The following is a 55,613-nucleotide window of genomic DNA, read 5'->3' on the forward strand; positions in this document are numbered from 1 at the left end:
AGCCGCGCTGGTTTTCTTTCCCTAAAGTGATGGAGCGTTCGCGCGGCACGATTGATAAACAGGTAGAAATGCGTACTACCTTTTATGCTCGTAACCGAATCGACTTGTTTCATGGTATTGCGCGCTTTAAAGATGCGCATACCGTGGTTGTGCGCGACCAGCATGAAGGAATGGAAGAGCTGGTCGCCAAAAAAATTGTGATTGCTACCGGCTCACGGCCCTATCGGCCCGCGGACATCAACTTCCGCCACCCACGTATCTACTGCTCTGACACCATTCTAAGCCTTTCTCATACACCGCGTACGTTAGTGATTTTTGGCGCTGGCGTTATCGGCTGTGAATATGCGTCAATTTTCTCAGGATTAGGCCTCAAGGTAGATCTCATCAACAACCGTGACAGCTTGCTTTCATTTCTTGATGATGAAATCAGTGATGCGCTCTCTTACCACCTGCGTAAACATGGCGTATTGATCCGTCATAACGAGGAATACGCGAGTGTAGAAGGTGATGAGTCTGGCGTTGTCGTGCATCTTAAGTCGGGCAAGAAGATCCGCGCTGATGCGTTCTTATGGGCCAATGGTCGCACGGGCAATACCGATAGCCTGGGGCTTGAGAATATTGGATTAGAAGCCAATGGGCGCGGCCAGCTCAGCGTTGATGAACACTACCGTACGACAATTCCGCATATTTATGCCGCCGGTGACGTGATCGGTTGGCCAAGCCTTGCCAGTGCCGCGTATGACCAGGGGCTAAACCTTTGCAACGAGCTGCTCGATAAAGAGTATCGCTTCGTCAACGATGTACCCACCGGCATTTACACTATTCCCGAAATTAGTTCGTTTGGACCTAACGAGCGCGAGTTGACTGAAGCCAAAGTGCCCTATGAAGTCGGAAAAGCGTTCTTTAAAGATACCGCGCGTGCGCAAATAACCGGCGATGTCGTGGGTATGCTGAAGATTCTCTTCCATCAGGATACGTTGGAAATCCTGGGGATCCACTGTTTTGGTGACCAGGCCTCCGAGATTCTACATATCGGCCAGGCCATTATGCAGCAGCCGGGTGAAGCCAATACGCTTAAGTACTTTGTGAACACAACCTTTAACTATCCAACGATGGCAGAAGCGTACCGAGTGGCAGCACAAAATGGCTTGAACAGAGTGTTTTAACGCGTTTTGGGTAGTGTAAAGCGCAGGTGTAGTGTCATACATCGCTGTGTGAAAGGGGCCACCAGAAATTGCGTGGCCCCTTTTGCATACTTAATATTCATCCAGTAACTGCTGCGCGCGTGCCTGCCAACTGCCGTCTATTGATGCTGCCTGCATCAAGGCGTTGCGTGCTTCGTCGGGCTTATCCTGTTGCAGCAGCAAAATACCCAGGTTGAGCCAAGCGGCCCCCATGTGTGCATCGTGCTGGGTCGCTGCATCAAAGGCTGTCATCGCTTCCTTGGGCTGGCTGTCGGCGTACAGCGCGTTGCCCAGCGCAAACTGCGCCAGTGGGTCAGTTGGGTAGCGGTTAACCAGGGCTTGCCAACTGCTTAGAGCTTCTTTGGGGCCGTGCGCTTCTTCGTAAGCGCTAATAGCCTCCAGTGCATTACGGGCACTAATGCCTTCCGGCAGAGTGCCGGGGTTGGCCACAATAAATCCCCAGCGACCACTGCGCGCCCAGGTCGCATCAAAGCGGCTAAACGACAACATATGTCGCTCACGTTCACCACTGCGCAGGATGAGCGTTTCATCAGGCAAATCAAATCCGATAGCCACCGAGTAGTGCCACATGGGATAAATAGGCAGTGACAGGTTCTGCATCACCACGACTGGGTCGCCGTTAGCCAAATGATTTAACAGTGCATCCATGGTACCGCGAATGGGGTAGGCAAGCTGTTGGTGGCGGCGAACGGTGGACAGCATTTCAGGTTGAACGCTACCGTCACGCCCTGGCAAGAATACTTGCGGAATCAGCTGGTCAACGCCCACCTCAACGCCTTGGTAGTTCAACACCATGGCAAGCGTTGCCGGGCCACACTGGTACTCGCTTTGGGCAAAAAACGGCACGGCACGATTTTCTACCTGAGGGGTCAAGGCTTCGTAGGTGCTGTCGAGTAAAATGGGGCTGCGGGCACAGGCAGAAAGCAGTAGGGCGAGCATAAAAACGCCCGCAAAGCGGGCGTAGGGTAGCAATGTTTTCATAGTGACTGGCTTAGCGGGTAAACGGATAAACGTCGGTTAAACCGAGAATATCAGTAATCAGCAAAATGATGAAAACGGCAAACAGGGCACCGATAACACCGCCGCCTGCACCGGCAGGCAACTGATCAAGCTGCTGAGCCATTTGCTGTGCTTCGGCATCGCTCAGAGCGGCAACGCGGGCGTCTACCTCATCAAGATCCACACCCTGCTTTAGCAGTTGGTCCTGTACATCGGCACGGGCCAGAATTTCGTTTATCCGCTCACGGTCAGCGCCGACACGATCACCTGCTAAAACAGACTGAGTTGAAACTAAATCCATGGATTGGGGGGCGGCAGGCGCAGCAGCGACGGGCAGGCTGGTGATCACTAGCGCCGCGATCAAGAGGGTAGAGAGGTAAGCGCGCAATGTTTTCATCGTCTTCTTCCTTAGAGACTGGTCAGGGGTATCGAGCATTGTGCTGCTCTAATCACTAGTATAGGAATAAAGAGGACAGGCTTTAAGTCTATTGTCCAATATGCTAATTATTTGCACTAATGCGATAGGTCCAGGCTGTTTCAGCAAGAATACCTTTTCCGCCTGCCATGGTCATCGCCAAGTCATGAAGGCCTGGCCATAAGGGCACGTTAGCGGCCCCTTTAACGGCTAAGTCCAGCCGTTGGGCCATCAAAAGCAGCTTGTGCAAACGCTTCATGGGAAGACGCTTTATGGCCTTTTGATAAGCGGGGCGGCGCTTGTCAAAAATCATTGGCTTTTGGGTTTTGCAGGCGTGCTCAAAACTTTGCCCTTGATCCAGGTGCTGATGCAAAGAGAGTAGCGTGCGCAACTCGCGGCTTAATGCCCATAGCACAATGGGCGCTTCGACCCCTTCGCTGCGCAGCCCCTGCACTATGCGTGAGGCGCGGCTAACCTCACCTTTCAAGCAGGCATCTGCCAGGTTGAACACATCAAAGCGCGAGCTATCCTCTACGCCCTGGGCGATGCTCTCAACGTTTAAGCGGGTACCTTGCGGATGAATCAGTGAGAGTTTTTGAAGCTCCTGATCGGCGGCCAGCAGGTTACCCTCAGTACGCTCACCCAGTAGGCGCGCAGCCTCAAGGTCAATCTGCAGGCCATGCATTGATGCTCGATCACGTAGCCAGTAGCCCAAGCGAGAATTATCTACGGGCCATACGGGGACAAACAAACCATGCTTATCAAGGGCTTTAAACCAGACGCTTTTCTGCTGTTTGCCATCCAGCTTACCCATGCTGAGCAGCAGCATGTCGTCGCTGTTTGTGATGGTTTCAGCGTACTGCGCTAGTGCTTTGCTGCCTTCCTGGCCCAGTTTGTGGGTGCCCAAGCGAACTTCCATCAACTTGCTGGTTGCAAATAATGAAAGGTTGCTGGCGGCCTCCAGTAAGCGGCCCCAGGCAAAGTTGGCATCTATGTCCAGTACTTCGCGCTCTTCAATACCGGCTTGGCGCGCGGCGGCACGTACTGCATCACAGGCATCGCGGTGCTGGAGCGGCTCATCGCCCGCTACGATGACGACCTTAGGCAGCGCTTTACTTAAGGCCCCCGGCAATTGGTCGGCAAAAACCTTCACTCAACACCCTTAATGTTAACCAAGCGTTCCACAATACGTTGTGCTAGCTCCCGCGCAAGCGATTGCTCTGCTTCATTGAACAAGGTTTCACGATTGAGCAAATCATCATCGTTAACACGGATGGTTCTGCTGACAGATACGTTACTGCCGTTAAGCGCATATGCATTGGTCTGACGCTGTTGGACCGAGAGCGTTGTACTCAGCACCAGCTCGTGTTCACGGCTGGCGCGACTATCGCTACCAATGCGTCGCTCCAGTAAGGAAGGGGGGCCTAACGTGACGCGCCAAGGCGCGTCAGGTCTAATCTCCGTTCCTAACTGTGTCAGGCGTGCACGTAGCTGCTGGGCAGTGGTGCTATTAATGTCCCCTTCCAGCGTCAGCGCGGGCAGGCTGGGCATAGCGCCATGGCCGCGCAGATGAAAGCCGCAACCGCTGAGTAGCACCGCCGCTGAAGCGGCGATGCTGGTTGTCAAAAATGTGCGTCGATTCATCCGCTTACCACAATGTTTACCAGCTTGCCTGGCACGACAATCACTTTACGGACCGTTTTGTCTTCCAAGTGGCGCTGGACGTTTTCGTTTTCCATCGCCAGTTTCTCGATGGCTGCTTTATCTGCACTAGCCGGTGCTTCCAGGCGTGCACGTAACTTACCGTTTACTTGCACGACAAGTTCAATGCTATCGCGAGTAAGCGCTGCTTCGTCAAGCACTGGCCACTGCACTTCAATAGCGGGTTCTGCATGCCCCAGGTTCTGCCACAACTGATGGCACACGTGTGGAGTGATTGGGGAAAGCAGCAAGACACATGCTTCCAGCGTTTCACGGCTAACCGCTAAACCAAGCTCAGAGGTGTCATTAAACTTTCCAAGCGCGTTGGAAAGCTCCATGACTGCTGCGATAGCGGTATTAAAGGTGGTGCGGCGGCCAATATCGTCGCTGGCTTTCTTGATGGTTTCATGCGTTTTTCGACGCAGTGTTTTTTGGTCATCATTAAGCGCATCAACCTTCAGCTCACCCGGTGTGCCGGCTTCAAGATGCTCGCTCACTTGGCGCCAAATGCGCTTGATAAAGCGGTGCGCACCTTCAACACCTGAGTCAGACCATTCCAGCGACTGCTCGGGCGGCGCCGCAAACATCATGAACAAGCGAACGGTATCAGCACCGAACTTATCGATCATCGATTGCGGATCAACACCGTTATTTTTCGACTTGGACATTTTTTCGATGCCGCCCATCTCAACCGGCTGACCATCACTTATCAGGACAGCGCTTAGCGGACGGCCTTTCTCATCACGCTGAACGTCGACATCGTCCGGGTTGAACCACTGTTTGCCGCCGTTATCGGTATGGCGATAGTAGGTTTCTGCGATGACCATGCCTTGCGTAAGCAACTGCTGGAAGGGCTCATCAGAATCAACCAGGCCAAAGTCGCGCATCAGCTTATGGAAGAAACGTGCGTATAGCAGGTGCAAAATGGCGTGCTCGATACCGCCGATATAAAGATCGACCGGTAACCAGTAGTTGGCGCGATCGTCCAGCATGGCGTCATGATTATCGGCGCAGCAGAAGCGCGCAAAGTACCAGGAGGACTCCATAAAGGTGTCAAACGTATCGGTTTCGCGCACCCAACCATCGCCTAGGTCGGAAAACTCAGGCATTTTCTTGAGCGGTGAGCCGGAGGCGTCAACCGTCACTTCCATGGGAAGTGATACCGGGAGCTCTTCATCGGTCAGCGGAACGGTCTGGCCTTCCGGGCCGTATTTAACCGGAATCGGCGCGCCCCAATACCGCTGGCGGGCAACACCCCAATCGCGCAGGCGATAGTTGGTTTTAACCTCGCCACGGCCCATTTCGGCAAGTTTTGCGGCAATCGCGTCAAAGGCCTGCTCAAACTCCAAGCCATCGAACTCACCGGAATTGATCAGCGCACCATGCTCAATATACGCGGCTTCGGAAAGGTCGGGCGTATTGCCGTTTTCATCGGCAATAACAGGTTTAATATCGACACCGTACTTGGTGGCGAACTCCCAGTCGCGCTGGTCGTGGGCAGGTACTGCCATGACAGCGCCGGTGCCGAACTCCATAAGTACAAAGTTGGCCACAAACACCGGAACTTTAGCGCCGCTCAGCGGGTGAATGGCTACATGGCCGGTGGCCATGCCAAGTTTCTCTTTAGTGGCCATTTCAGCTTCTGAGGTGCCGCCTTTGACGCACTCTTCACAGAAGGCTGCCAGCGCTGTGTTTTGTTCTGCCGCCTGTTTGGCAAGCGGGTGGCCAGCGGCTACCGCGACGTAGGTAACCCCTGACAGTGTATCCGGGCGAGTGGTGTAAACGGCTAGTGGTTCAGCCGCGCTACCGTCTGCCGCTTCGATATCAAACGTCAGCTCAACGCCACGAGATTTACCAATCCAGTTGCGCTGCATGGTTTTGACCTGTTCAGGCCATTCTACTTTGTCCAGGTCGGTCAAAAGCTCATCGGCGTAGTCGGTGATCTTCAAGAACCACAGCGGAATTTCCTTACGCTCAACCAGCGCACCTGAGCGCCAGCCGCGGCCGTCAATGACCTGCTCATTGGCAAGTACGGTCTGATCAACCGGGTCCCAGTTCACTGTGGACATCTTCTTGTAAACCAGGCCTTTCTCGACCAATTTGGTAAAGAACCACTGTTCCCAGCGATAGTAGCTGGTATCGCAGGTGGCGAATTCGCGGCTCCAGTCGTAGGCAAAGCCTAGCGCTTTCAACTGGTTGCGCATGTAATCAATGTTTTGATACGTCCATTCCGCAGGCGGTACCTGGTTTTGGATCGCTGCATTTTCCGCAGGCATGCCAAAAGCGTCCCAGCCCATGGGCTGCATCACATTTTTACCCTGCATGCGCTGGAAACGTGAAATGACGTCGCCGATAGTATAGTTACGCACATGGCCCATATGCAGCTTGCCGCTGGGGTAGGGGAACATGGATAGGCAGTAAAACTTCTCGCGATTCGCGTCTTCTACTGCTTTGAAGCACTGATGATTGTCCCAGTACTGCTGGGCGTCACGTTCAATTTCACGAGGGCTATAGTGTGCGTCCATCGGTTTTTTTAATGCCTTGGCGTATTCGCCCAATAGGGCGCAAAGTGAATGGTAGATGACGACTGTCAGATAAGTAGTGTCGATTGTATCCTATGAAGGGGTATCCTTGAACGGCAAGCTGATGATAGGAAACACCTGCGTCGACAAAAGGAGAGGCATCATGAGTGAACAACACAATGACCACCGCTTGCGCGAAGGCTATGAGCGCTTGCTGGAGCGCATGCAGCATGGCGCAAATGACTTAACCTGGGACAATCTGCAAAAGGATTTAGACGACGCAGTCGCTTTTGAAGAGGAGCTTGAAGAGTACACGAAAGATGAGCTGGCCCTGCTGCGTGCTTGGGTTGAGCGCGACTTAAAAGATATGCGCCACTACCTGGCAGATACCGGGATGCAGGTCGCTACCTGGTTGGGCGTGGATATCAGTGGGCTTTCTCGTCGCGTTGCGGAGTCACTACTTTCCATCGCAGATCGAAGCATTGTAGAGCGTGAACGCTTTGATGAGGATCTTGAGGCAGCTCGGGCAGATTATTGCGAAGGTGAAATGGCGGCACCAGGCCTGATGGCCTGTGTCCACTGTGATACTCAGGTAATGCTGCCCCATGTGGCGCGCCTTGAGCCTTGCCATCAATGTGGTCACCGCTACTTTTATCGGTTTCCGAGTAAGGTTATCGAAACCTGAGCATTTCTCTAACCACTGTAAAATGGTGTGGGCAGGGAGGACGCGTCAGTAGCTCAATCTAGTCAGTTGGGTGGTCAGAGCAGGGGCTCACCGAAGGGGGTTGCCCCTGTTCCGTTGGTAATTCTGTGTGATGCAATAGGCGGGGAGCTACGTCACCAGATAGCTCATCGCAGTGATTGAGGCTAGCGAAAGTAGACTCATCACCGTTGCATAAAAAAGATTGTTTTTCATCATGTGGTAACCGTTGATCCCGTAGCGGCCCTGAAGGCTCAGGTTAATCCCTGATAAAGGCCCGACGCTGGTGCCCACGGCCCATGAACATAAACAGACAAACGCAAACAGAGTGTGCTCTCCACCGTGCAAACTTACGATGGAGGCCAGCACCGATACCCCAATAATCGGGTGGAGCCCCACCAGCGCACTCAGCACAATGCTGAGAAAACTCATCATGCCTTGCTGTGCGCCAAAGGTTTCGAATAGCGTCCAATCGTTGCCCGCTACGGCAGCCACAAGCGCTGAAAGCCCCAGCGTAAAAAGCCCAGCCGCTAAAAACAGTGAGACTTCTCCTCGCATGGCCGGGAGGCGTGTGGTGGTGTGTTGGCGAACACGCCACAACGTATAGCCGGTGCCTTCGCGCAGGTTATAGATCAAGGCAACGGCCGGGATCAAAAAGGTAATAATGCCAACAATTGAGAGTCTGGGCGTTAGCCAGAAATGAAACACCATGACCAACAAGGCCATGATCACGGGCATTAGTAGGCTGCGCGGTGCCAGAGAAAAGCCATACACCTCACGTAAATCAAATCGGCGGCCAAGTTCAAGCGTCGTTAGCAACCCGGAAATCATTGCTAATGGGAATCCAAAGAGTGCCACGTAGGAGTACTGCATCTGTGGTGCGAGTGCGATCACTATTCCCATGGAAGCAAAAAACGGTGACCACAGCGCGGCACTTGACAGCCCTCGATTCAATGCCAGGTACTGTGGAATCGTTAAAGGAGCCGTTCGTGCCAGTCGGTCACCGACCATAATAACGGTCGATATATTCAAAATCGTGCCCAGAAAATGCACGCCAAGCCAGGTACGTAATACGCCGCCACTGCCCGTTAAGCGTTTGCCAGGCGCTTTTTTTCGCCCTTGCTGTTTACCTACTAGGGAAATAAAGCTGACGCCTACCAGCATGGCCACTACAAAGGCATTGCCCTGCAGCATTGCGGGCCAATCCACGTGGTCATGGTAATAAAAACGCGCCACCAGCAGCATTAATATGCCCAAAACCATCAACACGCCGGCCTGAAAACGTGAGCGCTTGGGAATGTCCTTCCACAGCAATATCACGGCGAGCCACAACAAATAGCTCACTGCGTGCGCCGTGTTTATCAGACCGGTAAACCCAAGAACCTGTGCGATCAACCCAAGCAGAATCAGCACACCCGCCAAGCGCTGCCGAAAAGTCGTTTCTTGCATGCTAAACCCTTAAAGTGAATTAGCAGGCTAATAGGGTTGGTGCTGAAAGGCTAGTCGCAGCCGATATGCTATCAATAAATTGATGAGGTTTTTAATGAAAATAAGGTCAATGAACATCGCTGATTTAGACGAAGCTGCAAGCGTCCATTCACTGGCATTTCCTCGCCAAACGCATTCGTATGAATGGTTGGAATGCAGTCTCAGTGCCTCTCCTCGATTTCTTTGCTTTGTCGTAGAGGAGGAGTGTAGCGTTATTGGATATATTGTTTGGATGCAAAAAAGCGGCTTCCGCCCGGAGGCGGTTCTGGAGTTAGAGCAATTGGCAGTATTGCCAAATCGTCAAGGTAAAGGGGTTGGGAAAAATTTAATCGAAAATTCACTCCCTTTGGTTAAAGAGCAGCTGGCAAAACAGGGTTCCACGTTAAAGCACGTATTGGTCACCACTAGAGCGGATAACGTTGCTCAACGATTATATAGATCCACATTAGGCGCTGAGATTGAAGCCACTATTAGTAATTTATATTCATCAGACGAAGTGTTGATGATTGCGCGTAATGTTAATGGTGTTTCACAATGCGGGTATACAGGTATTGGTTGTAAACCGCCCAGCAATGAAAAAGCAGAAAGGTAACGACAAATCCAGAGGCGACGACTTTGATCATAAGGGAGCCATAAAGTTGTTCCAGAATGGCCTCTTCAATAACAAAGAAGGTGTATAACCTTGCCAGCACGAGTAGCCATAAAATAAGTGTGGCAGCCGTAATAAGGAGGTCGCGGATACGGTAGCCCCAGCCTCGTTGGGAAGGGTTATCAATAATGATAGGCACGAGTTTATTGTTCATGGAAGGGCTCTCCTCGGTCTGGGCTGGTCCAGGTCGCAAGCCTTCCTTGTTGGCGCATGATGGCTTTTGGGAAGGCAATAACAACGGTCGCCATATTGATCATCCAGTAGGCAAATGGGTACCAAATGCTCCAATAAACGCAGCGAAATATCTGTTTGTCGTAGCGACTGTCGATATAAAAACTGACGGTAAATTGGATAAAGCTAATCGCGATAAGAAGGCTGCCAAAATATGAGAATGTCTGTGTTGTGATCGGCCAAGCCGTGGGCTGAGCCGCCAGGGAAATAAGCCAGGCGATAAGTAAAGCGATCACCGAGTAGCACCAGACCACACTGACGATATATTCCAGCATCAATGGCCAGAAGCGCCGATTCCTCCAGCGAATGGTTTGAGAGAAATAACGCAAAACGACTTCTCCACCACCTTGGGACCAGCGCAGCCGCTGCTTAAAAAGCCCGCGCAGCGTTTCAGGCATCAGCACCCAGCACATGGCGCGTGGCTCGTAGCGGACATGGCCGCCTACCAGCTGCAAACGCCAGCTAATGTCGATATCTTCGGTAATCATATCGGTGTTCCAGCCGCCGACTTTCTCCAGAGCCGTGCGTCTAAATGCACAGATAACACCGGATATGGTAAACACCATGCCGTAGATACGCTGGGCTCGTTTGATAAGACCGATAATCGCGGAAAATTCGCCGGTTTGTATTTTGCCAATAGCCGTTGAACGGGTTCTCACGCGAGGGTTGCCGGTGACGCCGCTTACTTTAGGGCTGCTTATAAAATGCCCCATCATGTAGCTAATAGCGTCGTAATCGAGAATGGCATCTCCATCAATGCCCACAATGATCTCGCCCGTTGCCTCACCCAACCCATGATTCATAGCGCTAGCTTTACCCTGGTTGGGTTGGTGCAGCACTTTTAACCCAGGATACTCAACCGCGAGCGCTTCAAGCCGACTACCGGTGTTGTCATTGCTACCATCATTAATGGCAACCACTTCTATGTGCGGATAGTTTTGCTTGAAAAGATGATGAACAGTTTCATCGACATTAGCGCTTTCGTTATAACAGGGCAGCAACACCGTGACTGAAGGCGCGTTTTCATCCCATTCAAACGTATCGGGCCAAGGCTGCTTACGTTCCCAATGCACATAAAAGTAGATGCCGCCACAAATCCAGATGGTTGCCATTAGGCTCGGGTAACCAAGCGTGAACATGGCTAAGTAGTCGAGTATGTTCATGGGAGAGCCCTAAAGCGACGTCCAATGGAGAAGGCGGGCTTAATAACACTGATTTCAGGATGGCTTTGAATAAAATCGTCCGGATAGTAACCGATATGTTTGATGCCTTCTTCGCGCAGCAAACGTATCCATTCAGCGATTTCCGCGCTGGGGATCGGGGTTTGGGTGCGCCAATCCTGGGTCTGTAATTCAAAGACCAACTGATTGGCATTAACCTGAGAAAGTGAGCGTTGCGCCAGCGCCCGCAGCCATTCGTTAGGGTTGTCTGCTTCTTCCATATAGGGCATGGCCATGACGGCAACAAAGTCGTAGCTCTCTGCGAAATTTTGGATATCCTGGGAGAACCACAGCTGGCTTTCTGGGTTCATTATCGTGCCTGCATAAAGGTTGCGCGCCGTTGTGAATACTTTGTTGTCGGCTTGGCGGTAGTAGTCAGCGGCTTGTGTCAGTTCGTCAGTAAAATTTGTCAAGAACTGGGTCTTATGCCGAGTCCATAGATCCATCAGGTTGTCATCGTTCTTGATCGAGGCCACATCAGCAGGCAGAGAAACCTGTGCATAGGCGGACAGTGCTTCGGGATTGTTATCTTCAAAGTCGGTGAGAAAAGCATCATCGTGAAAGATCAGGCCATCGAATTTCGTCAGCCGCCCGAGGTCTTGATAAATTTCACGGATAATACGACGATTATCTTCTACATAGGGTGAGAGTCGGCGGTATTGGCCGGGGTTCTCGGCACCCGTTCTGACATCGGTGACATAGCGGTGTCCGTCACCAAGATCAAATGAGAGAACGGGCATCCAGGCATAGACTTTTACCTCAGCACGTTTTTTAAGCTGCCAGGCGACTCGGTTGAAAAGGTCGGCTCTTACCGGTAAATGACGATTAGGGAAGTAGAGTTCATCGGCGACGCCGTTGCCATCTGGGTCTGCAAATGCTTGTAAATAAACGGTGCTAATTCCGTAGTTAAAAATTCGTTCAATCAGCCTGTCGAGGTTTCGTTCTTGCTGCACGGGGTCTTCATCAAAAACGTAATCCAAATCAACGTGGACGATACGGAGTTCTTCGGGCTGCCATACGCGATCAGACAGTATTTCATCAATGGTTTGAAGGCCAGTTTCCTGGTCAATGAGGTAGCGGTTAATAGTTCGCATGGCATCGTTGAGTTGATTGGGCGCACTTAGCAAGCTAAAGGTGTACGTCATCCCGTATTCGCCAGCGATATCCAGCGTTGCTTTGCTATAGGCACCGTAAGGCCACACCATTATGCGAGGAGAGCGACCCAAATGCGTTTGAAACTGCTGCCGGGTTCGCGCCATGTCGTCGTGAATTCTTTGAAGATAGGTGGCTTCACTTTCATAGCCGGTTTGGGGGTCCCAGATGCTGGTGACAGAGGCGGCTTGCTCGTTACCCATCGGGTTTCCCTTAACGCCATAGTGTAGGCGGTAGGTATGCGAGGCAATTTCGACCAAGGGCGATTCATCAAGCGTTCGGACCTGCTCCCAGGTTAAGAAACGTTCGCGAGGCAAGGTTGTATTGCCATAGGGAACTTGCCCGCCGGCGGGAACATCCATCCAGCTTCCCACCACCGCTTGAATAGCCGGAAAGTTATAGAGTTTGAGTAGCGGAAAAACGATGTCATAAAAGCTGCGGTACCCATCATCAAAGGTAAGCAGTACGGCCTTTTCGGGGAGCGGCGGCCCACCAGCCTTGGCGTCGATAATTTGTTGAAGGCTAACAGGATGGTAGCCGCCTGTTGCCAGCAGGTTAAAGTGCTCAATTAAACGGCTTCGGGTAATGGTTTGTGAGTAGATGGGTAAATCGGGGGTAACCGCCGTATCAACAATGTCATGATAGCTGATAACCACGTAATCACCGGACACCCGGGCTGCGTGGGCACTTTGAAGGCTTAGCATGGCCAGCAAGGCAGCGCTAATTACAAAAACATGCCAATGTTTCATAAGAACCTCCATATAAAGCTGGCCTCAATGCGGTTGTCATATTCAGGGGTGCCGTCGTAAACGGATCTTTCTCTGAAAATGCCATATTCAATATTGAACGTGGGTGCTAATTGCCACTGATGCTCGTAACCCAGCGACCAGGTGTTTTCGCTGCCATTGTCTTCTTGCCAGTAGCGTCCGGAGCCTAGCGATAGGGTCTGAATAAACGACTGTCTATAATCGAGGGGGAGTTCATAATTTAGTGATAAAACACCACCGAGGTTGGCGTCTCGACGTGGGTTGAAGTAGCTGGCCTCAACCTCATCGTTGCGTGACGTGGTGGTATACACTTCACCGTTAATTTGCCAGCGATCAAGATGATAGAGTGTTTGGTTCCAGTAGCCATAGACAGATTGGCGCAGATTGTTGTCTTCAAAGTCGGTCACCATCAGGCCGATCGCTCCTGCGCCGCGCTCATCATGACGATAGGCGATCTCTCCGCGATATCGGTCGGCATTAATGCCGTCACGCAACGCCCGTAAAGGAGTGTCTGGTGTGTTAAGTTCGATGCCCAGCGTGGTGGTTAGGTGGTCTGAAGCGGCGTAGCGCAACTCAACCGAGGCCATAAAGTTATTGTTAAGTTGGGCACCGTGCCCGGTGGCAAATTTTATGGTCGCTGGGTGTAAGTTCCACTCATAACCCGCTATGTCGTAGGCTGCGTAAAGGTTTGTGTCATCAAATTTCCCATACTGACCGATGCGTTGTGCAAATGCGCGGGAGCCGCTTGTATTACGTGGTCCTTCCAAAAGCACGTCATAGCGCCATTCCCGCGAGGCTTGGGTGCCGCTACCTTGCCCCTCGCTACGCGTTACCGAGCTAGTCAGCTGTGGTGCACGTAGCTCACGCAACGTTCGTACTAGCTCATCCCGGGTTGCGCTGGGTTTGGCTTCGGCGATCTCTTGCGCGGCGGCCGTTGTAGTGCCTTTCCATTGCCCGCGCTCCAGGTTGGCCAGCAGCATCCCATGGCGGGCTGCGTCTTGCTGGTCTGGGGAAAGTAGCTCTGTCGCGCGTAGGTAAGATACTTCCGCTTTTCGTTGCCAGCCTCGGTCTCGTTCAAGGTCACCTTTAACCTGCCAAAGATAAGGGTCGCCAGGTGCCTGGTCTTGATAATTGGCCAAGCGTTCGCTGGCCAAGCCAGCTTGACCACGCCAGGCAGTAAGCAACACGTCAAGTAGCAGGACTTTTTGATAGTTTGGGTTATTGATACGCGTGGTCTGAGTGAAATCCCAGCGCTGTTCGGGTTCGCTCGCACGCCAGGAAGCCAACAGTCGATCAGCATCACGAAAACGCTGAGCGTCGGTATAGCTATAAAAGAGCCCTTCGTTAAGCGGATCATCAGGGTCAGAGCCACGCTGAGGGGTTTGTTGTATCAGGCCTTCGTAAAGCGCAATGGCTTCGTCAGGGCGGCCCAGGCCATTCAAGGCATACGCGCTGGCCCGGCTCACGTAACTTGGCAACGGGCCATGCTGATGTTGGAGCCTAACGGCGAGGACCTCCGCTTCGGAGAAGTGCCTTAGCTGGGCAAGTGCGACGACTTTGTCATATTCGGCAAGCTTGACTAATTCCTGGGGGACCGCTGGTGAATCCAGTACCTGGTTTAACTGGGCCAAGCCACTGCGAGTTCTGGGAGGCTGATCCGTATGAATGCCCAAGCGTATATCAGTAACTGCTTCGTAGTAGATAAGCCAAAGGCGGTCACTTTCAGAGAAAACCGTTGGGTTGTCCTGCATGATGTTACGGGCGGCGGAGCTGGCGCCTAAACCCACTGCCAAGCGGTAGAGTGCCTGTAACTCGCTGGTATTGGCGGGGTCTTGCTCTACCAGTGCTTGCCGAACCTGTAGCTCTTGAACGGCATTCATTGTTTTTGCGGCCAAATAGCCTTTGGCTTCCAAGCCGGCGGTCGTCGTGCCTGCCACTTGGCTATATTGCTGTAAGGCGATATCGGCCAAGGTATAATTAGCCATGTCGGTGTGAACTAACGCTTGCCCAAGCCAACCTTCTGCATAGGCAGGGCTGCGATAGGTAAGCGATTGAAATAGCGAGAGCGCTTTAGGGTAATCACCTGCACTACGCGCTGCACCGCCTAGGTTGGCAAGTTCAGAGTCGCTGTAATCCTGGGGTTGACACGCTGAGCAAACTGCCAGCGCGTCTTCATACCTTGTCGCACGTACCAGCAGAGCTATCAAATCCTCCCGTACACGACTGTTTTGTGTTCGATAATAAAGGGATTGTAAGCCATCAATTGAAGGCCCAGGTGCTCCATGGCGTGCTTCTAAAACCAAGGCTTCCCGCTGTGCATTTATAGTGGTTTGCCCATACACCGTATCTACGCTTAAACAAGCGAGTAAGTAAATGGGTAATAAGGCGCGAGGATGACCGTGCATAGTGTTATTCCTACACTGAGGCGTAGTAGCAAACGCTATTGCTAAGAAAAACGTGTATATTCAGTGTATAGGAGTATCTAATAGGTTGAACCAGGATAAATGTTGATATTGAAGCCGGTAATAATAGGTCATAATGTCGAACGTCTAAGTAGTATTGATGAGTGTTGAGGTATTATTTTTTTTAATTATTTTCCTTTATGTATGATTAAGATATTGAGTATTTTTCAAATTTTTTTATAGAAAATTGAATTTAAAAGATAAGATTTAAGAGAGTGGTTAAAGGTAGGGATTGAAGGTTCTAATGGTTATGTATTAGTGGTTAAGTTTAATTGTAAGTTATATGCCTTGATGTGAAGTATGTGCTTTTAAGAAGCAATAGGTAGGTAAGTTGGTCATAAAGTTGGTCGAACTCAGGATGAGTTGTAGTCGCAAGTGGTTAGATACATCATTGCGATAAATTTTCTGCTGAACCTAAAAGGATAAAATATACCTGGTTATCCATGATGCATCGTTTTCGTCGCTTCCAGCGCCTCAATCATTTTTATCGCGGCGTTGGAAAGTGTCCGATTGGTATGCACCAAGTAGCCGAGCGGCCTGTAGATGGGCGGTGTATCTATTTTCAGCTCGACCAGCTCACTAGTAATCATCCCCTCAGGCAGTAGGCTCCACCCAAGCCCAACACTGCACATCATCTTTAATGTTTCCAAATAGTTGGTAGCCATACTGACCTGTAGAGACAGGCCCGCCTTGGCAAAACGTTGCTCAATCAATGTACGGGTAAATGTTTTGGCGCTAGGTAGAACACATTTATAGTGACAAAGTGCTTCAAGGCTAAGGATAGAGGCGTGAGCTAGCGGGTGGTCGGGCGCGCAAACAAAACATAGCCGGTCATGCCAAAGGTTCACCACGTTTAATTGCTCAACAGGGTGAGGAGCGAGCGTCACCACGGCCATTTCCAGGGTGCCATCCTGCACGCCCTGGTAGGCAAACTCTGAATCCAGAAAATGCAGGTCTAGTTCTACTTCTGGATGGCGCTGGGTGTAGTTTTTTAAAACAGGTGGCAGGCGGTGTAAGCCAATGTGGTGGCTGGTAGCCAGCGTTAATCGGCCACCCACCTGGCCAGAAAGATTCGCGAGCGCTCGGCGGCTATCTTCTACCGCTAACAGAATTCGCTTGGCTTGTGGCAGTAATAAATGGCCTGCCTCAGTAAGCGAAATACGCCTGCCAATACGGTCAAACAGCCGCGTGCCCACCAGGGTCTCCAGCGTGGCAATACGTTTGCTAACCGCTGGCTGCGTGAGATAAAGCTGCTCGGCAGCGCGCGAGAAGCTTTGTGTTTCAGCAACGGCTAAAAACGCCTGTAGGCTCTGGGTATCCACGTGGTGCTCACTATTGTGTGGTCAGTATTTATGTATTCCAGTATGGAATCATACCTATAAATAACATGAATTGCTTTTATGATCGCTACGCGTAACACTGGCTGCATCGTCACGTTAAGCAGCACGTAGAGGCTGCGATACCGAACTAGCAGGGCGCTTGCCCAGGAGAGCCACATGTCAGGTCAAACCCTTTACGACAAACTCTGGAACCAGCACTTGGTGAAGCAGCGCGATGACGGCACGGCGCTGATCTACATTGACCGCCAACTACTTCACGAAGTGACCTCTCCGCAAGCGTTTGAAGGGTTGCGCTTGGCCAAACGTATGCCGTGGCGCTTGGATGCTAACCTGGCAACACCGGATCACAACGTCCCAACGACTACGAAAGAGCGCGCCGAAGGCAATAGCGGCATTAAAGACCCGGTGTCGTTGATTCAGGTTCAGACGCTTGACGACAACTGCGTTGAGTACGGAATTGAAGAGTTTAAAATTAACGACCCCCGCCAGGGAATCGTGCACGTGGTTGGGCCAGAGCAAGGCGCCACGTTACCCGGCATGACCGTCGTTTGCGGTGACTCCCATACGGCCACTCACGGTGCTTTTGGCGCGCTGGCTCACGGTATCGGTACGTCTGAAGTTGAGCACGTATTGGCGACTCAATGCCTGTTGGCACAAAAAATGAAGAACATGCAGGTGCGCGTTGAGGGGGAACTTGGCCTCGGCGTGACCGCAAAAGATGTGGTACTGGCCATTATCGGCAAGATCGGTACAGCAGGCGGTACGGGCTACGCTATCGAATTTGCGGGCAGCGCTATCGCGTCACTCTCCATGGAAGGCCGTATGACCGTGTGCAACATGGCGATTGAAGCGGGTGCCCGGGTCGGGTTGATTGCTGTGGACGACACGACGATTGATTACCTAGCCAAGCGCCCCTTTGCGCCGACCGCCGAGCAGTGGGAAGCTGCGGTGGCTGACTGGCGTCAACTGGTATCAGATAACGATGCCACGTTCGACAAAGTAGTGACTCTGAAGGCCGAAGATATCGAACCGCAGGTCAGTTGGGGAACCAGCCCCGAGATGGTGACAGGTATTTCCGGGCATGTGCCAGACCCGCACGCCTCGCAGGATGAAACTGTGCAGCGCAGCCATGCTCGCGCGCTTGAATATATGGGCTTGCACGCTAACCAAAAAATTACTGATATCAAGCTCGATAAAGTGTTTATTGGTTCGTGTACTAACTCGCGTATCGAGGATTTGCGTGAGGCTGCCAAGGTGGCTCAAGGCAATAAAGTGGCAGGTTCCATTAAGCTTGCCATGGTGGTGCCGGGTTCTGGCCTTGTGAAACGCCAGGCAGAAGCGGAAGGGCTGGATAAAATCTTCATCGACGCTGGTTTCGAGTGGCGCGAGCCGGGCTGCTCCATGTGTCTGGCCATGAATGCTGATAAATTGGGTGCAGGCGAGCACTGCGCATCGACCTCCAACCGCAACTTCGAAGGACGCCAAGGGTACGGTGGTCGTACGCACCTGGTGAGCCCTGCCATGGCGGCAGCAGCTGCGATTGCTGGCCACTTTGTTGATGTGCGCAGTTTATCCGCCAACGATGCTACCCACGCCCAGGAGGCTTAAACCATGAAAAAGTTTACTCGTTTTGAAGGCGTGGTTGCCCCGCTTGATCGCGCTAACGTCGATACCGATCTAATTATTCCCAAGCAGTTCTTGAAATCAATCAAACGAACCGGCTTTGGCGTTAACCTGTTTGATGAGCTGCGTTATTTAGATGAAGGTCAGCCGGGGCAGGATTGCTCCAATCGCCCGCTTAATCCCGATTTCGTGCTGAACCAGCCGCGTTTTAAGGGGGCTGAGGTGTTGCTAGCTCGGCGCAACTTTGGCTGTGGAAGCTCGCGTGAACATGCGCCGTGGGCACTGGAAGATTTTGGTTTTAAAGTAGTCATTGCGCCAAGCTTTGCAGATATTTTTTACAATAACGCGTTTAAAAACGGCATCTTGCTGATCACGTTAAGCGAAGAAGAAGTGGATCGCCTGTTTACAGGCGTTGATGCTAATGAAGGTTATCAGCTGGATATCGACTTGGAGAACCAGCGGGTCATCACGCCGAGCGGCGAAATTCTTGAGTTTGAAGTGGACGCGTTCCGCAAGCACTGCCTGCTCAATGGACTGGACGATATCGGCATCACGCTGCAGGACGAAGAGGCGATCCGTGCCTTTGAGCAAAAACACAAAGATGCTCGGCCCTGGTTGTTCCGTCAGCCTGCCTGATACAGCCGCATAAGCGTCATTCAGAATAGTTAAAAAGACATACATAGCGCGGTGCAACTCCATTGCACCGCGCTAAGCGGCGGTAAGCCGTGCTGACTCTCTATTAAGGATTTAACATGACCCATAAGGTGCTTCTATTACCCGGCGACGGTATTGGCCCAGAGATTGCTGCCCAAGCTGCGCGTTTGCTAAAAGCGTGCCAGGAAGCGGGTTTGGATATTGACGTTGAAGAAGCATTGGTCGGCGGCTCGGCTTACGATGTGCATGGCGACCCACTGCCTGCTGAAACGCTTGAAAAAGCCAAGGCGGCCAGTGCGATTCTGCTCGCTGCGGTGGGTGGCCCCAAATGGGACAAGATCGAAGACCTTTCCAAGCGCCCTGAAAAAGGTTTGTTGGGCCTGCGCAAGAATCTGGGCTTGTTTGGCAACCTGCGCCCGGCCATGCTTTACCCGCAGCTGGCCAGCGCCTCCAGCCTGAAACCTGAATTGGTGGCAGGCTTGGATATCATGATTGTGCGTGAATTGACCGGCGGCATTTACTTCGGCCAGCCGCGGGGTATTGAGGAGCGTAACGGGGAGCGTGTGGGCTATAACACCTACATTTATTCCGAAAGTGAGATTGAGCGCATCGGCCGCGTCGCGTTTGAAATGGCCCAAAAGCGTGGCAAAAAACTCTGCTCGGTAGATAAGGCTAACGTGCTGGAAGTTACCATTTTGTGGCGTGAAGTGATGGAGCGTTTGGCGCCAGAGTACCCGGACGTCGAGCTTTCGCATATGTACGTAGATAATGCCGCGATGCAGCTGGTACGTGCCCCGAAACAGTTTGATGTCGTTGTGACCGGCAATATGTTTGGCGATATTTTGTCTGACGCCGCTGCCATGCTTACCGGCTCCATCGGTATGCTGCCTTCGGCCTCGCTGAATGAAAGCGGCCAAGGTATGTATGAGCCTTGCCACGGAAGTGCGCCGGATATCGCTGGGCAAAACATTGCCAATCCGCTCGCCATGATGCTGTCGGTTGCCATGATGCTGCGCTACTCGTTGAATGAAACGGCCATGGCCGAACGCATTGAAGCCGCGGTGGGGAGCGTTCTGGATAACGGCCTGCGCACGGCGGATATCGCCGCAGAAGGAACGCGCCGTGTTTCGACGGTTGAAATGGGCGATGCGGTACTGGCGGCCTTTGCAAAAAGTTAAATGCGCTATAAAGCGTGCTAACTATTTGATATTAAAAGTGTGATGCCTCGGCCACTCAAAGAGTGGCCGACGTTATTTATAAGTTTTGTGTATAATATATGTCTCATTCTTTGCTGGAGGACTTCGCATGTTGAAAGTCGGTTTCGTAGGATGGCGTGGCATGGTGGGTTCTGTGCTGATGCAGCGCATGCAGGAAGATGGTGATTTTAATGGCATTGAGCCGGTCTTTTTCACCACCTCCCAAGTAGGCCAGCCTGGTCCCGACATCGGCGTAGACGTACCTGCGTTAAAAGATGCGTTTGCTCTTGAAGAATTGAAAGCGTTGGATGTTGTTATTACTTGCCAAGGCGGTGACTACACCAAGCAAGTTTATGGTGACTTGCGTAAAAATGGCTGGCAGGGTTACTGGATTGATGCCGCCAGCACGCTACGCATGGAGGATGAAGCTACCATCGTGCTTGACCCGGTTAACCGTAAGGTCATTGATGCGCAGCTTGCCAAAGGTGCCAAGACCTTTGTCGGCGGTAACTGCACCGTCAGCCTCATGCTGATGGGCTTGGGCGGCCTGTTTGAAGCCGATATGGTTGAGTGGATGACCTCCATGACCTATCAGGCGGCTTCCGGTTCTGGCGCCAAGCACATGCGCGAACTGCTTAATCAAATGGGTCAACTGCGCGACAGCGTTAGTAGCGAACTGGCTGACCCCTCCAGCGCGATTTTGGAAATTGACCGCAAGGTAACGGCGGCCATGCGTGGTGGCGACTTCCTGACCGATAACTTCGGCGCCCCCCTTGCCGGTAGCTTACTGCCGTGGATCGATACCAAGCTTGAAAACGGCCAGAGCCGTGAAGAGTGGAAAGGCTTTGTTGAGACCAATAAAATTCTGGGTCTTGGCGATAATCCTGTGCCGATTGATGGTCTTTGCGTGCGCATTGGTGCCATGCGCTCTCACAGCCAAGCGTTCACTATCAAGCTGAAACATGATGTGCCTCTGGATGAGATTGAAGAGCGGATCGCTCAGCATAATGAGTGGGTCAAGCTGATCCCCAACGATAAAGACGCCACCATTGCAGGTTTAACGCCTGCCGCCGCTACCGGCACATTGGATATTCCGGTGGGGCGTTTGCGTAAGCTCAACATGGGTGGTGAATACCTTTCGGCATTTAGCGTTGGTGACCAACTGCTGTGGGGCGCTGCCGAGCCGCTTAAGCGCATGCTCAAAATTTTGCGCGAACAGTAAAACAACGCAGCACGTCAGCCAAAACCGGGGCGCTTTTTGCGCGCCGGTTTTTTTGTAAGTGTTTTAAATTAAATTAAGTAACCCGCCTCCATGCGTTACCTGTGTATTTGTGTTAATTATAATTTGCGTTCTGTGTTGGTATGTACCGCACTTGCTAGCGCGGTTTCCATAAAAAAACGGATTGGGTAACGTGGCGAAAAAATATTCAAATTATCGCGTTTTCTTGAAAACGATCGCACTGCTGTCGATTGCTGGGGTGCCGTCTTTTGCGCAGGCAATTGAAGCCGGACCTGCCGAGGTGGAATCCTGGCTGGAAGCCCCGCTAAATGCCTCGTTACCGTTGCTTGACTCAAACGCCTACGCGCTAGGCGAGCTAAGCGTACAGGTTGCTGATGAGCCAGCGTTTGTCGCCTCTGGGCTTGAGTGGATGCCTTTGGCTCGCCAGGTGCATGCCGAGATTCAAGAGCAAGCGGGCAGTCGGCGCATTATCCTGCGCTCATCACAGGCGGTAACAACGCCTTGGTTGGATTTGCTACTGGTCATTGATTCGCCGGAAGGGCAGCAACAGCACGCGGTCACGTTACTTTTTGACCCGGCTGACTACGCTAATTACCCGTTGAACCAAGCGGAAGCTGACGGCGTCGCGTCAAGCTCTGGCTCGGAAATGACAGAGCCTCTTCCACGTGCCGAGGTAAGGGTGCAAGAGGGTGATACGTTGTGGCGTATTGCCTCGCGTAGTAAGCCTGAGCGCGCGAGCGTTCAGCAGATGATGCTGGCACTGGTAGCGGTGAATCCTGAGTTCTTTCCTGAAGGCAATATTAATAGCTTGCGAACGGGCCAGGCACTGCGCTTGCCCGCAGCAGGGCAAGTACAGCTACGTTCAGCCGATGAGGCGGCTCACGCTGTCCAGGTCATGGTGGCAGGCGAGCAGCGCGCCAATACAACGGTGCCTCAGAGTATTCCGGTGGACGTTGAGGTTGAGACGCCACCTGCGCCTGAGCTGGCTACTGCCCAGATAGAAGCCGAGCTGACTCGCGCCATGGCCGGGTTTGCAGAGCAGCTGGAGCAAAGCCAGGCAAGCTTACTTACGGCTAATGAAGAGCGCGAGCAGCTTCGTCTTGAACTCAGCGAACTGCGTCATAATCTCAGTCAATTCATCGAGAATAGCGTGTTGGTAGAAGCATCTCCTCCTGTGCCATTAATGGCTGAGGCGAATGCTGCGGCACAGCCAATCGCTGACGTACACGGTGCGCCATCAAGTGGTGTTTTAAGTAGTATTGAGCGTTATCGATGGCCACTCATTGCCCTTGGGCTGGTACTGCTGTTGACGGGATTAATATGGCGTAGAAAGTGGCGCGAGGCTGAAGAGCCGGTTGCTCAAGCGCATTTGACGGGCGCGTCGCTTGCCGAGCCTCAGGTGTTCAAACCATCGCCACCCGTTAGTAGTGACCTGCAAGCCTCTACACGTAAACCCGAGAGAGGCGATGCTTTTGGCGCTAGCTATGCTAAAAGTCAGGCAGCAGGTTTGGCAGGCCATGGCAGCCGACGGTATCCGCAAGAAGATGCGCTGTTATTAAAGGGCATGGACTTTAAGCGGGTTGAAGCGCCCGAGCTGACACCGTCTGAAACGCTGAAAAAAGTAAGCACGGCTCGCCCGATAGGCACAGAGTGGGAAATTGAAGAGGTAGCATTCAAGCCGCCGGGTCGGGATAATGGCTAACCTTTCAAACTTTATGACGTGGCTTGATGACCCAGTTTTACCACTTTGATGAAACCCGGCCGCTGAAAGGCCGTTTGGCAATAGGCATTGAATATGATGGCACGCGTTTTTGCGGCTTTCAGCGTTTAAAGCATGCTGCTTCTGTTCAAGGCGCCGTAGAGGATGCCTTGGCAAAAGTGGCCGGTGCCCCCGTTCAGATACATGCCAGCGGACGTACGGACTCAGGCGTTCACGCCACGCGTCAAATAGCGCACTTTGACCCACCGACTGAGCGGACTGAGAAAGCCTGGATTTTTGGTGCCAACACCAACTTGCCACGCGATGTCGCCGTACGCTGGGTGAAGCCAGTCTCGGATGATTTTCATTCCCGATTGGGAGCGCTTGGCAGGCGTTACCGTTATTTACTGCTCAATCAAATCAGTCGCCCTGTGCTTGAACGCACGAACGTAACGTGGTGCCGCGATCCTCTGGATGCAGATGCCATGCATCGCGCTGCGCAGGCTCTGGTTGGCGAGCATGACTTTTCAAGTTTTCGTGCGGCAGGCTGCCAATCCAAAACGCCATGGCGGCAAATGCATTTTGTCGAGGTGAAGCGGTTTGGTCCGCTGGTGGTCATTGATATTCAGGGCAATGCGTTTTTACATCACATGATTCGCAATATCGCTGGCGCCCTTGTCAGCGTAGGTCGTGGGGCGCAGGACGAAGGTTATATTGAACGATTGCTGGCGCTAAGGAATCGTAAGAAAGGTGATGTAACCGCTCCCGCGTGTGGGCTGCATTTTGTTGATTCAATTTACGACGAGCGGTTTGATTTGCCCATGGAGCCGGTAGGGCCTAACCTGCTCGCCTTTACCGGGGAGTGGACAGGCGAACGAGAACTGCCAGACACACCCAGAATAGCGGCGCGGCGTAAACTGACATTTGCTAAAACAACGTCTGATCCCGCTCAGGAGGCGCTAGATGAAGACGCTTAGCCCCATGCGTACGCGGGTCAAGTTCTGTGGGCTTACCCGCAGTGATGATATTAAAAAAGCCGTAATGCTGGGGGCAGATGCGCTGGGTTTTGTAATGTGGCCGAAAAGCGCGCGCAGCATTACGCTTGAGCAACTTGAAACGCTTTCGGGTGAAGTACCTGCTTTTGTTACCCGGGTAGGGTTGTTTGTTGATCAATCCGTTGACGTGATTCAGCAGTGCTTACCGTACCTGGACATGATTCAGTTCCACGGTGATGAGTCTCCTGCGTTTTGCGCACAGTTTGGACGCCCCTGGATTAAAGCGCTGCGAATGCGTGACGATATCGATTTATCTCAGGCAGCTGTTGACTATCATCAGGCACAGGCGCTGCTGCTGGACGCCTATCGGCCGGGCACGCCAGGCGGCACAGGAGAGGTCTTTGATTGGTCGAGAATCCCCGCAAAACTGGCAAAACCTGTTATCCTCGCAGGCGGGTTAACGGTTGATAATATCGCCTCTGCCGTTCACCAAGTGGCGCCTTATGCCGTTGATGTGTCGGGGGGGATTGAAGCAGCGCATGGTCGTAAAGACGTTGAAAAAATGACACTGTTTATTCAGCAAGTCGCGTTAGCCGACGCCCGTTAAACACACCGCGCAGTCTTTTTTTTATGACGCTGCGCTCTATGTCCGCTTATTCAATTGTTGCCTGTTCTGGCAATCTTGTGAGGTATCCTGTGGCTGTCTCAGCAACTGGTGGCGCTAATACTGTTTCTGAAACCGTTCCTGGAACCGTTTCTGACACGGCTTCCAAGACCAGATTCAGTGACCTGACCCGGATGCCGGATGCCCGCGGTCATTTTGGCCCTTATGGTGGCCGGTTTGTATCCGAAACATTGAGCTACGCCCTGGAAGATCTGGAGAAAATTTACGTAAGCCTGCGTGATGATCCTGCTTTTCAGGCCGAGTTTGATAGTGATCTTGCCCACTACGTAGGGCGCCCGTCGCCGCTTTATCATGCCAAGCGATGGTCCGAGATGCTCGGTGGTGCGCAAATATGGTTAAAGCGCGAAGATTTAAATCATACCGGCGCGCATAAGGTAAACAACACCATCGGCCAGGCACTGCTTGCCAAAAAAACCGGCAAACCACGGGTCATCGCTGAAACCGGTGCCGGGCAGCACGGCGTGGCGACGGCAACGGTTGCCGCGCGCCTGGGTCTTGAATGCGATGTGTATATGGGCGCTGAAGACGTGCAGCGCCAAAAGTTGAATGTCTATCGTATGCGTTTATTGGGCGCACGAGTGATTCCGGTAGAGTCGGGCACGCGCACCCTTAAAGATGCCATGAATGAAGCGCTGCGCGACTGGGTAACGAACGTTGATAACACGTTTTACATTATCGGCACGGTAGCAGGGCCACATCCATACCCTGAGCTTGTGCGCGACTTTAATGCGGTAGTGGGGCGTGAAGCACGCCGCCAGTCGCTGGAACAAATCGGCCGCTTGCCGGATGCGTTGGTCGCGTGTGTCGGTGGTGGGTCCAACGCGATTGGGCTATTTTATCCGTTTGTTGAAGACGATGCCGTCGCGATGTATGGGGTTGAGGCCGGAGGTGATGGTGTTGAGACGGGCCGTCATGCCGCTCCGCTTTCATCGAATGCCCCGCGCGGTGTGCTGCACGGAAACCGTACTTACTTGATGTCTGATGAAGCGGGGCAGGTCGCCGATACACACTCCATTTCAGCCGGGCTTGATTATCCGGGCGTTGGCCCTGAGCACGCGCTTTGGAAAGACGTTGGTCGTGTTAGCTACGTCACCGCTAATGACAGCGCCGTGCTGGAAGCGTTTCGAGAACTGACGCAGATGGAGGGTATAATGCCTGCCTTGGAGTCAGCCCACGCGCTGGCGCACGCCAAGGTGCTGGCGCCTACCATGCGCCCTGACCAGCATATCATCGTTAATCTTTCAGGCCGTGGTGATAAAGATATTATGACCGTAGCCAACATTGACGGTATCGAATTTTAAGGCCCGCTTTTAAGGACAAGCATGAACCGTATCGATCAGCGCTTTTCTGAACTCAAGCAGCAGGGCCGCAAGGCTCTGATACCTTATATTACGGCGGGCGACCCGGCGCCACAGTACACCGTTGGCTTTATGCATGCGCTGGTAGAAGCGGGTGCGGATGTCATTGAACTTGGTGTGCCGTTTTCTGATCCAATGGCGGACGGCCCGGTTATTCAAAAAGCCTGTGAACGCGCCTTAAAGCAGGGCACCCGCTTGGTCGACTTGCTGGATATGGTGGCTGAATTCCGTCAGGCCGATGCCACAACCCCGGTCGTGTTAATGGGGTATCTAAATCCTATTGAGCGTATTGGCTACGAGGCCTTCGCTGAGCAGGCTGAAAAAGTGGGCGTTGATGGTGTGCTAGTGGTCGATATGCCGCCTGAAGAGGCCGATGAATTGGGTCCGCTGTTAAAAGCGCATAATTTAGCAGCAATTTTCCTTGTGGCGCCTACCACTTCACCTACGCGAGCCGCTACAATATGCGCCCAGGGTGAGGGGTACCTTTACTACGTTTCGCTAAAAGGCGTTACTGGTGCGGCAACCTTAAATGCAAGTGACGTCGCTGAACGCCTGGCACCGCTACGTGAAATGACCGACCTGCCGCTATGTGTTGGTTTCGGCATCCGCGATGGCGTAACGGCTGCTGAAGTGGCTAACGTAGCGGATGGAGTGATTGTCGGTAGTGCGTTAGTAAACCGTATTGCCGAAAATGTAGAAACGCCCGAAATTATCGCTGGTCAGCTTAGAAGCGTGCTAGCAGAGATGCGCACCGCAATGGACGCCTAACGCTGCCCCTCATCGTCTATACTGAAGTTGATTGACGACACTCATCAAGCTTGGCGCTGCCAGGCATGACGTAAAACGGAAGCCTTTTTGATATGAGCTGGTTAGACAAGATAGTGCCCTCCATGGGGCGTATCCAGCGTAAAGACCGTCGTGCCAGTGTGCCCGACGGCCTCTGGCGTAAATGTCCCAAGTGTGAAGCCGTTCTCTATCTTCCTGAGTTAGAGAAACACCATAGTGTTTGTCCGAAATGTGACCATCACTTACGGCTGACTGCGCGGAAACGCTTGGACTGGTTCCTGGATAAAGAAGGTCGTGAAGAAGTCGCGGCAGAGCTTGAACCTGTTGATCGCCTGAAATTCCGCGATTCTAAAAAGTACAAGGACCGCTTGGCGGCCGCGCAAAAGGATACCGGCGAGAAAGATGCGCTGATTGCTATGCGTGGTACGTTGGACGGTTTGCCGGTCATTGCGGTTGCTTTCGAGTTCACCTTTATGGGTGGGTCGATGGGGGCCGTAGTGGGTGAGAAGTTTGCCCGAGCGGCGACTATCGCGCTTGACGAAGGTATTCCACTGGTTTGCTTTGCGGCTTCCGGTGGTGCGCGTATGCAGGAAGCGCTTTTCTCACTGATGCAAATGGCCAAAACATCGGCGGCACTTGAGAGACTCAAGCAGGCCGGTGTGCCCTATATCTCGGTGCTTACCGATCCGGTGTTTGGGGGCGTATCCGCTTCGCTCGCCATGCTGGGCGACTTGAATATTGCTGAGCCCAACGCATTGATTGGTTTTGCTGGTCCGCGTGTTATTGAGCAGACCGTCCGCGAAACGCTGCCAGAAGGTTTCCAGCGCAGCGAGTTCCTGTTGGAGCATGGTACGGTCGATATGATTGTACATCGCCAGGAAATGCGTACCCGTGTGGGCGGCGTACTACGCAAGTTGACTCATCAGGAGGCGCTTTCGTTAGCCAGTGAATTGACGGATGATGAAGCCGTCGCTGAGCCGGTGGTTGATGAAGCACACATCGCCGATACTGACGTAACGGTTGACGAGACAGGTCCGGATTCTATTGACAAGAGCCATGAACCACACCGCAATGCCTAAGTCGTTAGCAGAGTGGCTTCAGCATCTGGAAACCCTGCACCCTGTCGGGATTGATTTAGGCTTGGAGCGTGTGTCACGTGTTGCTGAGCGTATGGGGCTATTTAAACGCCCCATTGCCAATCGCGTTGTCATTGTGGCGGGCACCAATGGTAAAGGCTCGACAGTTGCCATGGTTGACGCGGTGGCTCGCGCACATGGTTGGCATGTGGGTACGTACTCCTCGCCTCATCTATTGCGTTACAACGAGCGGGTGCGTATCAACGGCCAGGAAGCTAACGACGCGTGCCTGGTCGAGGGGTTTGAACGTGTCGAACAGGCTCGCCTGGAAGCACCGGAAATTAGCCTGACCTATTTTGAAGCGGGTACATTGTGCGCGCTCTGGTGTTTGGCACAAGCTGAACTGGATCTTGCGGTACTTGAGGTGGGCTTGGGCGGTCGCTTGGATGCCGTCAATATCATTAATGCGGATATTGCGGTCGTCACTACGATAGCCCAAGACCATGCGAGCTTTTTGGGAACCGATATTTCGCAAATCGGCCTTGAGAAAGCGGGTATATTTCGCCCATTGCGGCCAGCGGTATTGGGCAGTGAGTCGCTTCCCGGTAGCGTGGCCGATGCGGCTATTGCCTTGGCGGCGCCGGTTTACCGGTTAGGATTAGCGTTTAACCACAGTGCCGAGGAAAACAGCCATTTACCCTGGTGCTGGAGTGGGTTGACGGCAACGGGGGAGACGCTTTCTCTGGATGCGCTGCCTGATCCTGGTCTGCCTGTCGATAATGCCGCAACTGCACTACAAGCGTTGGCGCTTACGGGGCTGACGCTAACGCTAAAAGCCACGCAAAATGCATTAGCCAGTGTTAATCTGCCAGGCCGGATGCAGTGGATAGGGCAGTGGTGCCTGGATGTGGGGCATAATCCTCATGCGGCGACCTATGTTGCTCGCCATTTGCCAGTACCGCCTGATACAGGACGGCAGTGGGCAGTGATAGGTATGCTCAATGATAAAGACGTTGATGGTGTTATTGCGGCGTTAGCACCGCGTATTACTGACTGGGTCTGTGTAACGCTTGATGGCGAGCGCGGCCACACGGCCAATGAACTCGCTGAGCGTATTAAAGCCCATGGTGGCTGTGTGCGGCTTTGTGCAGACTCGCCTGAAGCCGGTGTTGATGCCATGGCTGAGATGCTCACTGACAAGGATCGCATTTTGGTAACGGGTTCCTTTTTTACCGTCGCCGCTCTGTTAGCTCGATCACTGCCACAAGCCAGCCGTTCTTAAGGCGTAGTCCCGCTAGAGGGAGATGATATGAAATATGGTAAAACAGAGCGCATTAGCGGTGTTGTGATTCTGCTTGCGCTACTCGCAATCGTTGTCCCTTGGCTGATGAGTGACCCGGCGCCGCGTGAGGAGCGACAGCAACCAACGTTCATTATTGAACAGCCCATAGAAACGGCGCGCCATGATGTAGACGCTCCCCAAATGCCCTCTACCATTAACCCTCAGCCATCTTCAAATGTGGCAAGCAATGATGGGGTTAATGCACCGATAGATGCATCTCCGAGATTACCTGATACTTCTCAAATTGATGCGCCCAGTGAAACGGAAACTGTCGCACAAGCGCCTACGTCATCTTCAAACACTGACGCTCCCCAAAATGACCCCATTGCCGACCTGGTAGCCTCGAATAGCACGTCGACATCCAGCAGCCAAAGCGCTGCAGGTTCTTCAAGTGCTAATTCTTCAAGTACAGGTTCTTCAAGTACAGGCTCTTCTAGTTCAGGTTCATCAGGGGCGGGTTCATCGAGTGCTGGACCAGCGTCTACACAGCAAGGTGGGTGGGCGGTTCAGGTGGGTAGTTTTGGCGATGCCGCGAATGCTCAGCGACTAGGTAGCCAGCTTACAGGCGAAGGATTTAGTGTTTTCCAACGCCAGCGCGACAATAACTTGACCACAGTGCTCGTGGGGCCTTACGCATCATCAGAGGATGGCGAAGCGGCGATGGCCTTAATTAAACAGCGCGCAAACGTGCAAGGTCTGTTAGTGCGAGTAAGAGATTAAACGATGGCGCTAACGTGGATTGATGCTGTATTTCTTGCCGTGCTGGCGCTTTCGATGCTGGCCGGCTTTGTCCGTGGTTTTGTTAGAGAAGCGTTAGGGCTTGGGGCATGGGTGGTTGCGTTAATGGTCGCCCGCGTATTGGCAGAGCCGGTCGCCGAGTTAATGAGCGGGTTTATCGAAAGTTTTGACGCTCGACTTGTATTGGCCTTTGCACTGGTTATTTTTGCGGTGATCTTGCTTTGCGGCATTGTTATTCGCTTGGTGCATGCGGCCATTGTATGGGTAGGCATGGGGCTTTTGAACCGTTTTGCGGGAGCTGTGTTTGGTATCGCGCGTGGCACGATCATCTTGCTGGTGGCCACGGTCGTTATTACGCTCACGCCGCTTGCCGAGCTTCAGGCATGGCAGCAAGCCTCGTTACGGCCCACCTTTATCGAGTTGCGCGATTGGGCGGTTAGTCAGTTGGATCAGTGGGAGCGTGAGCTGCCAGAAGCGCCCGCCTCTTTACGCGATATATCACTGCCTGAGATTCGCCCGCATGGCAGTTTTGCGCCGCAGCCCATGGATAGTCAATAACGCCTAACAGCGTGTTTTGCGCTTGCCTAACCGCTTGACGGGTACCGGTTAAACGCAAACGTATTAAAATGAGTTTTAAGAACGTACGGGCTTGTTTTGGCAAGCCATGGCACTAAAGCGAGGTAACTTGAATGTGCGGTATAGTGGGCCTTCTGGCCAAGCAGGCGGTAAATCAGGGAATCTACGATGCCCTGACCGTACTTCAGCATCGCGGCCAGGACGCTGCCGGTATGATGACTTGGAGCGAGGGACGCTTCTTACTGCGCAAGAGCAATGGGCTAGTGCGCGACGTCTTCCACACTCGCCATATGGCTCGCCTTAAGGGCAACCTGGGTATTGGTCACGTACGTTATCCTACCGCTGGTTCATCCAGCGAAGCGGAATCTCAGCCGTTTTATGTCAACTCGCCTTACGGTATTGCGTTGGCCCATAACGGTAACCTGACCAACTCTGAGCAGTTGAAGCAGGAGCTTTTCTCAACCGATTTACGGCATATCAATACCAGCTCCGACTCTGAAGTGTTGCTTAACGTGTTTGCCCATGAGCTGGGTAAGCAAGGCCTGCATCTGGAAGCGGAAGATATTTTTGATGCGGTACGTAGAGTGCACCGGCGCTGCAAAGGCGGCTACGCGGCGGTCGCGATCATTAACGGTTTTGGTATGGTGGCATTTCGTGATCCTCACGGCATTCGTCCAGTGGTGTTTGGTACTCGCCAAACGGACGAAGGGCAGGATGTCATGATTGCGTCTGAGTCGGTCGCGCTAGACGTGGGCGGCTTTGAGCTTGAGCGTGACCTGTCACCCGGCGAAGCGATATTTGTGGATATGCAGGGCCAGTGTCATACGCAAGTATGTGCTGACCGCCCGGAACTGCGCTCGTGTATTTTCGAGCATGTATATCTGGCACGCCCTGACTCCATTCTAGACGGTGCCTACGTCTATGGCACGCGCATGCAAATGGGGCGCAAGCTGGGCGACCGAATCCTGAACGAATGGCCTGATCACGATATTGATGTTGTGATCCCCATTCCGGATACGTCCCGTACCTCCGCGCTGGAAATGGCCCAGCACCTTGGGGTGACGTATCGCGAAGGCTTTATGAAGAACCGCTATATTGGCCGTACGTTTATCATGCCTGGCCAAACGCAGCGTAAGAAATCGGTACGCCAAAAACTCAACGCCATCGACATTGAGTTCAAAGGCAAGAACGTGCTGCTGGTGGATGACTCGATTGTACGTGGTACGACCTGTAAGCAGATTATTCAGATGGCCCGAGATGCGGGTGCACGTAAGGTTTACTTTGCCTCCGCTGCGCCGCCTGTGCGCTACCCTAATGTGTACGGTATCGACATGCCTGCGGCGGTGGAGTTAATTGCCCATGGCCGCACTGAAGATGAAGTAGGCGAGCTGATTGGCGCTGACCGAATTTTCTACCAGGATCTGGAAGACCTGAAAGATGCCTGCCGCGAAGTAAACCCGGAAATGGAAGCCTTCGACTGCTCGGTCTTTGATGGCAAGTATGTTACGGGGGATATCGATGACGCGTATCTGGCCGTGCTTGAAGCCAGCCGGAACGATGCCGCGAAAGATCAAAGTGCGGGTGATCATGCGCTGGTCGATATGCACAATCAGGATGATGACCTCGACGACTAACGACAGGTCACTGATGCTTACTGAAAATAAGGGGGACGTCCATGCATAATGACAGCCAACAGGATGAGTGGTCGTTAGAGACGCTGGCGATCCGTGCAGGCCATCATCGCACCTTCGAGCAAGAGCATGCGGAGCCTATTTTTCCGACCTCTAGCTTTGTCTATGAAAGCGCTGCGGAAGCAGCGCGTAAGTTTGGTGGGCAAGAGCTTGGCAACGTTTATTCGCGTTTTACGAACCCCACTGTACATACTTTCGAGCGCCGCTTGGCAGCACTTGAAGGTGGGGAGCGCTGCGTGGCAACAAGCTCGGGTATGTCGGCCATTTTATCGACGGCGCTTGCGTTATTGTCTGCCGGCGATGAAATCGTGGCATCGCGTTCGCTCTTTGGCTCGACCGTCAGCCTGTTCGATAAGTACCTGGGCAAGTTTGGCATCACCACCCGCTATGTTGAACTCTCTAATGTAGAAGCGTGGGAAGCGGCTATTACGCCCAAAACGCGGCTCCTGTTCGCAGAAACGCCCTCAAACCCGCTTTCCGAGATTGCCGATATCCCGGCGCTTGCTGCCATAGCAAAACGTAATAATGCCCTTTTGGCCATTGATAACTGCTTTTTGACACCTGCGCTGCAGCAGCCTCTTGCGTTGGGTGCCGACCTCGTCATCCACTCCGCGACCAAGTACCTGGACGGCCAAGGGCGGGCCATCGGTGGTGCTGTCGTGGGTAAGCATGATGTACTGGAAGAAGTCTTCGGTGTGGTTCGTACCTGCGGCCCTTGTCTCAGTCCCTTTAATGCCTGGATATTTACCAAAGGGCTAGAAACACTCTCGCTACGAATGAAAGCTCATTGTGAAAATGCGCTCACGCTGGCGCGCTGGCTGGAACAACATCCCGCAGTAAGTCACGTGCATTACAGCGGTTTGGAAGCGCATCCGCAGCATACGCTTGCCAAGCAGCAACAGAAGGGCTTTGGCGCTGTGCTTGGATTTGAGGTTGTTAATGGGCAGGAGGGCGCTTGGCAGGTGATTGATGCGACTCGTCTATTATCCATCACCGGTAACCTGGGGGATGTGAAAACGACGATCACTCATCCCGCGACGACCACGCATGGACGCTTATCCGATGCGCAAAAAGAGGCAGCGGGCATTGTTCCTGGGTTGATTCGTGTGGCGGTGGGACTGGAAAGCCAGCAGGACATTCAACGTGATTTAGCGCGTGGCCTCGATGTGCTAGCAGCGGAATAAGACTGGCAATATAAGCTCTGTTTTATCGTTAGGCTTGCTTTATTGGCATAAAAAAACCCCACGTGTGTGGGGTTTTTTGCGACAGATCTGCTTTCTAGAAGCTGTCAGTATTGCCTGCCTTACGAGTTAAGGCTGTGCAGGTCATTACCTTTAATTGTCCGGTCTGCTACTGTTTGCTGGCTTTCGTCGAAAGAGGCATCAAGTACCTCGTTTTGAGCCTGGCCGCCATTGATCGCAGGTAAGTCCGATGGGGACATGGTGAGGTCTTCCTGGCTGTAATGGGCAGTCGATGTTGGAATCATCACGGTGTTCAGTTTCTCTGAACCACGCTCAGCCAGTGCAGCTGCTGAAAAGGTAGTGGCAGATAAAGCGACGGCAATAGCGGCGACAGTGGTAAATTTTTTCATGATATAAACCTCATTAGTGTGTGGTTGTTCTCCCATGCATGGTGTGCTTTTTGCCAAGTCACTCGAGAACATGACGATATTGTAAGCCTGCGAACTAGATAATAAAATTGATTAAAAGTACGCGAAACATTCTAAAAAATTGAATTAATTTCAATAACATTACCGGGAGTGTTTTTTTCTTGTTTTTTTCAATGCTCCTTGCATCTGTTTTTTAAATTCTCCACACCTATCAGTAGGTACCGCTTACTGGTTGCTGATTGTGCGGTCCATGAAAGCTGTTAGCATGTTAATCAATGGTTTTTACGAATGCTGTATTCTGCTTTTTTCAGCAGTCTTTTAAAGCGCCAGCCGGTATGCTCCTGATATTCATAGCGGTAGCCGCGCAAGAGTCGCTCTTTCGGCGGCTTGAGAAACCGAAGGTCGTTTTGATATTTGATGATAGTGTTCAGCTGAGTGCTTTGGTGGGGGCTCTGCTGTGATTAACGGGCGCTCTCGCACTGTCTTGACTTCGATAAGAGCAGGCCTGCGATAGCCATGAGCGAAATGCCAACACTTGGGCATGTTTGACAGGAAGTCGAGTCAGCATAGCGTTTGTTTGGTAGTAACGAGGAAGAAAATAATGTGGCGGAACACGCAGCGCACTTGGGGTCTCGTGAGTATTCTGTTTCATTGGCTTAGCGCCATAGCAATTATTGGCCTGTTTATATTGGGCTGGTGGATGACGGGGCTTGGCTACTACGATAGCTGGTACAATCAGGGGCCATGGGTGCATCGCTCGATTGGCATGTTACTGTTGATAGCCACGGTTGCACGCATAGCGTGGCGCTTGCTGCAGCCGACGCCGGCAGGTGAAGGCAGCCGCTTCGAAGTCCTGGCAGCCCATCTGGGCCATATCGCGCTCTACATCGTTTTGCTTCTTGTCATGCTTAGCGGTTATATGATTTCTACGGCTAATGGCCGGGGTATTAGCGTTTTCGGTTGGTTTGATGTGCCTGCATTACTGCATGGCCTTCCTAATCAAGCCAGCATCGCCGGTGATATTCATTGGTACAGCGCATTAACATTGGTAGTTTTGGCTGCAGGACATGCGTTAGCCGCATTTAAACATCACTGGGTTGATCGACACGCTACACTGGTGCGTATGGTTAATCCGGTGCGCCGATCTGAGCATTCATAAGCGATAAATGCTAATACATAAGTACTAATTGAAAAGTACTCATTAAAAAGTACTCATTAAAAAGTACTCATTAAAAAGTACTTCGAGCTTGGTGAGCAAACTCGTAAATACTGGCTGGAATCGCGTTTTCAAGCATGGAGAAAATAAAAAATTCTCTGTGTCTACTAAGGAAAGAGAGGAGATAACCATGATGTTGAAGAAAAGTGTTGTTGCATCTGCTATTGCCGCGGCTGCATTGGTGCCATTAAGCCAGGCTCAGGCAGCTGATTATAACGTTGATACCGAAGGCCAGCACGCTTTCGTACAGTTTAAAATTAGCCATCTTGGTATGTCTTATATTCTGGGTAGTTTTGAAGAATTTGATGGCCAACTCTCTTACGACGAAGACGATGCAGACGCTTCTGCTGTTGAGTTTGAGGTTCAGGTGAATAGCTTGAACTCTAACCATGCTGAGCGTGACCGTCACATTCTGAGCAGTGATTTCCTGAATGCAAGCGAATATCCAACCGCTTCATTTGTCTCGACGAGCTTTGAATCAACAGGCGACAACGAAGGTGTTGTGACGGGTGATTTAACGTTACACGGTGAGACGCAAGAAATTGAAATGCCTGTTACGTTAATCGGTCAGGGTGAAGATCCATGGGGTAATTACCGTGCCGGTTTTGAAGGCAGCACAATGCTTAATCTGGGCGATTATGGTATCGATCTGAGCGATTTCCCCGAGCCCATGCACGAGCTAGAGCTTTATGTGACGTTTGAAGGTATCCGTCAGTAAGTCATCCGTGTTAAAAAGCGCCATCGCCCCAAGGGGCGATGGCGCTTTTGGTTATAAACATTGCAAATGAAGGAGTTACCGGTTTGAGCACTGTATTGAGTCAGCGCAAGTTGGCAATAACTCTATGGCGCCAAACCTGGCCAATGGCCATCGGGGTACTGGCGTTATTGGGTTTTCAGCTTGTTGATAGTGCTTTTGTCGCTCGCCTTGGCACTGCACCTTTGGCAGCGCAATCGTTTACCTTTCCACTCTCCTTCTTAATTATTGGGATCCAAGTGGGGATGGGCATTGCCATTGCGGCGCTTATTTCGCGGGCCTTGGGAGCTGATGAGCATGCGAGAGCAAAGCGCTTAACCAGCCTGGTACTGCTTGCTGGGGGAGCCGTGATTGGTGTGCTGGGTATAGGCTTATGGCTTTTCCATGAGCCTGTTTTTCGTCTGTTAGGCGCAGATAACACGGCACTTTCTTACATCCGTATTTATTGGGGGCCGCAACTTTTTTCAGCATGGCTGGGTGCGGTGCTTTATTTTATCTATAGCGTATTTCGTGCCCACGGCAATACCAAGCTACCGGGTAAAATGATGGTGCTTAGTAGTGTAGCCAACCTGGTGCTCGATCCACTGCTGATCTTTGGTGTTGGCTCCTGGGAGGGCTTGGGGTTGCCAGGGGCTGCCTGGGCAACGTGTATCGCATTCGCTTTGGGGTTAGTGATTACGTGCCAGGCGCTGATACGTAAGCAATGGGTGTCTAACGTTGGACTCTTGGATGAGGCCAAACACTCCTGGCGCCCTTATGTAGGCATTGCCGCTCCCGCGATGGTGAGCCAATTGATGCCACCTCTTGCCAGCATGTTAACCATTGCCGTTGTCGCTGGGCTTGGCGATACCCAAGTAGCAGCGTGGGGGCTGGCAAGCCGCCTGGAAACGCTTTCGCTGATGGTCATACTGGCGATGACCATGTCGCTTCCGCCTTGGTTGGGACGCTGTTATGGGGCCGGGGATTGGGGGCAAATTCAGCAGTTAATACGCTTGGCGCTTAAAGTGGCTGTTATATGGCAGCTAGGTCTTGGCGTGATACTTGCCTTGGGTGCGCCTTGGCTCGCGATGGTTCTGGCGGGAACGCCTAACGTGCAAAGCGAGCTCACACTACTGATTCGCTTCTTGCTGCCAAGTTATGCTGCGCTAGGGGTATGTATGTTGGTGGTATCGGCGGGAAATGCGTTGGGCTGGCCGCTGCGCGCCATGCTGCTTTCCAGTGCGCGCCTCTTTGTCTGCTACTTGCCTTGCCTGTGGGTAGGCTCTCTGCTCTTTGGCTGGTGGGGCTTGGCGGCAGGGGCAGCGATAGGAAATTTGTTATCGGGTTTAACTGCGTGGGTCGTATTGGTACGTATATTATCCCGCCCGCAACGGCAGGCGGGATACAACGCCTAAAGTAATTAATAAATGGGGTAATTAACACATAGTCAATTAACGCTTGTGTGGCGCTTGCTGGAATGAGAAATAGGCAAATAGCAGCGCCATTGCCAAGTAGCCGAGCACAAATTGTGGCGCGGCGTTCAATGCAAGTTGAGGCGCGTGCATTAAACCGACAAATGAAAAGCCTGCTGCAATCAAGGCAAATACGGCAGCGCGGCGAAACTGATGATCAATCACCGATACCGTCATTGCGCCCAACAAAATAGCCATAAACATGGCGCCTTGGCCCATCACCACAATGGCACTGGAAATATCGCTCACCACTTCGCCTGCGCCACGGCTAAAGCGTGTCATTATATAGTTAGCAAAGTAGGGCAGCATGGCGAGTGCAACGGCGGGATAATAGCGCGTATCGTTGGCCTGGAATGCCGTGGCAATCATCGACATGCCCACAAAGACTAATATGGGCGCTACCACGGAGACGGGAATAATGGCTGCCAGGGCGGCAATTAATCCTGTCATGGTGGCCAGCGCATAAACAGCACCGTTCAATAAGCTGTAACCGCGCCCGGCGCCCATCCACTTTGCGCCTACCGTGGCGATATACACGGTAGTAGGAAAAACGCCGCCAAATAGTGCGCCGATCATGGTACCTACGCCGTCAACCGCCTGACATTCGCGGACGTCGTATTTGTCGCCAGCTGCCTCCATCGCTTCAACGTTGTTCATGGTCTCAATGGCGTTATAAAGCGTAATAGGAAGAACAACGGTTAGAACAGCGAGCATACCGGTAAATAGTAAACCTAAACCTTCAAACCAGGCCAAATTGGGAAGCAGCGGGTAAAAGCCCAGGTGCGTAAATGCATCGCTGAAGCGCTCACTGCCGGCATCGCCAATCAAGTAAGCCATCGCCGTGCCGACAATAATCGCGAACAGCGAGGTAGGTAGCTTAAAGGGCATGCTGACCCGGGCTACCAGGCCAACGATAATAATAGCCAGCACGAGAAGGCCAATAACCGGTACTTCCAGTGTTTTAAACAGCATCTCACCGGCAATAAACGTGAGAGCTACCCCCGCGACAGCCCCCAGCATGGCAGCCCGTGGCAGATGATACTGCACCCATCGGCCAATCAGGCTAATCGCCGCTTCAATAGCGCCACTAATAAAGCAGGCAGCCACCGCAACCTTCCAGGCCAACTCGGTATCACCGGTCAGTTGCTTGGCGGGTAACAGTACGCCAAATAAAAATACAAACATAACCGGAGTAGAAATGCCGTATGAAAGGGCGGTAACGTCGGTACGGTTCTCTTTCCTGGCTAAGCGTGCAGCGCTCCAGGCGTAATAGAAATTGCCGACCATAACGGCAACGGCCGCTCCTGGCAGCACCTGACCATAGACGATCGAGGCAGGGAAGCCCATGCCCAGCATGGTAATCGCGATAACGATAAAGTTGGCGATATTATTTTGGAAGAGAGCAAAGAAGGCATCGGTGTCTTCTTTTTTATACCAAGGGTAGTGTGTGCTGGCTGCCGCCATGGAAAGCCTCGTTAATAAAAGAGTTTAACAGTGCAAACCGTTAGGCAGATAGACCCAGGTGGGGTTGACTGATCGGTCAGGTTGGCGCTGAACAGGACGCCGCACGGGCGGCCTTGGCTCTGGCGGCAAGCGCGCAATTGTACACAACAATACAACCATTCCCAAGATACAAAAACGCCCAGGCAAAGCCTGGGCGCTGAGTAAAGCGTTAGGCAATGCGGTTAGTCGTTAACCGCTGCAATTGCTTTGGCAAGGTAAGGGAGATTTTCATGAGAGAAGCCCGCAACGTTGGCGCGTCCAGAGCGGACCATGTAAATGCCAAACTCATCGCGTAAGCGATCTACCTGGTCAGGCGTTAGCCCGGTGTAGGAGAACATGCCGCGCTGTTCAGCAACACAAGCATATTTCTGATCCAGGCCGTAGGGTTTCAGGGCTTCCACAAAATCACGGCGCAGCGTATTAATACGGTCACGCATTTCGGTGAGTTCTTCACGCCACATTGTGGTCAGTTCGGCATCGTTTAAAATTTCGCTTACGATGGCGCCGCCGTGAGCAGGCGGGTTGGAGTAGTTTTCCCGAGCCACAATGGCCACCTGAGAACGCACATTCTCCATCTGCTCCGCGTCTTTAGCGACCATGATAAGGCAGCCAGTGCGCTCGCAGTAGATACCGAAATTCTTCGAGCAGGAGCTGGTGATAATCACTTCGTCCAGCTGTTCGGCTAGTAGGCGTACGCCATAGGCATCTTCATCAAGCCCTTCACCAAACCCTTGGTAGGCGAAGTCAACGAGTGGTAGGAGCTTACGTTCACGTAGAACGACCAGCACTTCCTGCCACTGCTCTTGGGATAGATCAAAACCGGTCGGGTTATGGCAGCAGGCATGCAGCACCACGACGTCGCCTTCAGGAATTTTTTTCAGCGCGGCCAGCATGCCTGAAAAATCGAGGCGGTTATCAGCATCTACATACGGATATTTATGCAGCGCTATGCCCGCAGACGTAAAAATACCGTGGTGATTGGGCCACGTCGGGTCGCTTACCCAAATACCTTTATGGGGTAGCTGAGTCGCAATAAAGTCAGCCGCTAAGCGTAACGCACCGGTACCGCCGGGGGATTGAGTAGCGCTGGCGCGTTTGGCTTCCAGTACGGGGGAGTCGCTACCCAGCACCATGGGCAATACGACATTGCTGTAGGCGGGCGCCCCGTGCGAACCGATATAGGTTTTGGTGGTTTCATTCTTGAGCAGGCGAGCTTCAGCTTCTTTGACAGCGCGCATTACCGGTGTAGTACCCTTTGAATCGCGGTACACCCCTACGCCCAAATCAACCTTTTGCGGATTGGTATCTTTTTTGAAAGCTTCGATCAGCCCGAGAATGGCATCTCCAGGGACTCGCTCAATATGCTCAAACATTTACTCAGCTACCTCGTCGGTTCTGGCGGCAAGAATGAAATCATTAAGATGCAGGCCATTAATACGATGTGTCCACCACATTACGGTGGTTTTACCCCATTCGGTGATTAACATGGGGTGGTGTCCGGCCTGCTCTGCTATCTCGCCAACACGCTGGGTAAATGTCAGCGCCTTGGCAAAGTCATAAAACGAAAAGCTTCGTGACAGCTTTATGATGCCATCGTGCTCGACAATCCGCCACTCCGGTAATTGCTCAAGATAAGCCTGACACTCGCTTTTATCTAGCGGCGGGGTATCTTTCGAGCAGGGTTCACAGATGGTTTGTGCAAGCCTGAGCATATACATTCCCTCATAAAATCGACGTAGCGCTAGTCATGAAAGTAGGCAAACGCAATCACGACCAACGTCCTTGGCGCTATAAAGCGCTTTATCAGTACGCTCAATTAGGCTGGTTAAAGGTTCACCATAGCGATATTCCGCGACACCGATGCTCAGTGTGACTTCACCCACACCGACACCAAAATCGTGCTGGGAAATGGCTTCACGCAATCGATCGGCAAGCTTATGGCATTGTTGCAGCGGGGTGAGCGGTAACACTGCCATAAACTCTTCTCCGCCTAGGCGCGCCACCATGTCTTCACAACGCAAAAGGCGTGTCATCTCTGTGGCCAGCTGCTTTAGTACGCTATCCCCTTTCAGATGCCCCCAGCGATCATTGAGCAGTTTAAAGTGGTCAATATCGATCATCATGATCGATAGTGGTGTGCAGTGACGTGCACTTAATGATGCTAAGTGAGATAAATGCATCATTAATTTACGCCGATTGGGGAGGCCTGTAAGGGTGTCGGTGTCGCAGAGTTTCCTTAGCCGTTGCTCTTCAAATACTTGCTCGGTAATGTCCATCATAACGCCTGTCCAGCGTACGCCATTAACAGCGGCTTCTGGATTGGCGCAGACTGCAATCCAACGCGATTTTTCGTTAGGGGTCGGTAGTTTAAAGCGTGTGGTCAGTGGTTTCATCCAGCGTGCCGAACGCTCAATAGCCGACATGACCTTCGGAAATTCGCATCCCGTTAAGTATTCAAGTAATTCGCCTGCATCGTTAGCCAGTTGGATGCGATCAATATGGTTGAGTAAATCGCCCCCACCCTCAAGGTAGGGGAATTTCATATGGCCCGAGGTTGAGCGATAAAATTGAAAAATCACGCCAGGTATCATTGGAATGATAATGTTTGCACTCAAGCGTTCGGGGTGGTCATTAACGGACATGCACGATGCTCCAAAACGACTGCCAGCAGTTACTTATGAAGTTTAGCCTTGTTTGGGTAGTGGGGTTGTAAGCTATTGCTGACAAATCAGCACTCCATCTATGCTAAAATATTATTAGTAAATAACTTTTATGAATTAAAAGTGATGTTATAAGTGTAATGATGTATTAAATCGTAAATTTAATTAAATAGTATTTTTCTATATGTGTGCTTGGGTGTTCTTTTGTTAGTGACTCTGTTGTGGTTTTGGTCGCATTTGAGCGCGTAAACACCGTACAACTATGAATTTTGTCAGGAGGTGGAATGAGTGGTTTTGTTAGCCTGGTGGGCGCAGGTCCTGGCGATGCAGAGTTATTAACCTTAAAAGCCTACAAGCGCCTTCAGCAAGCAGATGTCGTGCTTTACGACCGCTTGGTTAGTAGCGCTATTTTGGCGCTACTGCCGAGCAATACGCAGCGCTTCTATGTTGGAAAGGTCCGGTCGCAGCATAGCGTTCCTCAACAGGAGATTAATCAACGCTTGGTCGACTGGGCCATTGAGGGCAAAAGCGTCGTAAGGCTTAAAGGCGGTGACCCGTTCATCTTTGGTCGCGGCGGTGAAGAGCTGGAGGCGCTAATCACTCATGGAGTAGCGGTGGAGGTTATTCCCGGTATCACCGCCGCCTCAGGATGCTCCGCTTATGCTGGCATTCCGCTTACCCACCGTGATCATGCACAGGCTGTCCATTTTGTGACGGGGCATTGGGCGGATGATGAACAGGCAGTGGAGTGGGAAGCGTTAGCAAAACCAAACCAAACACTGGTTTTCTATATGGGGCTAAACAGCGTTGGTGTGATTAGCCAAAAGTTGATGGCGTATGGGATGTCGCGTGATACGCCTCTGGCGTTGATTGAGCAAGGGACGATGGCTGAACAGCAAATCCATGCGGGAACATTGGCATCGCTGCCTGAGGCCTTGACGACAGGTGGTATTCAATCACCGGCGCTTTTAATTATTGGTAGTGTGGTTTCACTGCACACAAAGCTTGCGTGGTTCAAAAATGCGCATCCAAGCGAAGCTCCCGCTCATAATGATCTACAGTAGAAGGTGGGCTTGGCTAGGGTCTGTCTGAAAAGTCGACGAGCGAAGACAAGACAAGGCAAAAATTGGCGAAAAAACGGAGTTTACATGTGTAAATGAGTATTTTGAGCCAATTTTTAACGCCGTATTGTCGAGCGCAGACACTTTTCAGACAGAGCCTAATGCATTGAATCTGCTAGTGGACTGGCTAGATGCCATTTGCTGTGTATGCTTGTAATGGACGATATGCGCTAAACGCATCATTAACGCTGCTGATATCGGTAGCCTGGTAGAGAGAGGGACGCAGAATGTCAGAAGAAAACCATTCGGATCATCAGACGCCTGCGAGCAGGCTGGATGCCAAAACACTATTTAAAGATAACCGAGTCAGGGCTATCGCGGGTATCGCCGCCATTGCCGTTATTTGGGCGATCATGGCGCAGTCCAACGCAGGCACTCATAAAGAGCGTGTTGAAGCGCTTGAAGGGCAACTGGCAAGTGCTGAACAGGACAACCGTCGTTATAGCCGTCGTATCCAGGAAATAGATCAGGCAGAAACCAATTTAGCGGACATGCAGGAAGAGGTGGCGCAGCTTGAAGAGCAGCGTAATGAAGCCAGTTCTGCATTGGAAAGCGCACAGAATGACGTGGCTACTATTCAGACGCGCCTTGAAGCATTAGAAACTCAACGAGATGAACTTCAAAATGAAGTGGATGCTTTAAACCAGGAGCTGGAAAACGCCCAGGGTGATATGCAGTCACTACGCGATGAGCGCGATGAAATCACAACGACCCGTGATAATGCTGAAGCGACACTTCAGCAGATAGAAGAAGCCCAGCAGAGCGCTGATGAAGCGCGGCAAGAGGCTGAAACCGCACGCCAACAGGCTGAAGAGCAGCGTCAGCAAGCGGTTGAAGCACTAAGTAGCGCTGAAGATGATTTTGCTGAACTTGAAGAGCAGAGCCGTCAAGCTAGTGAAGCGCTCTCTGGCCTTGAGGAGCAGGTAGCTTCGGCACAAAGTGAACTGGATGAGTTGGAAAATACCCGTGACTCCCTCACCTCTGAGCGTGATGAGCTTCAAAACGAAGTCGATTCATTGGTCGAGCTTCGTGAAGAGGAGTCGCAGAGCCTGGAACAGGTGCGTGGCGAAATGGAAGACTTGATGGTTGCGCTTGATCTTGGTCGTAATGAAGTTGCTAACATTAATAGCGATATTGAAGCGCGTGAAGAAACCTTATCTCAACTGGAGTCTCAGCTAAGTGGTTGGCGAGACGAGCTTTCTTCCCTTGATCAGCGTTTAGGTAGCGCCGATGATGCAGCAAATGACGCTTCATCTGAGGGCGGCGCAACGGATCAGGCACCTGCAAACGAAAGCGATAACAACCAGTCACAGAGCCAACAGCAAAGTAATAATTAAGCGTATTCGTCTGAATCAACCAGACGAATTGACAGGCGGATGTTGGTAGCCCCAGCATCCGTTTTTGTTGTGCGCCAGGCATGGCGCGTAGCGCCTTGATAGGCGCTGTTCCTGGGGGTGGTGCCTCAGGATGACTTGGGGGTGAAAGTCCCCTGCACGCCCGGCAAGGGGAAGTGCTAGCCGACGGCAAGGGTGTCTCCCGCGAGGGAGAATCTGAAGGAAACCCGAGGCAAAACGCTGGCCTGACGAACAGGAAGCGGATACGAGGCGTCATGGCGGGGTGAGGTGGCAATGATCACTAAAGCCCAATACTTGTACGGAACGCCATGATGTAAATCCGACAGGCATAAGCGGGAAGGTCGCGCGTCTTACCCTGGGAGGTCTGGTGGTCTGCCACAGTGCTACCGGCGTCGAGAGGCGACGGGATAGATCACCAGACGTCAGCAGAGGCCATAGTAAGTGCCGGTTCACCACGGCGCCAAGGGCCGAACATGAAGAACCGCGAGTAGGCGATAACGTCTCGAGGATCGATCATGAAGACAGAAACCGACGCTAATACCGTCACTCACCCAGAGGGGCAGGAGCAGAACTCCGCGCCCCGGCCGGTGAGCGTCGAGACGATCCCGGCGTCGCTATCGTGGACGAAAGCGGAGCCAACCACGCTCATGGAACGGGTCGTTGACCCGGAGAACATGGCGCGAGCTTACCGTCGGGTGGTCACCAACAAAGGCGCACCGGGTGTCGATGGCATGACGGTGCATCAACTGGCTGACCACCTGAAGCAGTACTGGCCAACGCTGCGCGAGCGGCTATTGGCCGATGAGTATCACCCCAGCCAGATCCGAGCCGCCACTATCCCCAAACCTAAAGGGGGAGAGCGGCAACTCGGCATCCCCACGGTCACCGACCGGCTCATCCAGCAAGCACTGTCGCAAGCGCTCATGCCGATCTTCGACCCGACCTTCTCCGAGTCGAGTTACGGCTACCGCCCCAAGCGCAGTGCCAGGCAGGCCGTATCGGCCATGAAGGCCCACGTCACCGCCGGCCACCGCTGGGTGGTCGACCTTGACCTGGAGGCTTTCTTCGACCGAGTGAACCACGACCTGCTGATGGCACGGGTCGCGCGGCACGTTGACGACAAGCGCGTGCGGCGTCTGATCCGCCGCTATCTGGAGGTGGGTATGTTCCAGCATGGCTTGCCCACGCAGAGGCGGCAGGGAACCCCCCAAGGCGGACCCCTCAGCCCGCTACTGGCGAACATCCTGCTGGACGACATGGACAAGGGACTGGAACGTCGAGGTCACCGCTTCTGCCGCTACGCCGACGATGTACAAATCTATGTACGGAGCCGACGAGCAGGCGAGCGGGTCATGGGCAGCTTGAGTGAGTATCTCGAGAGCTCACTTCGGCTGACGGTCAATCGCCGTAAAAGTGCGGTGGACCGGCCATGGCGACGCGGCTACCTGGGCTACAGCCTCACTCGGCACAAGCAGTCGAAACTGACGCTCGCCAAGGCCAGCCTGACGCGCATGATGCAGCGTGTCCGTGAGATCCTGAAACGTGGCAGGGGGCGCAACATCCAGCGGACAATCGAAGGGTTGAGGCCAGTCCTGCGAGGATGGGCCCATTACTTCAGCCTTGTTGATGTGAAACGCCCCTTGGAAGCGCTGGATCAATGGATACGACGGCGCTTGCGCGGTCTGATCTGGCGGCAATGGAAGCGCCCGGCGACCCGGCGTCGGAAACTCCGAGGCCTGGGTCTGGACGCGTACCGTGCTTGGAAATCGGCGGGCAATGGGCGAGGGCCCTGGTGGAACGCCGGAGCCTCGCACATGAATGAGGCCCTGCCGAGAAAGTGGTTTTACGATCTGGGCCTGATCTCGATACTCGATACGGTAAGATGGCTCAAACGTTGTTCATGAACCGCCGTGGTACGGAACCGTATGCCCGGTGGTGTGAGAGGACAGGGGAGGCGACTCTCCTTCCTACTCGATTGTTGGTTTATGAATACGTGGCCACAGAGTATCATTTGGCACAACGTAAATAGTTTTTGCCTGGATTATAGGAGCGCGACTAATGGACGGCGTTAAACATATTGTCGCAGTGGCCTCGGGAAAAGGTGGGGTTGGTAAATCGACCGTCACCGTTAACCTGGCGCTGGCACTGTCTGCTCAGGGTTATCGTGTGGGCGTACTGGATGCGGATATTTATGGTCCAAGCCAGGCGCAAATGCTTGGTGTGAAGGAGGGTGTCCGCCCCGAAGCGACTGACAACAACCAGTTTTTACCGTTGAATGCCCATGGCCTTCAAGCCATGTCGATGGCCTTTTTGGTCAATACGCGTGAAGCGATGGTCTGGCGCGGGCCAATGGTAGTGGGGGCTTTTCAGCAAATGCTCACACAAACACAGTGGGATAATCTTGATTTCCTACTGATTGACATGCCCCCAGGCACCGGCGATATACAGCTGACACTGGCGCAAAAAGTGCCAGTAACGGGGGCGGTTATTGTGACCACCCCGCAAGATATCGCGCTGTTGGATGCGCGTAAAGGTATCGAAATGTTCCGCAAGGTGAATGTTCCGGTGCTTGGTGTGGTTGAAAACATGAGCCTTTACCACTGTGAAAACTGTGGTCATGAGGCCGCAATTTTTGGTACAGGAGGAGGGGATAGCATTGCCGAAGAGTACCAGACAACCGTACTGGGACGGCTGCCATTGACGTTGTCCATTCGAGAGCTGGCAGACTCGGGTACTCCAAGCGTTATCTCAGAGCCTGATAGCTCGGTAAGCCAAGCGTTTGCAGAGATTGCCAGGCAAGTTGCCCAGTCAGTAAATGGCAGCGAAAGCGATGGGCCCACTATTTCTTTTAGCGAGTGATGAAGTAACACATGAGTATCAAATCAGATAAGTGGATTCGTCGCATGGCACAAAGCGATGCCATGATTGAACCGTTTGAAGCAGAGCAGGTTCGCTATGTTAATGATCAGCGAGTGATCTCTTACGGCACATCCAGCTATGGCTACGATGTCCGCTGTGCCGATGAATTTAAGGTGTTTACCAACATTCATTCGGCCATCGTTGATCCTAAAGCGTTTGACGAAAAAAGCTTTGTGGACGTAAAAGGTGATGTTTGCATTATTCCGCCTAACTCGTTTGCGTTAGCTAGAACGGTTGAGTATTTTCGTATTCCGCGCAGCGTGCTGACTATTTGCCTGGGCAAATCAACGTATGCGCGTTGCGGTATTATCGTGAACGTCACGCCGCTTGAGCCGGAATGGGAAGGGCACGTAACGCTTGAGTTCTCTAACACGACCAATTTGCCCGCTAAGATTTATGCTCACGAAGGTGTGGCGCAAATGCTATTTTTAGAGTCCGACGAGGAGTGCGAAACGTCGTATAAAGATCGAGGTGGGAAATACATGGGGCAGCGTGGTGTTACGTTGCCGCGCACGTAATAGATACGCCTGTTAAGTAGCCCTAAAAGTAAGGCCTTACGGGAAACCGTAAGGCCTTACTTTCTATTTACTGTGCGCGTTTCTGCGAACAGTAACCGACAGGTCGATCAACTACACGTCGCTGTCTTCATCCAGCTCTTCATCAAGCTCTTCAGCGGCATCGGCATGAGAAAGGCGCATACCATGTTCAGGCAGAAGATGGCCGTCCATTTTAGCGCCTTCCGCGCTGTACTGTAGCCGCCCCTCTAAAAACCACTGTACGGCGATTGGGTAAATCAGGTGCTCGCGGGCGTGGACCTTCTCTTTAAGCGTCTCTGCGTTATCCTCAGGAGTGACCGCTAATTCTGCTTGCAGAACTACGGGGCCGCCATCCAGCTCTTCGGTAACAAAATGCACGCTGCAACCGTGGCTGGTTACTTTGTCGGCCAGTGCCCGTGCATGGGTATTTAACCCTTGGTACTCGGGCAGCAGTGAGGGGTGAATATTCAGCATCCGACCCAAAAAGCGTTGTACAAAGCGCGGCGTTAAAATACGCATAAAGCCAGCCAGCACAATCACGTCGGGTTCATGACGCTCAATCACCTTAATCAGCGCGCTGTCGTAAGCCTCGCGGTTGTCATATTCACGATGAGGCAGGGCGACGGCCTCGATGCCGGCCTCGTGGGCGCGCTTCAAACCATAAGCGTCAGCCACGTTGGAGATCACCGCCACAATCTCGCCGCCTAAACGGTCATGCGACTGCGCATCAATCAATGCTTGAAGATTACTGCCACTGCCTGAAATCAGCACAACGACCCGCCGTGGCCCGGTAGGTTCTGGCGTCATGTCGGTAATCGTGTCGCTGGGATATTCGGTACCACTCATGCTGACAGGTTCTCCAGCACCACCGCTTCTTCCTGACGTTGGGTAATATGCCCGATACGATAAACCGTTTCGCCTTGAGCTTGCAGGTGAGCCATGGCCTGTGCAGCTTCAGCCGCAGGAATCACCAGTACCATACCGATGCCGCAGTTAAGCACGCGGTGCATTTCGACTTCGTTAACATTGCCTTGGGCCTGAAGCCAATCGAAAACTGCGGGGCGCTGCCACGTATTAATATCAATATGTGCTGCTAGCGTATCAGGCAGTACACGCGGAATGTTTTCCAGCAGGCCGCCGCCGGTAATATGGGAAAGCGCATGCACCGGAATAGAGGTGCCGCGCATTAGTGAAAGTAATGATTTGACGTAGATACGAGTCGGCGCCATTAATGCATCACCCAGTGGGGCATTATCTACCTGGGTGTCGAGAGAGGCATTGCTGACGTCAAGGATCTTACGAATCAGTGAGTAGCCATTGGAGTGAGGGCCTGAGGAGGCAAGCCCAAGAAGAACATCGCCTTCTGCCACTTTACTACCATCAAGAATTTCGGACTTTTCCACCACACCAACGCAAAAACCGGCTAGATCATAGTCGCTGCCTTCGTACATGCCCGGCATTTCGGCGGTTTCACCACCCACCAGAGCGCAGCCTGCCAGTTCACACCCCGCACCAATACCCGTGACAACATCTGCCGCGATATCCACATCCAGCTTGCCCGTGGCATAGTAGTCAAGGAATAACAGCGGCTCAGCACCTGCAACAATCAAATCATTAACGCACATGGCCACCAGGTCGATGCCGATAGTGTCATGTTTGCCAAGGTCCATGGCGAGACGTAGCTTGGTGCCTACGCCATCGGTGCCAGACACCAGTACAGGCTGCTTGTAACCTGCTGGCAGCTCGCATAGTGCGCCAAAGCCGCCTAACCCGCCCATTACTTCGGGGCGTGTGGTACGTTTGGCAACGTGTTTAATGCGGTCAACTAGGGCATTTCCGGCATCAATATCGACACCTGCATCTTTATAGCTGAGTGAAGGAGTAGCCGGAGAAGTGGAAGTCTCGGTCATGACAGTTCCTGTGAAGCCTATAGCAGTACGGGGTAGTGCTGGCGAAATGGCCAGTGCTGGGCAATAACTGCAGAAGATTGTAACACCCAGCGGCGTGGGTCGCATCGCCGGTATACATGTTGGGTCAGTGTTCCTCCAACTTTTGTTATTATTAAGCGTACAAAGCGCTATTGATGGATCCAGGAAGGAGAGTCATGTAATGCGAAATTCATGGTTAGGGGTTGGCCTGCTCGCGATTTTCATTGGGCTGGTGTATGTACTTAATTCGGTGTTGATGCCCTTTATTGCCAGCATGGTATTAGCCTATTTAGCTGACCCGCTGACTAACTACTTTCAGCGGCTGGGAATGAAGCGACCTTTCGCCGTGAGCCTGGTATTTCTGGTGCTGCTTATTGTATTAACGGCGAGTCTATTGATTTTTATTCCGCTGGTGATTCAACAAATCAAGCAGCTAGGGGAAGTGATGCCTGACATGTTCATGTGGATTGAGAATGTGCTGGCGCCACAGGTTCAGGAGTGGACGGGCTACGATTTGCGTGCCGAGTTAATCAATGTGCGTGAAGTATTGGTGGAAAACTGGCGTGATGCGGGAGGGTATTTGGCTCAAGCGCTAGGCCAAATTGGCCGCTCAGGTATGGCCTTTATGACATGGATTACTTATATCGCTTTGATTCCTGTCGTGACATTTTATTTACTCCTCGACTGGAAACGGATGCTGCGCAATCTTGCAAGCCTGGTGCCAAGGCAATGGGCTGATGATACGTTTCGCTTAGCGCGGCGTTGCGATGAAGTGCTGTCCTCTTTTTTACGCGGCCAGCTTTTGGTGATGTTGTGCTTGGGCGTTATTTACGCGACCGGTCTTACTGTGATGGGGCTTAATTTTGGTTTGTTGATAGGGTTTGTTGCCGGCCTGGTAAGTTTCGTACCCTTTTTGGGGTTTATTGTTGGCATTGCCGTCGCCTTAATTGTTGCATTATTTCAATTCGGTACGTGGTGGGCGGTGCTCGGTGTGATCGTGGTATTTAGTATCGGTCAAGCTGCAGAAAGTGTCATACTGCAGCCCAAACTATTGGGCGATAAAATTGGTTTGCATCCTGTCGCCGTTATTTTTGCTGTACTGGCGGGTGGAAATTTATTTGGGTTTACCGGTGTGCTGTTAGCGTTACCCGTTGCAGCTGTTTTTATGGTGCTGCTTAGAGAGCTTAATGATCGTTATAAACACAGCACCTTTTATAATGCAGAACAAGGCTCGCTAACGCCTTTAAATCACCATAATGAGCTGGGGCGTCACGACGAAAGGGAGTCACCATGAGCCGAGTGCCGGCACAGCTGCCGTTAGGAGTAGGGTTGCGCGATGATGCAACCTTCAATAACTATTACGCTTCAGGCGCGAATGCTCCACTGGTTGAACATCTGACACAACAATTTCAGCCGAATGCAGAGCCGTTTATCTATTTATGGGGTGCGCAAGGCAGCGGCAAAAGCCACCTGCTTCAGGCCGCCTGCCATGCGGCTTCCGATGCGGATATGCGGGCCTTGTATTTACCGTTAGCTGACCTGGGGCATTTTCCGCCCCTGATGCTTGAAGATATAGAGCGATTGGATTTAGTCGCGATTGATGATCTTGAGTATGTCGTTGGCCGAAAACGGTGGGAAGAAGCCCTGTTTCATGCGTTTAATCGCCTGCGCGATGCTGGCAAACAGCTTGTTATCGCCTCTAACACACCTCCGCGCCAGCTTGAGGTTGTGCTTCCGGACCTTGCTTCACGCCTTACCTGGGGAGTGACGTTTCATTTACACCCTTTGGATGACGAAAGTCGTTTGGCCGCGCTTAGGCTGCGCGCCAATGTCAGGGGAATGCAGCTACCCGATGACGTAGGGCGCTATATTTTGCACCGCGGACCTCGCGAATTAGGCGATTTATGTAAGGCGATTGAAACTCTGGATCAGGCTTCCTTGTCGGCTAAGCGTAAACTGACAATCCCGTTTGTTAAGTCTGCACTTGGCTGGTAAGCAAAAGCCCGCTGAGTGGATCAGCGGGCATCTAATGATTAAGTGTTCAGAACTTAAAAAATCAGCTCGTTTGACGCATCTTGCCAGCAGCAGCCTGTGCTTGTTTCACGTTTTCTTCGGTTAGTTTTTGGCTTTTCTTGAAATAATCTTGCTGAAGCGACACCACTTTGTCGGCATCGCCTTTCACGCGTTCCGCTAGCTGCTTAACAACCTGCTGTTGGCCTTCCATATAACTACGCAACCCTTGCGGATCTTTAACGCTGGTTAGCTGGCGCAATTGGTGAATGCCCGTATCAGCATAAGCCTGGCTTGCCTCCACCTGAGCGTTCAGCATCTGTTCAGCATAATCAATCGTTAGCGCAGCATAAGCGCGTACAGGGGCCATAAAGACGTTATCAAACTGCTGGTTCATTTCATTTGTGTTGAATGTATTCATTATGAAACTCCTGCCTGGACAATAAAATGCCATTCGTTTAGCGTTTTTGCAGTGCAGCATAGCAGTCGTTTTTGTGCGCCGCAATATAAAGAGGCAGGCTTAATGTGAGCATGATGGGACATGACGGTTTACCTGGCCGGTTGGAGCGTCTAGTTTGAAAAGCGGCAGCGGTTGGGAAGGGATTTGCCCACGTGATCGCTTGTAGATAAGGTTGATTACCACTCAAAGGAGAGAATCATATGGATACTCGTATCGAGCGCGATAGCATGGGGGAGCTTGAAGTGCCTGCTTCCGCGCTTTATGGCGCTCAAACGCAGCGGGCCATTAATAATTTTCCGGTGTCTCACACCCCTATGCCCCCAGAGTTTATCCATTCCGTAGCGCGGATAAAGCTGGCTGCAGCGCGGGCTAACCAGCAGTTGGGCCTGTTGGATGATGCTAGAGCCAAGGCTATTCAAAACGCAGCACAGGCTGTGATTAACGGGCAGCACGACGACCAGTTCCCGATCGACATTTTTCAAACGGGCTCGGGCACCTCTACCAATATGAACGTGAATGAAGTATTGGCTACGCTGGCAAGCCGTGAAGGTGTCGATGTGACGCCTAATGATCACGTGAATATGGGGCAATCAAGCAATGACGTTATCCCAACCGCCATACATGTGTCAGCAGCGATTGCGGTTAATGAGTCTCTCAAGCCAGCACTTGAGCATTTAAAGACCTGTATTGATCAGCGTGCCGAGGAGCTAAAAGATGTTGTCAAAACGGGACGCACCCATTTAATGGATGCGATGCCGTTACGTATGGACCAGGAACTCGGGGCCTGGTCGAGTCAATTAGGGCAGGCTATTGAGCGATTCGACAGCGCGATGAGCAGGCTATGCCGCTTGGCACAGGGTGGGACAGCGGTTGGTACGGGTATTAATGCACCTGAGGGATTCGCTGAGCAGGTAGCCAAAGAGCTAAGCGAGCAAACCGGGCTTAATTTTGCACCCAACGATAGTTTTTTTGCCAGTCTTTCATCTCAGGATGCCGCCGTTGAACTATCCGGGCAGTTAAAAGGCCTTGCGTGCGTCATTATGAAGATTGCCAACGACTTACGCTGGATGAACTCAGGCCCCTTGGCTGGGCTCGGCGAAATTGAGCTTGAGGCGCTTCAGCCGGGTAGTTCCATCATGCCGGGCAAAGTTAACCCTGTGATTCCTGAGTCGGCAGCGCAGGCGTCAGCCCAGGTGATTGGGTTGGATTCGGCCATTACCGTGGCAGGCCAGAGTGGTAATTTTCAGTTGAACGTCATGCTGCCACTGGTGGCAACGAATTTGCTCACGGCGATTACGCTAATGAGTAATACGTCACGGCTACTGGCGGATAGAGCAATTGCAACGTTCAAGGTGCGAGAAGATAACTTGCAAGTCCCCTTGGCTCGAAATCCGATTCTGGTGACCGCGCTTAATGGCGTGATTGGCTATAATGCCGCGGCGGCAGTGGCTAAAAAAGCCTACCAGGCAGGTAGGCCTATCATTGATGTTGCTGAGGAAGAGACGGATCTGGATCGTAAAACACTGGAACGCCTTTTGGATCCAAGCGTATTGACCCAGGGAGGCGTTCCGGAGTAACCCGTCGATCAGGTTAGTTGCTTCTCGGTTTTGCCTTTTTGAATCGTTTCGCTGGCTTGTTGATGCTCTTCGCTGTCTGCTTCGGGTCGCTCCTGCTCATTTTGGCGAGAGGGCTGATAGCATAGGGTGGCGAGAATAGGAAAGTGGTCAGACCCAAAGGCATCAAGGCGCTGCATGTTGACCAGGGTGAAGTGGTTGGTTACAAAAATGTGATCAAGAGGCCAGCGTAATAAGGGGTTCTTGGCGTGGAAGGTACTAAACATGCCCCGTCCGCGCCTGGGGTCAAGCATGCCGCTAACCCTGCAAAATAGTCGAGTGGTACGTGACCAGGCGACGTCATTCAGATCGCCAGCCACCAGGGTAGGCTGGGGCGTTTGGTGTACCTCTTGGCCTACCCATAAAAGTTCGGCATCACGCCATAACGACTTTTCGCTTTCTGATGGCGCAGGTGGGCGAGGGTGGACGGCATATAGGCGAATATAATCGCCGCTTTCAAGCTGCACCTGAGTATGAATGGAAGGGATATCCTCCTGAATTAGCCACTTAACAGAGGTGTCTTTCAGCGGCAAGCGCGAATAAAGATGCATGCCGTACAAGTTATCTAAAGGCACTTTAACGTTATATTTCCAGCGTTCTGCTAGCACGGGGTCGAGCTTATCCTGCCACCACTGATCTGACTCAAGGGTTAAAATGATATCCGGCTGGTGTTGCTGGATCATCCCCAGTAATCCTTCCGTGTGCCGATTAGGCGTCAGCACATTGGCAATTAAAAGCGTAATGTGCTGTTTGCTGGAAGACTGCTTGGATGCGTTTTTAACGTCCACTGGCCATAGCCGGGTCCAAGGCAAGATATATTGGCTTTGTAAAGCGACGGTGATGAGAACGATAACCCAAATCGCGGTACGCCAATTGCCAGGCGATAGAAAGACGAGAGCGGATACCCCACAAAGCAGCGACAGAGTTGCTATTTGAACGCGAGGGAATTCAAAGCAGCGGATCCACCACCAGCGAAGAGGGATGCGTGCAATCAGTGTTGCAAGCAGTGGTATTAACGCTATGCACGCAAGGAGGGGGGTAAGGAGAGGGGCGAGCATTATTGGTTTCCTGCTTTAGAAAGAGGGGTGGACGGTTTAAAACGCTGAAAATTTAAATACTCACTTACGTAGCGATTTTATAGCGAGATAGGGCGTGAGTGGGTTGTTCAGAAAGAAAAAATTAGCTTGCAATGCAGTGATAAATAAGTAGAATACGCATCCGTTGCACGACAGGACCATAGCTCAGTTGGTTAGAGCGCCACGTTGACATCGTGGAGGTCGGCGGTTCAAATCCGCCTGGTCCTACCATCATCGCAACCTTTTCTATTTAGGACCATAGCTCAGTTGGTTAGAGCGCCACGTTGACATCGTGGAGGTCGGCGGTTCAAATCCGCCTGGTCCTACCAAATTGTTAGCCCCGTGCTTTTTTAAGCGCGGGGTTTTTTTTCGTCATTCTCATGGCGTGCACGTTTATTGCGCACAGCATTGTTATTCAGGCACAGCTTACCTTGTCGGGTGCAATGCCCTGTGATCAGGGGGCTTGGTACGCTGTGTCTTTTGGCGTGAGATGATGCCTGTCACGATAACGTCATGCTTCATAAAGTACAATATGTGTATAGCTATTGGCGTGGCGCTATGCGGGAATTCGCGCTGTGATGAACAACTCTCTCCATGAACATGATTCAAGGATGAAGATATGTATCTTAATTTATTGCCCCGTTGGGCCTCGGTTTTTGGTGGCTTAAAGTTAGGCCGTAAATCTGCAAATAAACCACCGCTAGTGAGCGATAATCGTGAGAGTGTGGAGCTTGATGAGTATTTTCATACGGCTCAAGAGCTAGGGTTGAGCCGCTATAAGGCAGAAGAAATATTCAACCAAACGTTAAGAAAAGCGCGCCGCCGCTCTGAACTATCCATGAGCGACGTTATTTTTCGCGCTTACTGCACGATTCATCTACATGCTTACCAC

At 52.3% G+C, this 55,613-nt stretch carries 49 protein-coding genes and 2 tRNA genes (1 of these 51 only partly in view); 32 read left to right on the plus strand and 19 right to left on the minus strand.

Annotation, left to right across the window (positions count from 1 at the left end; translation table 11 throughout):
• Positions 1–1,166: the 3' portion of a Si-specific NAD(P)(+) transhydrogenase gene (sthA, locus tag ACT3TY_RS08045; protein WP_172118387.1), read on the plus strand. Its footprint begins 226 nt before the window's first position; 1,166 of the gene's 1,392 nt are visible here — the last part of the coding sequence; its start codon lies beyond the left edge, outside the window; the stop codon is at positions 1,164–1,166.
• A gap of 90 nt (positions 1,167–1,256) precedes the next feature.
• On the opposite strand, the gene ACT3TY_RS08050 is transcribed toward sthA, so the two are convergent.
• The 5 genes from ACT3TY_RS08050 to leuS all read right to left on the minus strand — a co-directional run bounded on the left by ACT3TY_RS08050 (position 1,257) and on the right by leuS (position 6,845).
• On the minus strand, positions 1,257–2,186 hold the full coding sequence (locus ACT3TY_RS08050) for a PA2778 family cysteine peptidase (protein WP_444627850.1): 930 nt from the start codon (positions 2,184–2,186) through the stop codon (positions 1,257–1,259).
• 10 nt (positions 2,187–2,196) lie between these two features.
• Positions 2,197–2,601 carry a PA2779 family protein gene (locus ACT3TY_RS08055; protein WP_087107490.1) on the minus strand — a complete coding sequence of 135 codons (405 nt, stop codon included), beginning with the start codon at positions 2,599–2,601 and terminating at the stop codon, positions 2,197–2,199.
• Positions 2,602–2,704: 103 nt separating this feature from the next.
• The gene (holA, locus tag ACT3TY_RS08060; protein WP_087107488.1) at positions 2,705–3,772 is read right to left on the minus strand and encodes a DNA polymerase III subunit delta; all 1,068 of its coding nucleotides are present in this window, start codon (positions 3,770–3,772) and stop codon (positions 2,705–2,707) included.
• Positions 3,769–4,263: an LPS-assembly lipoprotein LptE gene (locus tag ACT3TY_RS08065; RefSeq protein WP_087107486.1), complete on the minus strand. Its 495-nt coding sequence runs from the start codon at positions 4,261–4,263 to the stop codon at positions 3,769–3,771. The genes holA and ACT3TY_RS08065 overlap by 4 nt, the downstream gene beginning before the upstream one ends.
• Positions 4,260–6,845, minus strand: coding sequence for a leucine--tRNA ligase (gene leuS, locus ACT3TY_RS08070; RefSeq protein WP_087107484.1), 2,586 nt, complete (start codon positions 6,843–6,845; stop codon positions 4,260–4,262). The genes ACT3TY_RS08065 and leuS overlap by 4 nt, the downstream gene beginning before the upstream one ends.
• A 160-nt stretch (positions 6,846–7,005) precedes the next feature.
• Between leuS and ACT3TY_RS08075 the strand changes: the two genes are divergently transcribed.
• Positions 7,006–7,527, plus strand: a complete 522-nt coding sequence (locus tag ACT3TY_RS08075; RefSeq protein ID WP_087107482.1) for a zinc ribbon-containing protein — start codon at positions 7,006–7,008, stop codon at positions 7,525–7,527.
• Positions 7,528–7,674: 147 nt separating this feature from the next.
• Here ACT3TY_RS08075 and ACT3TY_RS08080 read toward each other — a convergent pair whose 3' ends face one another.
• Positions 7,675–8,991 carry a hypothetical protein gene (locus ACT3TY_RS08080; RefSeq protein WP_087107480.1) on the minus strand — a complete coding sequence of 439 codons (1,317 nt, stop codon included), beginning with the start codon at positions 8,989–8,991 and terminating at the stop codon, positions 7,675–7,677.
• A gap of 109 nt (positions 8,992–9,100) precedes the next feature.
• Between ACT3TY_RS08080 and ACT3TY_RS08085 the strand changes: the two genes are divergently transcribed.
• Positions 9,101–9,622 carry a GNAT family N-acetyltransferase gene (locus ACT3TY_RS08085; RefSeq protein WP_087107479.1) on the plus strand — a complete coding sequence of 174 codons (522 nt, stop codon included), beginning with the start codon at positions 9,101–9,103 and terminating at the stop codon, positions 9,620–9,622.
• A 200-nt stretch (positions 9,623–9,822) separates the two neighbouring features.
• On the opposite strand, the gene pgaC is transcribed toward ACT3TY_RS08085, so the two are convergent.
• The 4 genes from pgaC to ACT3TY_RS08105 form a co-directional block, all read right to left on the minus strand.
• Positions 9,823–11,073, minus strand: coding sequence for a poly-beta-1,6-N-acetyl-D-glucosamine synthase (gene pgaC, locus ACT3TY_RS08090; protein WP_087107477.1), 1,251 nt, complete (start codon positions 11,071–11,073; stop codon positions 9,823–9,825).
• Positions 11,070–13,031 (minus strand): poly-beta-1,6-N-acetyl-D-glucosamine N-deacetylase PgaB, encoded by a 1,962-nt coding sequence (pgaB, locus tag ACT3TY_RS08095; protein ID WP_087107474.1) that lies wholly within the window; start codon positions 13,029–13,031, stop codon positions 11,070–11,072. Before pgaB ends, pgaC begins: the two co-directional genes overlap by 4 nt.
• Positions 13,028–15,454, minus strand: coding sequence for a poly-beta-1,6 N-acetyl-D-glucosamine export porin PgaA (pgaA, locus tag ACT3TY_RS08100; RefSeq protein WP_087107472.1), 2,427 nt, complete (start codon positions 15,452–15,454; stop codon positions 13,028–13,030). The genes pgaB and pgaA overlap by 4 nt, the downstream gene beginning before the upstream one ends.
• A 494-nt stretch (positions 15,455–15,948) precedes the next feature.
• Entirely contained in the window at positions 15,949–16,833 is an 885-nt protein-coding gene (locus ACT3TY_RS08105) for a LysR family transcriptional regulator (protein ID WP_087107470.1), read from the minus strand.
• A 174-nt stretch (positions 16,834–17,007) separates the two neighbouring features.
• Here ACT3TY_RS08105 and leuC point away from each other — a divergent pair, with 174 nt between their 5' ends.
• The 15 genes from leuC to ACT3TY_RS08180 all read left to right on the plus strand — a co-directional run bounded on the left by leuC (position 17,008) and on the right by ACT3TY_RS08180 (position 33,694).
• The gene (gene leuC, locus ACT3TY_RS08110) at positions 17,008–18,459 is read left to right on the plus strand and encodes a 3-isopropylmalate dehydratase large subunit (RefSeq protein WP_087107468.1); all 1,452 of its coding nucleotides are present in this window, start codon (positions 17,008–17,010) and stop codon (positions 18,457–18,459) included.
• A gap of 3 nt (positions 18,460–18,462) precedes the next feature.
• The gene (gene leuD / locus ACT3TY_RS08115; protein WP_087107466.1) at positions 18,463–19,110 is read left to right on the plus strand and encodes a 3-isopropylmalate dehydratase small subunit; all 648 of its coding nucleotides are present in this window, start codon (positions 18,463–18,465) and stop codon (positions 19,108–19,110) included.
• A 116-nt stretch (positions 19,111–19,226) separates the two neighbouring features.
• The gene (leuB, locus tag ACT3TY_RS08120) at positions 19,227–20,306 is read left to right on the plus strand and encodes a 3-isopropylmalate dehydrogenase (protein ID WP_087107464.1); all 1,080 of its coding nucleotides are present in this window, start codon (positions 19,227–19,229) and stop codon (positions 20,304–20,306) included.
• A 127-nt stretch (positions 20,307–20,433) separates the two neighbouring features.
• Positions 20,434–21,546 (plus strand): aspartate-semialdehyde dehydrogenase, encoded by a 1,113-nt coding sequence (asd, locus tag ACT3TY_RS08125; RefSeq protein WP_087107462.1) that lies wholly within the window; start codon positions 20,434–20,436, stop codon positions 21,544–21,546.
• 223 nt (positions 21,547–21,769) lie between these two features.
• Positions 21,770–23,266, plus strand: a complete 1,497-nt coding sequence (locus tag ACT3TY_RS08130) for a type IV pilus assembly protein FimV (protein ID WP_444627851.1) — start codon at positions 21,770–21,772, stop codon at positions 23,264–23,266.
• A 26-nt stretch (positions 23,267–23,292) separates the two neighbouring features.
• Positions 23,293–24,240 (plus strand): tRNA pseudouridine(38-40) synthase TruA, encoded by a 948-nt coding sequence (gene truA / locus ACT3TY_RS08135; protein WP_087107458.1) that lies wholly within the window; start codon positions 23,293–23,295, stop codon positions 24,238–24,240.
• The gene (locus tag ACT3TY_RS08140) at positions 24,227–24,865 is read left to right on the plus strand and encodes a phosphoribosylanthranilate isomerase (RefSeq protein WP_087107456.1); all 639 of its coding nucleotides are present in this window, start codon (positions 24,227–24,229) and stop codon (positions 24,863–24,865) included. The genes truA and ACT3TY_RS08140 overlap by 14 nt, the downstream gene beginning before the upstream one ends.
• Positions 24,866–25,056: 191 nt before the next feature.
• Positions 25,057–26,244 carry a tryptophan synthase subunit beta gene (trpB, locus tag ACT3TY_RS08145; protein WP_441679954.1) on the plus strand — a complete coding sequence of 396 codons (1,188 nt, stop codon included), beginning with the start codon at positions 25,057–25,059 and terminating at the stop codon, positions 26,242–26,244.
• A gap of 21 nt (positions 26,245–26,265) precedes the next feature.
• Positions 26,266–27,069 carry a tryptophan synthase subunit alpha gene (trpA, locus tag ACT3TY_RS08150; protein ID WP_441679946.1) on the plus strand — a complete coding sequence of 268 codons (804 nt, stop codon included), beginning with the start codon at positions 26,266–26,268 and terminating at the stop codon, positions 27,067–27,069.
• A 92-nt stretch (positions 27,070–27,161) separates the two neighbouring features.
• Positions 27,162–28,166, plus strand: coding sequence for an acetyl-CoA carboxylase, carboxyltransferase subunit beta (gene accD / locus ACT3TY_RS08155; RefSeq protein WP_193054633.1), 1,005 nt, complete (start codon positions 27,162–27,164; stop codon positions 28,164–28,166).
• A complete protein-coding gene (gene folC, locus ACT3TY_RS08160) occupies positions 28,144–29,445 on the plus strand; it encodes a bifunctional tetrahydrofolate synthase/dihydrofolate synthase (RefSeq protein WP_444627852.1) in 1,302 nt (433 codons plus the stop codon). The genes accD and folC overlap by 23 nt, the downstream gene beginning before the upstream one ends.
• 27 nt (positions 29,446–29,472) lie before the next feature.
• On the plus strand, positions 29,473–30,225 hold the full coding sequence (locus ACT3TY_RS08165; protein WP_444627853.1) for an SPOR domain-containing protein: 753 nt from the start codon (positions 29,473–29,475) through the stop codon (positions 30,223–30,225).
• 3 nt (positions 30,226–30,228) lie between these two features.
• A complete protein-coding gene (locus ACT3TY_RS08170; protein ID WP_172118408.1) occupies positions 30,229–30,801 on the plus strand; it encodes a CvpA family protein in 573 nt (190 codons plus the stop codon).
• A gap of 131 nt (positions 30,802–30,932) precedes the next feature.
• A complete protein-coding gene (purF, locus tag ACT3TY_RS08175) occupies positions 30,933–32,453 on the plus strand; it encodes an amidophosphoribosyltransferase (protein WP_444621879.1) in 1,521 nt (506 codons plus the stop codon).
• A 41-nt stretch (positions 32,454–32,494) separates the two neighbouring features.
• A complete protein-coding gene (locus ACT3TY_RS08180; RefSeq protein WP_444627854.1) occupies positions 32,495–33,694 on the plus strand; it encodes an O-succinylhomoserine sulfhydrylase in 1,200 nt (399 codons plus the stop codon).
• Between the two features lie 119 nt (positions 33,695–33,813).
• On the opposite strand, the gene ACT3TY_RS08185 is transcribed toward ACT3TY_RS08180, so the two are convergent.
• On the minus strand, positions 33,814–34,101 hold the full coding sequence (locus ACT3TY_RS08185) for a hypothetical protein (RefSeq protein ID WP_444627855.1): 288 nt from the start codon (positions 34,099–34,101) through the stop codon (positions 33,814–33,816).
• Positions 34,102–34,720: 619 nt separating this feature from the next.
• Here ACT3TY_RS08185 and ACT3TY_RS08190 point away from each other — a divergent pair.
• The 3 genes from ACT3TY_RS08190 to ACT3TY_RS08200 all read left to right on the plus strand — a co-directional run bounded on the left by ACT3TY_RS08190 (position 34,721) and on the right by ACT3TY_RS08200 (position 37,483).
• Entirely contained in the window at positions 34,721–35,278 is a 558-nt protein-coding gene (locus ACT3TY_RS08190; RefSeq protein WP_444627856.1) for a cytochrome b, read from the plus strand.
• A 190-nt stretch (positions 35,279–35,468) separates the two neighbouring features.
• Entirely contained in the window at positions 35,469–36,053 is a 585-nt protein-coding gene (locus ACT3TY_RS08195; protein WP_087107653.1) for a YceI family protein, read from the plus strand.
• 143 nt (positions 36,054–36,196) lie between these two features.
• Entirely contained in the window at positions 36,197–37,483 is a 1,287-nt protein-coding gene (locus tag ACT3TY_RS08200) for an MATE family efflux transporter (protein WP_406565433.1), read from the plus strand.
• Positions 37,484–37,519: 36 nt separating this feature from the next.
• Here the strand turns inward: ACT3TY_RS08200 and ACT3TY_RS08205 are convergent, their stop codons facing one another.
• From ACT3TY_RS08205 to ACT3TY_RS08220, 4 genes are all read right to left on the minus strand, one after another.
• The gene (locus ACT3TY_RS08205) at positions 37,520–39,004 is read right to left on the minus strand and encodes an NCS2 family permease (protein ID WP_444627857.1); all 1,485 of its coding nucleotides are present in this window, start codon (positions 39,002–39,004) and stop codon (positions 37,520–37,522) included.
• A 221-nt stretch (positions 39,005–39,225) separates the two neighbouring features.
• Positions 39,226–40,416 carry an amino acid aminotransferase gene (locus ACT3TY_RS08210; RefSeq protein WP_444627858.1) on the minus strand — a complete coding sequence of 397 codons (1,191 nt, stop codon included), beginning with the start codon at positions 40,414–40,416 and terminating at the stop codon, positions 39,226–39,228.
• Positions 40,417–40,755 carry a 4a-hydroxytetrahydrobiopterin dehydratase gene (locus tag ACT3TY_RS08215; RefSeq protein ID WP_172118416.1) on the minus strand — a complete coding sequence of 113 codons (339 nt, stop codon included), beginning with the start codon at positions 40,753–40,755 and terminating at the stop codon, positions 40,417–40,419.
• Between the two features lie 33 nt (positions 40,756–40,788).
• Entirely contained in the window at positions 40,789–41,685 is an 897-nt protein-coding gene (locus tag ACT3TY_RS08220) for a GGDEF domain-containing protein (protein ID WP_441680207.1), read from the minus strand.
• A gap of 302 nt (positions 41,686–41,987) precedes the next feature.
• Between ACT3TY_RS08220 and cobA the strand changes: the two genes are divergently transcribed.
• The 5 genes from cobA (at position 41,988) to dcd (ending at position 47,616) form a co-directional block, all read left to right on the plus strand.
• Positions 41,988–42,767: a uroporphyrinogen-III C-methyltransferase gene (cobA, locus tag ACT3TY_RS08225; protein WP_444627859.1), complete on the plus strand. Its 780-nt coding sequence runs from the start codon at positions 41,988–41,990 to the stop codon at positions 42,765–42,767.
• 284 nt (positions 42,768–43,051) lie between these two features.
• Entirely contained in the window at positions 43,052–44,161 is a 1,110-nt protein-coding gene (locus ACT3TY_RS08230) for a kinesin (protein ID WP_444627860.1), read from the plus strand.
• A 533-nt stretch (positions 44,162–44,694) separates the two neighbouring features.
• Positions 44,695–46,083 (plus strand): group II intron reverse transcriptase/maturase, encoded by a 1,389-nt coding sequence (ltrA, locus tag ACT3TY_RS08235; protein ID WP_444627861.1) that lies wholly within the window; start codon positions 44,695–44,697, stop codon positions 46,081–46,083.
• Between the two features lie 154 nt (positions 46,084–46,237).
• Positions 46,238–47,038 carry an iron-sulfur cluster carrier protein ApbC gene (gene apbC / locus ACT3TY_RS08240; protein WP_172118419.1) on the plus strand — a complete coding sequence of 267 codons (801 nt, stop codon included), beginning with the start codon at positions 46,238–46,240 and terminating at the stop codon, positions 47,036–47,038.
• Positions 47,039–47,049: 11 nt separating this feature from the next.
• A complete protein-coding gene (dcd, locus tag ACT3TY_RS08245) occupies positions 47,050–47,616 on the plus strand; it encodes a dCTP deaminase (protein ID WP_172118420.1) in 567 nt (188 codons plus the stop codon).
• A gap of 111 nt (positions 47,617–47,727) precedes the next feature.
• Here the strand turns inward: dcd and purN are convergent, their stop codons facing one another.
• Entirely contained in the window at positions 47,728–48,480 is a 753-nt protein-coding gene (gene purN / locus ACT3TY_RS08250) for a phosphoribosylglycinamide formyltransferase (protein ID WP_193054643.1), read from the minus strand.
• A complete protein-coding gene (purM, locus tag ACT3TY_RS08255) occupies positions 48,477–49,544 on the minus strand; it encodes a phosphoribosylformylglycinamidine cyclo-ligase (RefSeq protein ID WP_193054644.1) in 1,068 nt (355 codons plus the stop codon). The genes purN and purM overlap by 4 nt, the downstream gene beginning before the upstream one ends.
• Positions 49,545–49,743: 199 nt before the next feature.
• Here purM and ACT3TY_RS08260 point away from each other — a divergent pair, with 199 nt between their 5' ends.
• Together ACT3TY_RS08260 and hda are read left to right on the plus strand one after the other, a co-directional pair.
• Positions 49,744–50,856: an AI-2E family transporter gene (locus ACT3TY_RS08260; protein WP_193054645.1), complete on the plus strand. Its 1,113-nt coding sequence runs from the start codon at positions 49,744–49,746 to the stop codon at positions 50,854–50,856.
• Positions 50,853–51,557: a DnaA regulatory inactivator Hda gene (gene hda / locus ACT3TY_RS08265; RefSeq protein WP_172118424.1), complete on the plus strand. Its 705-nt coding sequence runs from the start codon at positions 50,853–50,855 to the stop codon at positions 51,555–51,557. Before ACT3TY_RS08260 ends, hda begins: the two co-directional genes overlap by 4 nt.
• Positions 51,558–51,618: 61 nt before the next feature.
• Here hda and ACT3TY_RS08270 read toward each other — a convergent pair whose 3' ends face one another.
• Complete coding sequence (locus ACT3TY_RS08270; protein ID WP_193054646.1) at positions 51,619–51,993, minus strand: phasin family protein; 375 nt, start codon at positions 51,991–51,993, stop codon at positions 51,619–51,621.
• Positions 51,994–52,232: 239 nt separating this feature from the next.
• Here ACT3TY_RS08270 and ACT3TY_RS08275 point away from each other — a divergent pair, with 239 nt between their 5' ends.
• Positions 52,233–53,609, plus strand: a complete 1,377-nt coding sequence (locus ACT3TY_RS08275) for a class II fumarate hydratase (RefSeq protein ID WP_444627862.1) — start codon at positions 52,233–52,235, stop codon at positions 53,607–53,609.
• Positions 53,610–53,617: 8 nt separating this feature from the next.
• On the opposite strand, the gene ACT3TY_RS08280 is transcribed toward ACT3TY_RS08275, so the two are convergent.
• Positions 53,618–54,703, minus strand: a complete 1,086-nt coding sequence (locus ACT3TY_RS08280) for an endonuclease/exonuclease/phosphatase family protein (protein ID WP_444627863.1) — start codon at positions 54,701–54,703, stop codon at positions 53,618–53,620.
• Positions 54,704–54,875: 172 nt separating this feature from the next.
• On the opposite strand from ACT3TY_RS08280, the gene ACT3TY_RS08285 reads away from it, so the two are divergent.
• From ACT3TY_RS08285 to ACT3TY_RS08295, 3 genes are all read left to right on the plus strand, one after another.
• Positions 54,876–54,952 (plus strand) — tRNA-Val (locus tag ACT3TY_RS08285).
• Positions 54,953–54,973: 21 nt separating this feature from the next.
• Positions 54,974–55,050: transfer RNA gene (locus ACT3TY_RS08290), tRNA-Val, on the plus strand.
• 290 nt (positions 55,051–55,340) lie between these two features.
• Positions 55,341–55,613 (plus strand): hypothetical protein (locus tag ACT3TY_RS08295; RefSeq protein ID WP_172118428.1); only part of this gene is annotated, 273 nt, incomplete at its 3' end.

It is taken from the genome of Halomonas sp. AOP22-C1-8 (genome assembly GCF_052378905.1).
Classification (GTDB): Bacteria; Pseudomonadota; Gammaproteobacteria; order Pseudomonadales; family Halomonadaceae; genus Vreelandella; species Vreelandella citrativorans.

Excerpts from the sequence above, each read along its gene's own strand:
- ACT3TY_RS08050 (WP_444627850.1), bottom strand. The coding sequence starts at position 2,186 with ATGAAAACATTGCTACCCTACGCCCGCTTTGCGGGCGTTTTTATGCTC.
- ACT3TY_RS08055 (WP_087107490.1), bottom strand. The coding sequence starts at position 2,601 with ATGAAAACATTGCGCGCTTACCTCTCTACCCTCTTGATCGCGGCGCTA.
- ACT3TY_RS08065 (WP_087107486.1), bottom strand. The coding sequence starts at position 4,263 with ATGAATCGACGCACATTTTTGACAACCAGCATCGCCGCTTCAGCGGCG.
- leuS (WP_087107484.1), bottom strand. The coding sequence starts at position 6,845 with ATGGACGCACACTATAGCCCTCGTGAAATTGAACGTGACGCCCAGCAG.
- ACT3TY_RS08075 (WP_087107482.1), top strand. The coding sequence starts at position 7,006 with ATGAGTGAACAACACAATGACCACCGCTTGCGCGAAGGCTATGAGCGC.
- ACT3TY_RS08080 (WP_087107480.1), bottom strand. The coding sequence starts at position 8,991 with ATGCAAGAAACGACTTTTCGGCAGCGCTTGGCGGGTGTGCTGATTCTG.
- ACT3TY_RS08085 (WP_087107479.1), top strand. The coding sequence starts at position 9,101 with ATGAACATCGCTGATTTAGACGAAGCTGCAAGCGTCCATTCACTGGCA.
- pgaC (WP_087107477.1), bottom strand. The coding sequence starts at position 11,073 with ATGAACATACTCGACTACTTAGCCATGTTCACGCTTGGTTACCCGAGC.
- pgaB (WP_087107474.1), bottom strand. The coding sequence starts at position 13,031 with ATGAAACATTGGCATGTTTTTGTAATTAGCGCTGCCTTGCTGGCCATG.
- pgaA (WP_087107472.1), bottom strand. The coding sequence starts at position 15,454 with ATGCACGGTCATCCTCGCGCCTTATTACCCATTTACTTACTCGCTTGT.
- leuC (WP_087107468.1), top strand. The coding sequence starts at position 17,008 with ATGTCAGGTCAAACCCTTTACGACAAACTCTGGAACCAGCACTTGGTG.
- leuD (WP_087107466.1), top strand. The coding sequence starts at position 18,463 with ATGAAAAAGTTTACTCGTTTTGAAGGCGTGGTTGCCCCGCTTGATCGC.
- leuB (WP_087107464.1), top strand. The coding sequence starts at position 19,227 with ATGACCCATAAGGTGCTTCTATTACCCGGCGACGGTATTGGCCCAGAG.
- asd (WP_087107462.1), top strand. The coding sequence starts at position 20,434 with ATGTTGAAAGTCGGTTTCGTAGGATGGCGTGGCATGGTGGGTTCTGTG.
- truA (WP_087107458.1), top strand. The coding sequence starts at position 23,293 with ATGACCCAGTTTTACCACTTTGATGAAACCCGGCCGCTGAAAGGCCGT.
- ACT3TY_RS08140 (WP_087107456.1), top strand. The coding sequence starts at position 24,227 with ATGAAGACGCTTAGCCCCATGCGTACGCGGGTCAAGTTCTGTGGGCTT.
- trpB (WP_441679954.1), top strand. The coding sequence starts at position 25,057 with ATGCCGGATGCCCGCGGTCATTTTGGCCCTTATGGTGGCCGGTTTGTA.
- trpA (WP_441679946.1), top strand. The coding sequence starts at position 26,266 with ATGAACCGTATCGATCAGCGCTTTTCTGAACTCAAGCAGCAGGGCCGC.
- accD (WP_193054633.1), top strand. The coding sequence starts at position 27,162 with ATGAGCTGGTTAGACAAGATAGTGCCCTCCATGGGGCGTATCCAGCGT.
- folC (WP_444627852.1), top strand. The coding sequence starts at position 28,144 with ATGAACCACACCGCAATGCCTAAGTCGTTAGCAGAGTGGCTTCAGCAT.
- ACT3TY_RS08165 (WP_444627853.1), top strand. The coding sequence starts at position 29,473 with ATGAAATATGGTAAAACAGAGCGCATTAGCGGTGTTGTGATTCTGCTT.
- ACT3TY_RS08170 (WP_172118408.1), top strand. The coding sequence starts at position 30,229 with ATGGCGCTAACGTGGATTGATGCTGTATTTCTTGCCGTGCTGGCGCTT.
- purF (WP_444621879.1), top strand. The coding sequence starts at position 30,933 with ATGTGCGGTATAGTGGGCCTTCTGGCCAAGCAGGCGGTAAATCAGGGA.
- ACT3TY_RS08180 (WP_444627854.1), top strand. The coding sequence starts at position 32,495 with ATGCATAATGACAGCCAACAGGATGAGTGGTCGTTAGAGACGCTGGCG.
- ACT3TY_RS08185 (WP_444627855.1), bottom strand. The coding sequence starts at position 34,101 with ATGAAAAAATTTACCACTGTCGCCGCTATTGCCGTCGCTTTATCTGCC.
- ACT3TY_RS08190 (WP_444627856.1), top strand. The coding sequence starts at position 34,721 with ATGTGGCGGAACACGCAGCGCACTTGGGGTCTCGTGAGTATTCTGTTT.
- ACT3TY_RS08195 (WP_087107653.1), top strand. The coding sequence starts at position 35,469 with ATGTTGAAGAAAAGTGTTGTTGCATCTGCTATTGCCGCGGCTGCATTG.
- ACT3TY_RS08200 (WP_406565433.1), top strand. The coding sequence starts at position 36,197 with ATGGCCATCGGGGTACTGGCGTTATTGGGTTTTCAGCTTGTTGATAGT.
- ACT3TY_RS08205 (WP_444627857.1), bottom strand. The coding sequence starts at position 39,004 with ATGGCGGCAGCCAGCACACACTACCCTTGGTATAAAAAAGAAGACACC.
- ACT3TY_RS08210 (WP_444627858.1), bottom strand. The coding sequence starts at position 40,416 with ATGTTTGAGCATATTGAGCGAGTCCCTGGAGATGCCATTCTCGGGCTG.
- ACT3TY_RS08215 (WP_172118416.1), bottom strand. The coding sequence starts at position 40,755 with ATGCTCAGGCTTGCACAAACCATCTGTGAACCCTGCTCGAAAGATACC.
- ACT3TY_RS08220 (WP_441680207.1), bottom strand. The coding sequence starts at position 41,685 with ATGTCCGTTAATGACCACCCCGAACGCTTGAGTGCAAACATTATCATT.
- cobA (WP_444627859.1), top strand. The coding sequence starts at position 41,988 with ATGAGTGGTTTTGTTAGCCTGGTGGGCGCAGGTCCTGGCGATGCAGAG.
- ACT3TY_RS08230 (WP_444627860.1), top strand. The coding sequence starts at position 43,052 with ATGTCAGAAGAAAACCATTCGGATCATCAGACGCCTGCGAGCAGGCTG.
- ltrA (WP_444627861.1), top strand. The coding sequence starts at position 44,695 with ATGAAGACAGAAACCGACGCTAATACCGTCACTCACCCAGAGGGGCAG.
- apbC (WP_172118419.1), top strand. The coding sequence starts at position 46,238 with ATGGACGGCGTTAAACATATTGTCGCAGTGGCCTCGGGAAAAGGTGGG.
- dcd (WP_172118420.1), top strand. The coding sequence starts at position 47,050 with ATGAGTATCAAATCAGATAAGTGGATTCGTCGCATGGCACAAAGCGAT.
- purN (WP_193054643.1), bottom strand. The coding sequence starts at position 48,480 with ATGAGTGGTACCGAATATCCCAGCGACACGATTACCGACATGACGCCA.
- purM (WP_193054644.1), bottom strand. The coding sequence starts at position 49,544 with ATGACCGAGACTTCCACTTCTCCGGCTACTCCTTCACTCAGCTATAAA.
- ACT3TY_RS08260 (WP_193054645.1), top strand. The coding sequence starts at position 49,744 with ATGCGAAATTCATGGTTAGGGGTTGGCCTGCTCGCGATTTTCATTGGG.
- hda (WP_172118424.1), top strand. The coding sequence starts at position 50,853 with ATGAGCCGAGTGCCGGCACAGCTGCCGTTAGGAGTAGGGTTGCGCGAT.
- ACT3TY_RS08270 (WP_193054646.1), bottom strand. The coding sequence starts at position 51,993 with ATGAATACATTCAACACAAATGAAATGAACCAGCAGTTTGATAACGTC.
- ACT3TY_RS08275 (WP_444627862.1), top strand. The coding sequence starts at position 52,233 with ATGGATACTCGTATCGAGCGCGATAGCATGGGGGAGCTTGAAGTGCCT.
- ACT3TY_RS08280 (WP_444627863.1), bottom strand. The coding sequence starts at position 54,703 with ATGCTCGCCCCTCTCCTTACCCCCCTCCTTGCGTGCATAGCGTTAATA.